The organism is Leptothrix cholodnii SP-6 (assembly GCF_000019785.1).
Lineage (GTDB): Bacteria > Pseudomonadota > Gammaproteobacteria > Burkholderiales > Burkholderiaceae_C > Sphaerotilus > Sphaerotilus cholodnii.
Genome location: NC_010524.1, coordinates 560,086 through 616,167 on the forward strand (window position 1 = coordinate 560,086; position 56,082 = coordinate 616,167).

Consider the following 56,082-nt stretch of genomic DNA (forward strand, 5'->3'; position numbering starts at 1 on the left):
CGAGCAACGTCGGCACCGTCAAGATGGCGATGCAGATGGAGCCGCGCGAGATGTGGGAGATGTTCAGCTCGGTGGGCATCGGCCAGAAACCGCAGCTGGCGTTCCCGGGCCTGGCCTCGGGCCGCCTGCGGCCGTACAAGAGCTGGCGGCCGGTCGAGCAGGCGACCATGAGCTACGGCTACGGCCTGTCGGTGTCGCTGCTGCAGCTGGCGCGCGCCTACACGGTGTTCGCCCGCGACGGTCAGCTGATGCCGGTGACGATGCTCAAGAACGAGGTGCCGGCTGCTGGCGTCCAGGTCTTCAGCCCCGAGGTGGCACGTTCGGTGCGCCACATGCTCAACATGGCCGCCGCCCCCGGCGGCACCGCCCCGAAGGCGCAGGCGATCGGCTATTCGGTCGGCGGCAAGACCGGCACCGCCCACAAGCAGGAGGGTGGCAGCTACGTCAGCAACAAGTACCGCGCCTGGTTCGTCGGCATCGCGCCGGTGAGCAACCCGCGCATCGTGGTGGCGGTGATGGTCGACGAGCCCGGCAACGGCCGCTATTTCGGTGGCGACGTGGCCGCGCCGGTGTTCAGCCAGGTGGTGCAGCAGTCGCTGCGCATGCTCGGCGTGCCGCCCGACCTGGAGGTGCAGCCGCAGATCGTCGCGCGCGCCCAGGCGGTCAAGGCCGAAGAGGAGTCGTTCTGATGGCGCTGCATCAGCTGCCCGACGTCGATGCCGCGCTGGCGTGGCTGCGGGCGCGGCTCGGCGACGCCGCCGAGCTGCGCACCGACAGCCGCAGCGTGCGCGCCGGCGAGGCCTTCATCGCCTGGCCGGGTCATGCCGCCGATGGCCGCGCCTACGTCGGCGCGGCGCTGGCGGCCGGCGCCGCGGCCTGCCTGATCGAGGCCGACGGCGCCGCGGCCTTCGGTTTCGATGACGAGCGCATCGCCGCGCTGCCGGGTCTGAAGGCCGCCACCGGCGAGCTGGCGCACCGCTGGTACGGCGAGCCCGGCCGGCGCCTGGCGCTGATCGCCACCAGTGGCACCAACGGCAAGACCTCGACCGCCTGGTGGACCGCGCAGGCGCTGAGCCTGGCCGGCCAGCGCTGCGGCGTGATCGGCACGCTGGGCGTGGGCGAGCCGCCCAGCCGCGTCCATCCCGACGCTCAGGTGCACGCCACCGGCCTGACCACGCCCGATCCGCTGACGCTGCACCGCAGCCTGCGCGATTTCGCCGACGCCGGTTTCGCCGCCTGCGCGATCGAGGCCTCGTCGATCGGCATCGTCGAACACCGGCTCGACGCGGCGCCGATCCGGGTCGCGCTCTACACCAACTTCACGCCCGACCACCTCGACTACCACGGCGACATGGTGGCCTACTGGCTGGCCAAGCGCGCGCTGTTCGACTGGCCGGGCCTGCAGGCTGCCGCCATTAACGTCGACGACGCGCAGGGCGCCGTGCTGGCCGACGAACTGGCCGCGCGTGGCGATCTCGACCTCTGGACCTACGCGCTGCATCGCGATGCGCGCCTGCGTGCGACCGGCCTGCATTACGTCGACGGCGGCCTGGCCTTCACGCTGCACGAGGGCGAAACCGACGTGGCGGTGCACACCCACCTGATCGGCGCCTACAACGCCTCCAACGTGCTGGCCGTGATCGGCGGCCTGCGCGCGCTCGGCCTGCCGCTGGCGCAGGCGGCGGCGCTGGCGGCCGAATTCACCTCGGTGCCCGGGCGCATGCACAGAGTCCGGCCGGCAAGCCCGACCGGCGCTGTGCCGCAGGTCGTGGTCGCTCTACCGCAGGTGGTCGTCGATTACGCCCACACGCCCGATGCGCTCGACAAGGCCCTGAGCGCCCTGCGGCCGGTCGCGCATGCGCAAGGCGGCCGACTGGTGTGCGTGTTCGGCTGCGGCGGCAACCGCGATGCGACCAAGCGCCCTCAGATGGGCGCCATCGCCGCGCAGCTGGCCGACGCGGTCTGCGTCACCAGCGACAACCCGCGGCTCGAAGAACCGCAAGCCATCGTCGACCAGATCCTGGCCGGCTGTGCAGGCGCGGCGCACGTGCGCGCCGAGGTCGACCGCACACGCGCCATCGAACAGGTGCTGGCGCAGGCAGCGCCCGAGGACGTGGTGCTGATCGCCGGCAAGGGCCACGAGGACTACCAGGACATCGGCGGCGTCAAGCGGCCGTTTTCCGACATCGACGTGGCCACGGCCGCGTTGCAACGCCGGGTGACGGCATGAACACGCTGATGACCCTTGAACACGCCCACGCGCTGATCGTGCGCCGGCAGCCCGCGGCCCGGCTGGTCGGCGATGGCTGTCAGCCGATCGCGCGCGTGCACAGCGACACCCGCTCGCTGCGCGCCGGCGACCTGTTTGTGGCGCTGCGCGGCGAGCGTTTCGACGCGCATGATTTCCTGCCCCAGGCGCAGGCCGCGGGCGCCGTCGCGGCGATCGCCGAACGCGGCCTGGATGCGTCCGGCATGCCCGGCATCGAGGTGCCCGACAGCCTGCTGGCCCTGCAGGCGCTGGCCGCCGGCTGGCGTGCCGAACACCTGCTGCCCGTCATCGCCGTGACCGGCAGCAACGGCAAGACCACCGTCACGCAGATGATCGCGGCGATCCTGCGCGCCTGGCTGGGCGACGCCGCCCACGCCACCGCCGGCAACTTCAACAACCACATCGGCGTGCCGCTGACGCTGCTGGCGCTGCACGCCGGCCATCGCGCCGCGGTGGTCGAGCTGGGCATGAACCACCCGGGCGAGATCGCCGAGCTGGCGCGCATCGCCCAGCCCACCGTCGCGCTGGTCAACAACGCCCAGCGCGAACACCAGGAGTTCATGCAGACGGTCGAGGCGGTGGCGCGCGAAAACGGTTGTGTCATCAGCGCCTTGCCGGCCGACGGCGTGGCGGTGTTTCCGGCCGACGACGACTACACGCCGATCTGGCGCGAGCTGGCGCAGCCGCGCCGGGTGCTGACCTTCGCGCTGGCCGAAGCCGGCGTGGCGGCCGACTGCGTGGCGCAGGCCAGCTGGGCCGGCGATCACTGGCAGGCACGGTTCGACACGCCGGCCGGGTCGATCGACCTGGCGCTCGGCGTGGCTGGGCGGCACAACGTCAAGAACGCGCTCGCCGCCTGCGCCTGCGCGCTGGCCGCCGGTTGCCCGCTCGACGCGGTGCAGCGTGGCCTGGCCGGTTTTGCCGCGGTCAAGGGGCGCTCGCAGGTGTCGCTGCTGGACTGGGGCGGCCGGCAGGTCACGCTGGTCGACGACAGCTACAACGCCAACCCGGACTCGGTGCGTGCCGCCATCGAGGTGCTGGCGGCCCTGCCGGCGCCGCGCTGGCTGCTGCTGGGCGACATGGGTGAAGTCGGCGACCAGGGCCCGGCCTTTCATGCCGAGGTGGGCACACTCGCCGCCCAGCGCGGCATCGATCATTTCTGGACCGCCGGGGTCTTGTGCGCCGATGCGGCGCGCGCTTATGCCGATGCCGTTCATGCGAGCCATGATGCCACCTTGGTGGCTCATCACGTGAGCTACCACGGCGACACCGCGGCGCTGCTCCAGGCGATTGCCGCGGCCGGTGTGGCGTTGCCGCCAGCGGCCTCGGTGCTGGTCAAGGGCTCGCGATTCATGGCGATGGAAAAAGCCGTGGCGGCGTTGCGCGAAGCCGCCCGCCACGCTGGAGAACAACAAGATGCTGGTTAGCCTCGCCAACTGGCTGCAAGGCCACTATCCCGACAGCTTCGGCTTCCTGCGCGTGGTCCAGTACCTGACCTTCCGCGCCGTGATGTCGGCCATGACCGCGCTGCTGCTCGGCCTGGTCTTCGGCCCCTGGGTGATCCGCCGCCTGACCGAGCTCAAGATCGGTCAGCCGGTGCGCGAGTACGGCGTGCAGAGCCACCTGGTCAAGACCGGCACGCCGACGATGGGCGGCGTGCTGATTCTGCTGTCGATCGCGGTGTCGACGTTGCTGTGGTTCGACTGGAGCAACCGCTTCGTCTGGGTCGTGATGCTGGTGACCTTCGGCTTCGGCGCGATCGGCTGGGTCGACGACTGGCGCAAGGTGGTGCAGAAGAATCCCGAAGGCATGGCCTCGGGCGAGAAGTACCTGTGGCAGTCGCTGATCGGGCTGGTCGCGGCCATCTACCTCGCCTTCAGCGTCTCGGAAACCTCCAACCTGCGCGTGCTCGAGCTGTTCCTGCGCTGGGTGGGCTCGGGCTTCTCGAACGACCTGCCGCCCAAGGCCGACCTGATCGTGCCCTTCTTCAAGTCGGTGAGCTATCCGCTGGGCGTGTTCGGCTTCATCTTCCTGACCTACTTCGTCATCGTCGGCGCCAGCAACGCGGTCAACCTGACCGACGGCCTCGACGGCCTGGCAATCATGCCGGTGGTGCTGGTGGGCTCGGCGCTGGGGTTGTTCGCCTATGTCACCGGCAACTCGGTGTTCTCGAAGTACCTGCTGCTGCCGCACATCCCGGGGGCCGGCGAACTGCTGATCTTCTGCGCCGCGATGGCCGGCGCCGGGCTGGCCTTCCTGTGGTTCAACGCCTACCCGGCGCAGGTCTTCATGGGCGACGTCGGCGCGCTGGCGCTGGGCGGCGCGCTCGGCACCATCGCGGTGATCGTGCGCCAGGAGATCGTGCTCGGCATCATGGGCGGCATCTTCGTCGTCGAGGCGCTGTCGGTGATGGCGCAGGTGGCCTACTTCAAGTACACCAAGAAGCGCTACGGCCAGGGCCGGCGCATCCTGCTGATGGCGCCGCTGCACCACCACTACGAGAAGAAGGGCTGGGAAGAGACCCAGGTCGTCGTGCGGTTCTGGATCATCACGATGCTGCTGTGCCTCGTGGGTCTGTCCACCTTGAAACTCAGGTGAGCCGGCCATGAACTTCCTCCGCGATCTGCCTGTGCTCGTGCTCGGCCTGGGTGACTCCGGCCTGGCGATGGCACGCTGGGCGCAGCGTTGTGGCGCCGCGCGCATCGTGGTGGCCGACAGCCGCAGCGCGCCGCCGCAGGCCGCCCGGCTGGCGTCGGACGTGCCGGCCGCCGAGCTGCGCTGCGGCGCGTTCACGGCCGATCTGCTCGACGGCGTGCAGCTGGTGCTCAAGAGCCCGGGCCTGTCGCCGCTCGACGCCGGCGTGGTGCCCTTGCTCGACGCCGCCGGTGAGCGCGGCGTCGTGGTGCTCGGCGAGCTGGCGCTGTTCGCCCATGCACTGGCCGACCTGAAAACCGCGCGTGGCTACGCCCCGAAGGTGCTGGCCATCACCGGCACCAACGGCAAGACCACCACCACCGCGCTGACCGCCTTGCTGGTCGAGCGCGCCGGCCTGCGCGTGGCGATGGCCGGCAACATCGGCCCGACGATGCTCGACACGCTCGGCGCCGCGCTCGATCTGGAGCCGGCTGCGGCCGAGCTGATCGCCGCCGCTGCCGTGCCGGATCCCGAGCCGTCCGACGAGATCGATGCCGACGAGCAGGCCGATCTGGCCGCGCTCGATGGCGTCACGGCGGACGAGGCCGACGTGGCCGACGTGGCCGTCGATGGTGTCGACACGTCGGCCATCGAGCCGGCTGCCGAGGAATCCGCCGCCGAAGGCCCGTCGCTCGACGACCTGATCGAAGGCGGCGGACCGCCGCCGCACCTGATCCCTTCGCCGCCGCCGGCCCCGGTGTTCGAACACCTGCCGCAGGCCTGGGTGCTGGAGCTGTCGAGCTTCCAGCTCGACGGCGTGCACAACTTCGAGCCGACCGCGGCCGCCGTGCTCAACGTCACCCAGGATCACCTCGACTGGCACGGCGACATGGCGGCCTATGCGGCGGCCAAGGCGCGCATCTTCGGCCGGCAGGCGGTGATGGTCATCAACCGCGACGACCCGGCCGTGCTGGCGATGATCCCGCAGCCGCCCGAGCCCGAAGTCGGCAAGTCCGGCAAGGTGCTGAAGGCGCGCGGCCCGCGCTGGCAGCCGCGTCGCGTGGTGCGCTTCGGCCTCGACCAGCCGCGTCAACCCGGCGACTGGGGCCTGGTGATCGAGCAGGGCATGGCCTGGCTGGTGCGCGCCCACGAGCGTGACGACAGCGAGCCGCGCACCCGCCGCGGCGCCGCGGTGATCGACACCGAGGTGACGCTGCAGCGCCTGATGCCGGCCGACGCGCTGCGCATCCGCGGTCGCCACAACGCTGCCAACGCGCTGGCCGCCCTGGCGCTGGCCAGTGCCGCCGGCCTGCCGCTGGCGCCGATGCTGCACGGCCTGCGCGAATACCGCGGCGAGCCGCACCGGGTCGAGTACCTGCTGACGGTGGCCGGCGTCGACGCCTATGACGACAGCAAGGGCACCAACGTCGGCGCCACCGTGGCCGCGCTGACCGGGCTCGGCCCCGACAAGGCGCCCGGCAAGCTGGTCGTGATCCTGGGCGGCGACGGCAAGGGCCAGGATTTCAGCCCGCTCGCCGCTGCCGTGGCCGCCCATGCGCGCGCGGTGGCGCTGATCGGCCGCGATGCGCGGGCGATCGGCGCGGTGCTGGCGCCGCTGGTGGCCGACGGACTGCCCGTCCAGAGCCACGACAGCCTCGAGGCGGCGACGCGCTGGTGTTTCGAGCAGGCCCGCAGCGGTGACGCGGTGCTGCTGAGCCCGGCCTGCGCCAGCCTCGACATGTTCCGCAACTACGCCCACCGGGCGCAGGTGTTTGCCGACACGGTGGCGGCGATGGCCACCGAACACGGGGAGTTCGGCGCATGAGCCCCGTCCGGCCGTCCGAAGGGGCTCGCACCGCAGTGCGCAGCACGGAGTTTGCTCGATGAGCGCCGCCGCCAATGCCGTGACCGGCTGGCAGGCCCGCCTGCGCGCGCGCGTGGCGGGCTGGCTGCCGGGCGGCGAAAGCGCCGTGCTGGAGCGCGACTGGGTCGGCGCCACGGCAGGCCAGCCGACGCGCTGGGTCGGCTTCGACGCGGCCTTGCTGTGGGTCGTCGTCGGACTGCTCAGCCTCGGCCTGGTGATGGTCTATTCGGCCTCGATCCAGCTGCCCGACAACCCGCGTTTTGCCAACTACGAGCCGACCCATTTCTTCAGCCGGCAGATCCTGGCGATCTCGATGGCCGGCATCCTGGGCGGCGTCACGCTGACGATCCCGATGCGCACCTGGGAGCGGGTGGCGCCGTGGCTGTTCGTCGCCGCGCTGATCCTGCTGGTGCTGGTGCTGGTGCCCTACATCGGCAAGGTGGTGAACAAGTCGCGGCGCTGGATCCCGCTGGGCATCATCAACTTCCAGCCCAGCGAGCTGGCCAAGCTGGCGATCGCGATGTACGCGGCCAACTACATGGTCCGCAAGATGGACGTCAAGGAGAGCTTCACCCGAGCGGTGCTGCCGATGGCGATCGCGCTGCTGTTCATCGGCCTGCTGCTGCTGGCCGAGCCGGACATGGGCGCCTTCATCGTGATCGCGATGATCGCGATGGGCATCCTGTTCCTGGGCGGCGTCAACGGCCGCATGTTCCTGATCATCATCGCGGTGCTGGTGGGCTCGTTCGTGCTGATGATCTCGTTCAGCGAGGTCCGCCGCGAGCGCATCCTGGCCTATCTCAACCCGTGGGACGAGCTGTACGCGCAGGGCAAGGGCTACCAGCTGACGCACTCGCTGATCGCCTTCGGCCGCGGCGAGATCTTCGGCCAGGGCCTGGGCTCGTCGGTCGAGAAGCTGCATTACCTGCCCGAGGCGCACACCGACTTCCTGCTCGCCGTGATCGGCGAGGAGCTCGGCCTGGTCGGCGTGGTCGCGGTGATCCTGGCGTTCTTCTGGATGGTGCGGCGCATCTTCATGATCGGCCGCCAGGCCATCGCGCTCGACCGCGTCTTCGCCGGCCTGACGGCGCAGGGCATCGGCGTGTGGATCGGCGGCCAGGCCTTCATCAACATGGGCGTGAACCTGGGCGTGCTGCCCACCAAGGGCCTGACCCTGCCGCTGATGAGCTACGGCGGCTCGGCCATCGTGCTGAGCGTGATCGCGCTGGCAGTGGTGCTGCGGGTCGACATCGAGAACCGGCAGCTGATGCGGGGGGCGAAGGCATGAGCCGGCACCTCGTCATCATGGCGGCCGGCACCGGCGGCCACATCATGCCGGGCCTCGCGGTGGCTCAGGAGATGAGCCGGCGCGGCTGGTCGGTCAGCTGGCTGGGCACGCAGGCGGGCATGGAAAACCGCCTGGTGCCGCCCAGCGGCATCCCGCTCGACCGAGTCGCGTTTGCCGGCCTGCGTGGCAAGGGGCTGCTCGGCAACCTGCGCGGCGGCCTGCAGCTGCTGTGGGCGTTCTGGCAGTGCCTGTCGATCCTGCGCAGGCGCTCGGCCAGCGCGGTGCTGGGCATGGGCGGTTATGTCTGTTTCCCGGGTGGCCTGATGGCCAAGCTGCTGCGCCGCCCGCTGGTGCTGGTCAACGCCGACGCGGGGCTGCTGCTGTCGAACCGCGCACTGCTGCGCTGGGCCGACCGGCTGGCCTTCGGCTTCGATGGCGACGCCGCCCGAGCGGTGCCGCAGGGTGTCGTCACCGGCAACCCGGTGCGCGCCGAGATCGAGGCGCTGCCGGCGCCGGCGCAGCGTTACGCCGGCCGCAGCGGGCCGCTGAAAATCCTGGTGGTCGGCGGCAGCCTGGGGGCGCAGGTTCTGAACGAGAACATCCCGCGCGCCCTGGCCCGCCTGAGCGCAGCCGAGCGGCCGCAGGTGGTGCACCAGACCGGCGTGGCCCACCTCGCCCGCGTGCGCGAGGCCTATGTGCAATCCGGCCTGCCCGACGGCCGCCAGCCGGGGCAGGGCGTCGAGCTGCTGCCCTTCATCGACGACATGCCGCGCCGCCTGGCCGAGTGCGACCTGATCATCTGCCGCGCCGGTGCCGTCACCGTGAGCGAACTCTGCGCCGGCGGCATCGCCAGCGTGCTGGTGCCGCTGGTGGTCAGCACCACCGCCCACCAGCGCGACAACGCGATCTGGATGCAGCACCAGCGCGCCGCCATCCATCTGCCGCAGGCCGAGCTGACGCCCGAGCGTCTGGCCGACCTGCTGCGCCAACTCGATCGCACCGGCCTGCAGGCGCTGGCGCAACGTGCCCATGCGCTTGCCCAGCCGCACGCTGCCCAGCGCGTGGCCGACGAGATCGAGGCCCTGACTCCAATGAAAGACGTGGCATGAAACACGCGGTCAAGCACATCCACTTCGTGGGCGTCGGCGGTGCCGGCATGAGCGGCATCGCCGAGATCCTGCACAACCTCGGCTACACCGTGTCGGGCTCCGACCAGGCAGACGGCGCCGTGACGCGCCGCCTGGCCGAACTGGGCATCCGCATCTTCGTCGGCCATGACGCCGCGCACATCGCCGGCGCGCAGGCGGTCGTCACGTCGACCGCGGTCAAGGGCGACAACCCCGAGGTCATCGCCGCCCGCGCCGCGCGCATCCCGGTGGTGCCGCGCGCGGTGATGCTGGCCGAGCTGATGCGCCTGAAATCGGGCATCGCGATCGCCGGCACGCACGGCAAGACCACCACCACCTCGCTGGTCACCAGCGTGCTGGCCGAGGCCGGGCTCGACCCGACCTTCGTGATCGGCGGCAAGCTCAATTCGGCCGGCGCCAACTCGGCGCTCGGCAAGGGCGACTACATCGTGGTCGAGGCCGACGAGAGCGACGCCTCGTTCCTCAACCTGCTGCCCGTGCTGTCGGTGATCACCAACATCGACGCCGACCACATGGACACCTACGGGCACGACTTTGCCCGGCTCAAGCAGGCGTTCGTCGAGTTCCTGCACAAGATGCCGTTCTACGGCGCGGCCATCCTGTGCGGCGACGATCCCGGCGTGCGTTCGATCATCCCGATGATCTCGCGCCCGGTCATCACCTACGGCCTGGGCGAGGACGTGCAGGTGCGCGCGGTCGACGTGGTCGCTCTGCCTGGCGGGCAGATGCGCTTCACCTGCCAGCGCCGCAACGGCACGGTGCTGCCCGACCTCGAGATCACGCTCAACCTGCCCGGCGTTCACAGCGTGCGCAACGCGCTGGCGACCATCGCCGTGGCCACCGAACTCGAACTGCCGGATGCGCCGATCGTCAGCGCGCTGGCCAAGTTCAGCGGCGTCGGCCGGCGCTTCCAGCGCTGGGGCGACTGGCCGTGTGCGGCGGGTGGCGAGTTCACGCTGATCGACGACTACGGCCACCATCCGGTCGAGATGGCCGCGGTGATCGCCGCCGCGCGTGGCGCCTTCCCGGGCCGGCGCCTTGTGCTGGCCTTCCAGCCGCACCGCTACACCCGCACCCGCGACTGCTTCGAGGACTTCGTCAAGGTGATGGGCAGCGCCGACGCGATCCTGCTGACCGAGGTCTACGCCGCCGGCGAGGCCCCGATCGTGGCCGCCGACGGCCGCAGCCTGACGCGTGCGCTGCGCGTGGCCGGCAAGGTCGACCCGCTGTTCGTCGACGACGTCAACGAACTGCCCGCCACCATCGCCGAACAGGCGCTGGCCGGCGACGTGGTGATCGCGATGGGCGCGGGCACGATCGGCGGCGTGCCGGCACGTGTGGTCGAGCTGGTGAAGGAGCGCGCATGAGCGCCGTTGACGTCAAGGCGCTCGGCCGCGTCGCCGTCCTGATGGGCGGCAGCTCGGCCGAGCGCGAGATCTCGCTGATGAGCGGCGCGGGCGTGCTGCAGGCGCTGTTGAGCCAGGGCGTCGACGCGCATGCCTTCGACCCGGCCGAGCGCGAGCTGGCCGAGCTCAAGCACGAAGGCTACGCGCGCTGCTTCATCGCGCTGCATGGCCGCCACGGCGAAGACGGCACCGTGCAGGGCGCGCTCGAACTGCTCGGCATCCCGTACACCGGCTCGGGCGTGATGGCCTCGGCGATCGCGATGGACAAGGTCATGACCAAGCGCATCTGGCTCGCCGAAGGCCTGCCGACGCCGCGTTACGTCTGGCTCGCCAGCGACGACCAGGGCGCCGAGCGCGTCGGCCGTGTCAGCGCCGAGCTGGGCCTGCCGCTGATCGTCAAGCCGCCGCGCGAGGGCTCGTCGATCGGCGTGACCAAGGTCGTCGAGGCGGCGCAGGTGGGCGCTGCGGTCGCGCTGTCGGCCGGCTACGACGCCGACGTGCTGTGCGAAGCCTTCATCGAGGGCGAGGAGCTGACCTGCCCGGTGCTGGGCGAAGGCGCCCATGCCGTGGCGCTGCCGGTGATCCGCATCGTGCCGCCGGCGGCGGGTTACGACTACCAGAACAAGTACTTCACCGACGAGGTGCAGTACCTCTGCCCGAGCGGGCTGTCGGCCGAGCTGGAGCGCGAGATCCAGCGCATCACGCTGGCGTCGTATCGCGCGCTCGGCTGCCGCGGCTGGGGTCGTGCCGACCTGATGCTGCGTGCGGGCGATCAGCAGCCCTTCCTGCTGGAGATGAACACCTCGCCGGGCATGACCGGCCACTCGCTGGTGCCGATGTCCGCGCGTGCGTCGGGCATCTCGTACGAGGCGCTGTGCCTGCAGCTGCTGGCCGCCGCCCGGCTCGACAATCCGGCGCCGGCGCCGCTGTCATCGGCCGGCGGCTGAAACCCGGGATACTCACGCCCCTCCACCATGGCCCGCGCACTCCAGACCCCCTCCAGCCTGCCGTTCGACGTGCGCCTGATGCACGCCGGTGCACAGCTGCTGCTGGTGCTGGCCCTGCTCGCGGTGCTGGCCAGCGCGCTGGCCTGGGTAGCGCGCTCGCCGGTCTTCAGCCTTCGGCAGATCCGCATCGAGGGCGACGTGACGCACAGCAGCGCGGCCACCATCCGCAGCCACGCCGTGCCGCAGCTGGCGGGCAGCTACTTCAGCCTGAACCTGCGCGAGGCGCGCCAGGCCTTCGAGACCGTGCCCTGGGTGCGGCACGCGCAGGTGCGCCGGGTCTGGCCGCATCAGCTGCTGGTCACGCTCGAAGAGCACCGGCCGGTGGCCTACTGGGAGCGCGCCGATGCCGATCCCCTGCTGGTCAACAGCCACGGCGAGGTGTTCGAGGTCAATCTCGGTGATGTCGAGGACGAGGCGCTGCCGGTGCTGCGCGGCCCGAACGGCAGTGCCGCGCAGGTGTGGGCGATGTGGCAGCGCCTGGCCCCCGAATTCGAGCTGCTCGGCGCCCGCATGCTGCGCCTCGCGCTGTCGGACGGCGGCTCCTGGCAGGCCCGGCTGGACAAGGCGCAGGCCGTGATCGAACTCGGCCGCGGCGAGCCCGAGGAGGTGCTGCAGCGCACCCGCCGCTTCACCCACAGCGTCACCGAGATCAGCGCCCGGTATGAAAACCGCTTGATCGAATATGCCGACCTGCGCCACAGCGACAGCTATGCGCTGCGCCTGGTCGGCATGGGCACGATCGAACCCACACAGCTGCGCAAAGGACGTTGAGACCGCTGCCACGCCGCACGGGCCCCAAGGAAAAAAATGGCCAAGGAATACAAGGATCTGATCGTCGGGCTGGACATCGGCACCGCCAAGGTGATGGCGGTGGTGGCCGAGGTGCAGGCCGACGGCGAATTGCGCCTGGCAGGCCTCGGCGTGGCCACTTCGCATGGCTTGAAGCGCGGCGTGGTGGTCAACATCGACGCCACCGTGCAGAGCATCCAGCAGGCCTTGAAAGAGGCGGAGATGATGGCCGACTGCAAGATCGGCCGCGTCTACACCGGCATCACCGGCAGCCATGTGCGCGGCCAGAACTCGACCGGCATGGTGATCGTGCGCGACAAGGAGGTCACGCCGCTGGACGTCGCCCGCGTGGTCGAGACCGCCAAGGCGATCAACATCCCCAACGACCAGCGGCTGCTGCTGGTCGAGCCGCAGGAGTTCGTGATCGACGGCCACGAGGTCAAGGAGCCGGTGGGCATGAGCGGCGGGCGGCTCGAGGTCAAGGTGCACATCGTCACTGGCTCGCAGAGCGCGGCCGAGAACATCATCAAATGCGTGCGGCGCTGCGGGCTTGAGGTCGACGCGCTGGTGCTCAACCCGAGCGCCTCGAGCCTGGCGGTGCTGACCGCCGACGAGCGCGACCTGGGCGTGGCGCTGGTCGACATCGGAGCGGGGACCACCGACGTGGCAATCTTCACCGACGGCTCGATCCGCCACACCGCGGTGATCCCGATCGCCGGTGACCTGATCACCAGCGACATCGCGATGGCCTTGCGCACGCCCACCAAGGACGCCGAGGAGATCAAGGTCGAGTACGGCGTGGCCAAGCAGCTGCTGGCCGACCCGTCCGAGCAGCTCGAGGTTCCGGGCCTGGGCGACCGCGCACCGCGCCTGCTGAGCCGCCAGGCCCTGGCCGGCGTGATCGAACCGCGGGTCGAGGAGATCTTCTCGCTGGTGCACCAGGTGATCCGCGAGAGCGGCTACGAGGAGCTGCTGTCGAGCGGCATCGTGCTGACCGGCGGCAGCGCGGTGATGCCGGGCATGGTCGAGCTGGCCGAAGACATCTTTCTCAAGCCGGTGCGCAAGGGTCTGCCGCTGTACGGCGGCGCGCTCTACGACATGGTGGCCAACCCGCGTTCGGCCACCGCAATGGGTTTGCTCGAGGAGGCGCGGGTGGCGCGCAACCGCGGCATGAAGGCGGCGCAGTCGGGCTCAGGCGTGGGCCTGATCGGTCGCGCCAAGGATTGGTTCCTCAAGAGCTTTTGACGAGGATCCGGATGGCATGTGTTTATCAAGCAAGAGGCCCGGTGATGCTGAACCTGCAGCGCACCTCAAGAGGCCACGGTGTCGGACGGTGCTCGCAGGCCGCCGGCACATCACGATGAAATTGGCAGTCGCCTATCTAGCAAGGAGAGTGGCATGGGTATCGAAATGATCGAAGAGTTCGACATGGGCACGCAGATCAAGGTGATCGGCGTGGGGGGTGGGGGTGGCAATGCCGTCGACCACATGATTGGCCAGGGCGTGCAGGGCGTGGAGTTCATCTGCGCCAACACCGACGCCCAGGCGCTGAACCGCTCGCAGGCGCATTCGCTGCTGCAACTGGGCCACACCGGCCTGGGTGCGGGCTCGCGACCCGACGCCGGCAAGGCAGCCGCCGAGGAGGCACAGGACCGCATCAAGCAATCGCTGCAGGGCGCGCACATGGTGTTCATCACCGCCGGCATGGGCGGCGGCACCGGCACGGGCGCGGCACCGGTGATCGCGCGCATCGCCAAGGAAATGGGCATCCTGACGGTGGGCGTGGTGACCAAGCCGTTCGAATTTGAAGGCAACCGCCGCATGAAGCAGGCCGACGCCGGCCTGGCCGAGCTCGAAGCCAACGTCGACAGCCTGATCGTGGTGCTCAACGAGAAGCTGCTCGACGTGCTGGGCGACGACGTCACGCAGGAAGAGGCTTTCGCCGAAGCCAACGACGTGCTCAAGAACGCCGTCGGCGGCATCAGCGACATCATCCACATCCCGGGCCTGGTCAACGTCGACTTCGAAGACGTCAAGACCGTGATGAGCGAGCCCGGCAAGGCGATGATGGGCACGGCCACCGCCAGCGGCCCGGACCGCGCCACCAAGGCCGCTGAAGCGGCCGTGGCCTGCCCGCTGCTCGAAGGCATCGACCTGTCCGGCGCGCGTGGCGTGCTGGTGCTGATCGCGGCCAACAAGCAGACCTTCAAGCTGGCCGAGAGCCGCAACGCGATGACGACGATCCGCCGTTACGCGGCCGACGACGCGCACGTGATCTTCGGCACCGCCTACGACGAGAGCCTGGGCGACGCCCTGCGCGTGACCGTCATCGCCACCGGCCTGGCGCCGGCGCGCCGCGCGGCCGCGCAGATCCAGATGGTGCAGCCGCCGATGGTGCAGCAGCGCACCGGCACCGACAACATCCCGGTGCTGACGCAGCCGGTCAGCGCGCCCGCCCATGCGGTGGCCTCGCCGGTCGGACTGGGCCAGGACTACACGGTGCCGAGCGTGTGGCGCACCAACCGCACGCAGGCCGCGGCCAAGGTCGACGCGCTGGTCAACAACGGCATGGAAGAGATCGAGATCCCGGCGTTCCTGCGCAAACAGGCCGACTGATCGCCGCATCAGCGGTCACGGTTCCTTGCTTCCCCGGCGCCCGCCCTGGCGCCGGGGTTTTTGCAATGGCAGCGATTGTCATCGGCCCGTCCGGCCACACCGTCCAGCAACATCGGCCCGCCTAAAATCGACGCATGCTCAAGCAACGCACCCTCAAGTCGCTGACCCGCGCCGTCGGCGTCGGTCTGCACAGTGGCAAGAAGGTCGAACTGACGCTGCGCCCCGCACCGCCCGACACCGGCATCGTGTTCCGCCGCATCGACCTGCCGCAGCCGGTGGACATCCCCGTGCGCGCCGAGGCGGTCTGCGATGCGCGCATGGCGACCACGCTCTCGCCCGGCGGAGACCCCGGCGCACCCAAGGTCAACACGGTCGAGCACCTGATGTCGGCCTGCTGCGGCCTGGGCCTGGACAACCTCTACATCGACATCACCGCCGAGGAAGTGCCGATCCTCGACGGCTCGGCGGCGTCCTTCGTGTTCCTGCTGCAGAGCGCGGGCATCGAGCTGCAGAACGCGCCCAAGCGCTTCCTGCGCGTGCTCAAGCCGGTCGAGGTGCGGCAGGGCGAGGGCGACCGGCTGGTCTGGTCGCGGCTCGAACCGCATCACGGCTACAAGCTCACCTTCGAGATCGACTTCGCCCACCCCGCGGTCGACCAGACCGGCCAGCGTGTGGTCTTTGACATGGGCTCGGGCCAGTACAAGCGCGACATCGCGCGCGCACGCACCTTCGGTTTCACCAAGGACCTGGAGCTGATGCGCTCACGCGGGTTGACGCTCGGTGGCTCGATGGACAACGCCATCGTGGTCGACGACTACCGCGTGCTCAACGCCGAGGGGCTGCGCTACGACGACGAGTTCGTCAAGCACAAGATCCTCGACGCGATCGGCGATCTCTACCTCTGCGGCATGCCGCTGCTGGCCAGCTACACCGCCTTCAAGAGCGGCCACGCGATGAACAACCGGCTGCTGCGCGCCCTGCTGGCCGACCCGACCGCCTGGGAAATCGTCACCTTCGAGGACGAGAAGCTCGCGCCGCAGGGCATGGCCGAACTGGCGCCGGCCTGGTGAGGGCCCGCCGGGTGTCGCGCGCATGCTGATCTTCCGCGCCCTCGTCCTGCTGCTGCTGGTGGCCGCGCTGCTGTGCATGGGCATGTACCTGGGCACCGGTCAGGTGGTCTGGCGGCGGCGCAGCGTGGCGATCATCCGCTGGAGCGTGATCGCCGGCCTGGCCTTCATCGGCGTGCTGCTGCTCGAGCGCATCTGACGCGCCCATCCGGGCCCGGCTCCGGCGTTCGACGGCCGGCCCGTCAGGTGCCGTGATCGCTGCGCGAGGCGCCGACATCCGCCGCCGCCATCGATGCCAGCCCGGCCAGCCAGGGGCCGATCTGCTCGGCCGCCATCGATTGCGCATACCGATCGCCCTGCAGCACCGGGCAGCCGTGCTCGATCAGGAAGGCGGCCTGCGCCGCGGTCTCGATGCCTTCGGCCACCACGATCAGGCCGAGGCTCTCGCCGATGTGCAGCATCGCCGCGGCCAGGGTCTGCGCCACCGCGAGGTGTTCGATGTCGTGCACGAAACTGCGATCGAGCTTGAGCTGGCGCAGCGGCAGCCGATGCAGGTGGCTCAGGCTGGACTGGCCGTTGCCGAAATCGTCCATCGCCAGCCCGACGCCCAGCGCCTGCAGCGCCCGCAGCTTGTCGAGCGAGTCGGCGCGGCGGTCGATCCAGGCCGATTCGGTCAGTTCGAGCGTCAGCTGATCGCCGCGCAGGCCGTGCCGATCCAGCAGCTGACGCACCCGCGCCGGCAGGCCGGGATCCTGGAAGTTGCGCGGCGACAGGTTGACGGCCACACGCGGCACGTCGATGCCGTCGGCGCGCCAGCCGGCCAGCTGGGCGCAGGCGGCTTCGAGCACCCAGTTCGACAGCTCGTCCATCAGGCCCGCCTCTTCGGCGACCGGGATGAAACGCTCGGGTGACACGTCACCCAGCACCGGGTGACGCCAGCGCAGCAGCGCCTCGACCCCGAACAGCGACATCGACGCCGGGCCCGCGGCCGGCGATCGGGGGGTCTTGCCGGGCGGGCACACCTGCGGCTGGAAGTGCAGCTGCAGCCCGCCGCGATGCAGGGCGGCACGCAGATCGGCGGCCAGGCGCAGCCGGTCCTCTGCGGCGCGGTTCATCTCGGCGCGGTAGAAGTGCAGGCCGCCGCGGCCGTCCTTCTTGGCCTGGTACATCGCGGCATCGGCGTGGCGCAGCAGCCGGTCGAGGTCGCTGCCGTCGTCGGGGTACATGGCCACGCCCAGGCAGGCGCCGGTCGTCAGGTCGAGGTCGCCGACGGTGATCGGGCGGGCCAGCGCCTGCTGCACCCGCTCGGCCGTGTGGCGGGCCTGCTCGACGCCGCAATGCGGCAGCACCACGACGAACTCGTCACCCGCCAGGCGGCAGACCAGGCTGCGATCGCGCACCTCGCCGGCCAGCCGCTGGGCCACCTCGCGCAGCAGTTCGTCGCCCACCGCATGGCCGTGGCTGTCGTTGACGTCCTTGAAGCGGTCGAGGTCGATGAACAGCAGGGCCAGCGTCGTGCCGTCCTGTTGCGCCTGCGTGATCGCCCGTGCCAGGTTGGCCTGCAGCAGCGCACGGTTGGGCAGGCCGGTCAGGCCGTCGTAATAGGCCAGCTGGTGGATGTGGGCGTGGCTGCGCTCGCGCTCGAGCGCCAGGGTGCACAGGTGCACGCTCATCTCGACCAGCTGCTCGTGCAGGCCGTGCGGTGCACGCGGTTCGCGGAAGTAGAACGCGAACGTGGCCAGCACCCGGCCCTCGCCGTTCTTGATCGGGCTCGACCAGCAGGCGCGCAGGCCGAGCGGCTGCACCACGTGCCGGTAGTCGTCCCAGAGCGGATCGGTGTCGATGTCGGTCACCACCACCGGGCTGCCGCGCCAGGCGGCGGTGCCGCAGGAGCCCGCCTTGGGGCCGATCGGCGCACCGTCGAACTGGCACGACACCTCGGCGGGGATGCTCGGGCCGGCCAGCGGCCGGATCAGGCCGTCGTCATCGACGCCCAGCACCGTGGCCACCACATCGGGCGCCAGGATCTGGACCTGCGTGCAGACCAGCGCCATCACCTCGGCCAGCGGCCGATCGCGCACCAGCGCGCCGAGCACCGGCCCCTGCAGTTCGGTGAGGATGCGCTGCTGCGTGATGTCGGCCAGCGTCAGCAGCCAGGTGTCGGGCTCGCCCTGCGCGGCGGGCAGGGCATCGAGCACCAGCGTGCACCAGAGCGGCCGACCGCCGTGGCCGTGGACCAGCGCCTCGGTGCCGGCCCGGCCGTGGCGCCGGGCCTGATCCTGCAGCCGCTCCCAGCCCGGGATCGTGGCCCCCGGCCCCGCCAGCACCTGCTCGGGCCTGCGGCCCAGCAGATCGGCCGCGGCCAGTCCGAGCCAGCGGCCGCAGCTGTCGCTGACCTCGGTGATGCGGCCGTCGGCGCCGCAGACCAGTGCGGCGCACGGGCCGTCGTCGAACAGCCGGGTCAGGGCCGGCAGCAGCGCCGATCGATCCGTGCGCGGGGTGGGCGATCCGGTGCGGCCGGACGCGGGGGGATCATCGGGTGGGTGGCTCATCGCGGGTACTGCATCGCTGCGGATCTCCTCCGCGGGTCGGGGCATGTCCGTGCCGGCATGCGGGAGATGAATCGATTCTGCACCGCCCGCCCCGAGGCCGACATCGAACCGATCAAAAGATCCGGCCGCCCCGGTAGTGGGCGTGCTGCCGGCGCTGCAGCGTGGTGGCCTGCTCGATGGCCGCGAACGAGCCGCCGGCATGGGCATGCGTGATCGCCAGGCCGAGCGCATCGGAGGCGTCCTGGTTCGGCCGACCGGGCAGCTGCAGCAGCCGCATCACCATCTCCTGCACCTGCTCCTTGCGCGCGTGGCCGCTGCCGACCACGGCCTTCTTCATCTGCAGCGCGGTGTATTCGGTCACTGCCAGCCCGCCCGTCACCAGCGCCGCCAGCGCCGCCCCGCGCGCCTGGCCGAGCAGCAGCGTGCTCTGCGGGTTGACGTTGACGAACACGATCTCGATCGACGCACACGTCGGCTGGTAGGTCGCCATCACCTCGCGCACGCCCTCGAAGATCAGCTTGATGCGCCCCGGCAGATCGCCGATGTCGGCCTCGCGGGTGTGCACCGTGCCGCTGGCGACGTAACGCAGCGCCTGGCCCTCGACGTCGATCACGCCGAAGCCGGTGGTCGCCAGGCCGGGGTCGATGCCGAGGATGCGGGTCATGTCGGCACCCGAAGCGCCGGGTACGGCACTTCACCCGGCGCGGCGGCCCGTGGGTGTGCTGGCTGAGACACGTTCAATGCCGGAAATGCCGCACGCCGGTGTACACCATCGCGATGCCACGCTCGTTGGCCGCGTCGATCACCTCCTGGTCGCGCATCGAGCCGCCCGGCTGGATCACGCAGGTGGCGCCGGCATCGGCCACCACGTCGAGGCCGTCGCGGAACGGGAAGAACGCGTCGCTCGCCACCGCGCTGCCGGCCAGGGTCAGACCGGCGTGGCCAGCCTTGATGCTGGCGATGCGCGCCGAGTCGAGCCGGCTCATCTGGCCCGCGCCCACGCCCACCGTCATGCCGCCGCTGCAGAACACGATCGCATTGCTCTTGACGAACTTGGCCACGCTCCAGGCGAACATCAGGTCGTCGATCTGCTGCGCGGTCGGCGCCAGCTTCGTGACGATCTTCAGGTCTTCGCGCTTGAGCACGTGGTTGTCGGCGCTCTGGATCAGCAGGCCCGAGCCGATGCGCTTGATGTCGTGCGCGTTCTGGCCGCGCGCCCAGGCGCTGGCGCCGTCACGCTGGACCTGGCTCAGATCGATCAGCAGCACGCGGGTGTTGGCCTTGGCGGCGAAGATGGCGCGCGCCTCGTCGGTGTAGGCCGGCGCGATCAGCACCTCGACGAACTGCTTGGCGACCTGCTCGGCGGCGGTTTTGTCGACCACCGTGTTGAAGGCGATGATGCCGCCGAAGGCCGAGGTCGGATCGGTCTTGAACGCCTTGGCGTAGGCCGCGCCGGCGTCCGCACCGAGCGCCACGCCGCAAGGGTTGGCGTGCTTGACGATCACGCAGGCGGGGGTGTCGAAGCTCTTCACGCACTCCCACGCCGCGTCGGCGTCGGCGATGTTGTTGTACGACAGCTCCTTGCCCTGCAGCTGCACGGCGCTGACCAGCGAGCCGGGCGCGGGGTAGAGGTCGCGGTAGAAGGCGGCGGCCTGATGCGGGTTCTCGCCGTAACGCAGGTCTTGCAGCTTGACGAAGCGGCCGTTGCTCTGGCCCGGGAACTCGATGCGCGCCGGGGCCGCATCGCCGTCACCGGCACCACCGTCGGTGATCGACGACAGGTAGTCGGAGATCGCGGCGTCGTAGTTGCTGATGCGGTTGAAGGCCGCCACCGACAGCGCGAAACGCGTCGCGCGGCTCACCGTACCGGCCTGCTGCAGCTCGGCGATCACGCCCGCGTACTGGCTGGCGTCGGTGAGCACGGCCACGTCCTTCCAGTTCTTGGCGGCGCTGCGCACCATCGCCGGGCCGCCGATGTCGATGTTCTCGATCGCGTCGTCGAGCGTGCAGCCGGCCTTGGCCACGGTGGCCTCGAAGGGGTAGAGGTTGACGATCAGCAGGTCGATGGTCTCGATGCCGTGCGCCGCCAGCGCCGCCATGTGCTCGGGCAGGTCGCGCCGCGCCAGCAGGCCGCCGTGGATCTTCGGGTGCAGCGTCTTGACGCGGCCGTCGAGCATCTCCGGGAAACCGGTGTGTTCGGCCACCTCGGTGACCGGCAGGCCGGCGTCGGCCAGCAGTTTGGCGGTGCCGCCGGTGGACAGCAGCTTGACGCCGGTGGCGTGCAGCGCCTGGGCAAGCTCGACGATGCCGGTCTTGTCGGAGACGGAAATCAGGGCGGTGGGCATGGGCGATCCGATGCAGAAGTCAGAAAACAAAAAAGGCCCGCAGGCCCGGTGCGATGGGGCTGCGTGTGCGCTCAGTCGATCAGCTTGTGCTCGAGCAGCTTGCGACGCAAGGTGTTGCGGTTGATGCCCAGCCATTCGGCGGCGCGGCTCTGGTTGCCGTCGGCTTTCTGCATCACGACGTCGAGCAGCGGGCGTTCGACCGCCTTGAGCACCATGTCGTAGAGGGCATGCGGCTCGGTGCCTTCGAGGTCCTGGAAATAGACCTCGAGGTTGTCGCGGATGGAGGCGTCAATCGGGGGCGAGCTCATGCGGCGAGTGTTTCTTCAATCGTTGTGGGTTCAGCGGCGGCTTGTGGCCAGCGCTCGTGGGCATCGGCCAGGTCGCTCAGGTAGTCGTCGACGGCGCGCCACTGGTCGGCGGTGGTCTCGATGCGGTTCATCTCGGCGCGGAAGTGTGCGCCGCCGGGCAGCGCGTGCACCGCCCAGCCGATGTGCTTGCGCGCGGTGCGCACGCCCGAGCGTTCACCGTAGAGGCTGTAGTGGTCCTGCAGGTGTTCGAGCAGCCAGTCGCGCACCTGCAGCGTGCGCGGCGCGTCCATCGCCTGGCCGGTGGCCAGGTGGTGGGCGATCTCGCGGAAGATCCACGGCCGGCCCTGCGCGGCGCGGCCGATCATGACCGCATCGGCGCCGGTCGCGCGCAGCACCCGGGCGGCCTTCTCGGGGCTGTCGATGTCGCCGTTGGCGACCACCGGGATCTGCAGCGCGGCCTTCACCGCGGCGATCGTGCGGTACTCGGCCTCGCCCTTGTAGCCCTGCTCGCGGGTTCGGCCGTGCACGGTCACCATCGCGATGCCGGCGTCCTGCGCGGCGCGCGCGATCTGCAGCGCGTTCTTCTGTTCCTGGCACCAGCCGGTGCGCATCTTCAGCGTCACCGGCACGCCGTGCGGCGCGCTGGCGGCGACCACCGCGTCGATGATGCGCAGCGCCAGGCTCTCGTTCTGCATCAGCGCCGAGCCGGCCCAGACGTTGCACACCTTCTTGGCCGGGCAGCCCATGTTGATGTCGATGATCTGGGCGCCGCGCTCGATGTTGTAGCGCGCCGCCTCGGCCATCATCTCGGGCTCGGTGCCGGCGATCTGCACCGCGATCGGCGCCACCTCGCCGGTGTGGTCGAGGCGGCGGCTGGTCTTCAGGCTGTCACGCAGTTCGGGGCGCGAGGTCACCATCTCGCTGACCGCGTAACCCGCGCCCAGGCGCTTGCAGAGCTGGCGGAACGGCCGATCGGTGACCCCGGCCATCGGGGCGACGAAGAGCCGGTTCGGCAGCAGGTGGGGGCCGATCTGCATGGTGGGTGGGGGGTGCGAAAAGGCGGGTCTGCTGCAAAAGGAGGCAGAGTATAACGGCCGCGTCCGCAACATTTCCTTACCGGGGAGCCGCCAGAATGGCTGTCCATGGACGCCTGGATCTCTTCTTTGCTGGCCGCGCTGGCCTTGCCCGAATACGGCCTGTCGACGCTGTTCATGGTCGCCACGCTGTCGGCCACGCTGCTGCCGATGGGCTCCGAGCCGGTGCTGTTCGGGCTGGTCAAGCTCAACCCCGGGCTGTTCTGGCCGGCGATTGCGGTGGCCACCGCCGGCAACACGCTGGGCGGGGCGATCTCGTGGTGGATGGGTTACGGCGCCGAAAAGGCCTACGAGAAGATCACCCACCACAGCGCCGAACACCGCGCGCTGGCGATCCTGCGCCGCTTCGGCCCCAAGGCCTGCCTGCTGGCCTGGCTGCCGGTGGTGGGCGACCCGCTGTGCGCGGTGGCCGGCTGGCTGCAGCTGCCGTTCTGGCCCTGCGTGGCCTACATGGCGATCGGCAAGCTGCTGCGCTACATCACCATGACGGCCGCGCTGCTGTGGGTGTTTCCGGGTCAGTGGCCGCTCTGACACCCTGACGGGTGCACCCGCCAGAGGGATGTTCAGGCGCGTGGCTGCCGCTACGATGAGGCTCGACACAACCACAGGCCGATCCGTGAAGGAACGCAGGATGACCGACCCCAACCGCCCCGCCGCCGGCGCCACGCCCGCCTACTCCGAGCTCGAACAGCGCCACGCCCGCATCTACCGCTTCGAGCACCTCGGCTCGATCGTCGGCTGGGACCAGGCCGCCAACATGCCGCCCAAGGGCAACGAGGCGCGTGCCGCCGCGATGGCCGAGCTCGACACCCTGCTGCACGGCCTGCGCACTGACGCCTGGCTGCGCGATCTGCTGCAGCGCGCCGAAGACGAGCCGCTCAGCGACTGGCAGCGCGCCAACCTGCGCGAGATGCGGCGCGACTGGCGCGCCAGCAACGCCCTGCCGGCGCGCCTGGTCGAGCAGCGCACGCTCGCCACCGCGCGCTGCGAACACGCCTGGCGGCGCCAGCGCCCGGCCAACGACTGGGCCGGCTTCGTCGAGAACTTCCGCCCGGTGCTGCGCGTGGCGCGCGAAGAGGCGCAATGCCTGTCGCAGGAAACCGGCCTCGCGCCCTACGACGCGCTGATGGACCGCTACGAACCCGGCATGACCAGCGCCGAGGTCGAGCGCGTGTTCGGCGATCTCAAGACCTGGCTGCCCGACCTGGTGCGCAAGGTCCAGGAGCGCCAGCGCGACGAGCCGGTGCTGCTGCCGCAAGGCCCCTTCGCACGCCCGGCGCAGAAGGCGATCAGCCTGGCGATGATGCAGCGGCTCGATTTCGACTTCGACGCCGGCCGGCTCGACGAGAGCACCCATCCGTTCTCCGGCGGCGTGCCCGAGGACGTGCGCCTGACCACCCGCTACCTCGACCACGACCTGCACCAGAGCCTGATGGGCACGGTGCACGAGACCGGTCACGCCCGCTACGAGCAGAACCTGCCGCGCAGCTGGCTCGGCCAGCCGATCGCCCGCGCCCGCTCCTACGGCATCCACGAGAGCCAGAGCCTGTCGTTCGAGATGCAGCTGGGCGCGCACCCCGGTTTCGTGCGCATGCTGGTGCCGATGCTGGTCGACCATTTCGGCGCGCAGCCGGCCTTCGAGGTCGACAACCTGTGCCGCCTGATGACGCGCGTCAAGCCCGGTTTCATCCGCGTCGACGCCGACGAGCTGACCTACCCGGCGCACGTGATCCTGCGTTTCGAGATCGAGCGCGCGCTGATCGAAGGCGGCCTGGAGGTCGAGGACATCCCGGCGCTGTGGGACGCCAAGATGGCCGACTACCTGGGCGTGGACACACGCGGCAACTTCGCCGACGGGCCGATGCAGGACGTGCACTGGCCGAGCGGCGCGTTCGGCTACTTCCCCTGCTACACGCTGGGCGCGATGTACGCCGCGCAGTGGTTCGCGGCAATGCGCCGGGCCACGCCGGATCTGGATGCGCAGATCGAGGCCGGCAATCTGAAGCCGGTGTTCGACTGGCTGAGCCAAAACATCTGGCAGCAGGCCTCGCGCTGGGAAACCCCCGAGCTTGCGCTGCGCGCCAGCGGCGAGCGCCTCAATCCGGCGCACTACCGCGCCCACCTCGAGCAGCGCTACCTCGGCTGATCCGCGGCGGCGTGTTTCACAAGGCAACGCCGGGCTGCCCCACGTTTCCTTGCCCCCTCGGGGGGGCTGACGGGCACCGGCCGGTTCGGGGGCGCTCAGAAACCCGCCGCCGATTGTTCCTGTGCCCGGTCGAGGCTGGGTGCCAGGCCGGCCGGCGGGTTGTCGGGCAGCGACCAGGGCGTGGCCGTGCCGCTGCGGCCGTTGTCGAGCCAGCGCGCCAGCGCGCCCTCGATCGTGAAGCGCAGCCGCAAGGTGAAACCCTTGCGCGGGCGCTCCTCGACCGTGATCTCGTTGTCGGCAAACCCGCGCGGGTTGTAGCCCAGCGTCAGCGCGGCCTTGCTGCTGACGCGGTAGCCGAGTTCGGCGCCCCAGGCGCGCGCCGCACCGTCGAGGTTGTCGCTGCGGCCGGCCACGTGGGCGCTCAGGCTCCAGCGCTGGTCGCCCTCGCGGTCCTGCTCCCAGATCCAGCGTGTCAGCCAGAACTGCGTGCGGTGCGGCAGGACCAGGCCGTTGCCGTCGAGCCGCGTTTCGTCGCGTGCGGTGCGGTGCGACAGCCGCACGGTCAGCGTGTGATGGTCGTCGAACAGGTAGCCGGCATGGCCGAGCCAGATGCGCGCACGCCGGTCGGCCGAGGTCGAGGCCGGCACGCCGGCGTCGACCTCGCGACCCGACCAGGTCATGCGGCTGAGCAGGTGCAGCGCACGCGCCTGCGGCTCGCGCCAGCCCAGCGCCAGCGCGCCCTTGTAGTCGGTGCTGCCGGCCGCCGAGTTGCCGTGCGGCTGGCTGCGGCTGACGCTCAGGCGCAGGGCGCCCAGCCAGTCGTCGGCCAGACGCTGGGTCAGCTTGATCTCGTGGTACGCGCTGTCGGAGGTGCTGGCGTTGACGAGGTCGAGCGCGGTCGAAAAGCTCAGGCGCGGAAACCGGCTGGTGGAGAGCCGTCCGCCCGCCTGGGTGGCGCGGATCGGGTAGCGCCCGGCCAGCGGCACGGCCTGCTCGAGCTGCGTGTCCAGGCCCCAGCGCGGCCACGGCGCCCAGTTGCGCTGCCAGCCGAGCACGCCCAGCGCGTCGTCGCGGTCGGCCAGGCTGCGATGGCGCAGCTGCGTGTAGACATGGCCGCGGCCGCTGCCGTCGGGCAGTTCGAGCCCGATGCTGCGGCGGTACGCGGCGGGCAGGGTGAGCGCTTCGTCGTCGCCCAGCAGGCCGAGGCGGGGCGATTCACGCCAGGCCAGCAGGCTGCCGGCGGGCAGCGGCCCCCAGCCGTCGGCCAGCCGCCAGTCGGCGCCCAAGCCGATCCGGTGGCCGCTCAGTTCGGTGCTCGGTGCCGGCTCCCGGCCCAGCACATGGTTGAGTTGCGCCATCAGGCTCAGGCCGGGCCAGGATGCGGGCTCGAGCCGGCCGCGCCAGACCAGCTGCTCGCCGGTGGCCTCGGGCACCAGGGCCGACGCGGGATCGGGCGCCAGGCGCGACTGGTGCAGCGCCAGGTCGGTCGTCCAGGTGCTGGTGCTGCCGTCGGCGCTGCGCCAGCGCAGGCCGAACTCGCTGTCGCGGCGGCGCAATCGGGTGGACGGCGTGCCGGGCAGGTCGTCGATCTCGCTGCGGTTCTCGTGCACGTCGGCGTACAGCACGACGCGCTCGCCGAGGCGCCAGCCGCCGCTCAGGCCGGCGCGCCGGCCCAGCGCGCTGCGCCCGTAGCTCAGGTCGTACCCGTACGACGGCTTGCGCGCGCTGATGCCGATCACGCGCGACACCACGCCCGCGCCGCCGGGCGTGCCGCGCGGGTTGGACAGGAACGAGGCCTTGGCCTCGTCGAGCGAGGCCTCGATGCCGTCGCCGAGGTCGATCTCGCGGCGCTTGCCGTCGCGGCGGTAGATGGCGTTGCGGTCCGGCGCCAGGGCGTTGTCGGCCAGGCTGTCGAGGAATTCGCGCGGCTTCTCGCGCTCCTGGGCCAGCGCCGGCCCGAGCGGCAGCCAGACCAGGAGGACGCACAGTGGTCGGAGTCGGGTGGGGGCCGGTTTCATGCCGCACCACCCCACGGTTCAGCGCTGCACGCTCAATCGGGTGACGGTGTACTGGCCGTTGAGCTTTTCGGCGTCGAAGCGGATCTTGTCGCCGGCCTTGAGCTGGTCGAGCCATTGCTGATCCTGGACCCGGAACACCATGCTCATGGCCGGCATGTCGAGGTTCTGGATCGGGCCGTGCTTGAGCGTGAGCTTGCCCTGGCCCTTGTCGACCTTGACGACTTCTGCTGGGGTGCCCTGGGCCCAGGCGGTCAGCGTGAAGCCGGCGGCGCACAGCAGCAGGCCGAGACGGTGGTGCAGTTTCATGGGACGGTACTCCGCGGTCACATCGATGACCGATGATGGAATCATGCCAGTCTCGCCGATCGACGGTCCGCCGGCCCGGCATCCCTAGAATCTGCGGCGATCCCGATTCTCCGAACCGCCGCGGCCGCCGCGCCCGGTTGCCGATCGACTTTCCTCCGGAGCCAGCCCATGAGCGCCCCCACCGACACATCCCCCGACCTGAGCCACATCGCCGCACGCGACAAGGCCGAGATCCTGGCCCAGGCCCTGCCGTACATCCGCAAGTACCACGGCAAGACGCTGGTCATCAAGTACGGCGGCAACGCCATGACCGACCCGGCGCTGCAGGCCGATTTCGCCGAGGACGTGGTGCTGCTCAAGCTGGTCGGCATGAACCCGATCGTGGTGCACGGCGGCGGCCCGCAGATCGACGAGGCGCTCAACCGCCTGGGCAAGAAGGGCACCTTCATCCAGGGCATGCGCGTCACCGACGAGGAGACCATGGAGGTGGTCGAGTGGGTGCTGGGCGGCGAGGTGCAGCAGGACATCGTCGGCCTGATCAACGCCGCCGGCGGCAAGGCGGTCGGCCTGACCGGCCGTGACGGCGGCCTGATCCGGGCGCGCAAGATGAAGCTGCTCGACCGCGACGACCCGAACAAGGAACACGACATCGGCCAGGTCGGCGAGATCGAGTCGATCGACCCGAGCGTGGTCAAGGCGCTGCAGGACGACGCCTTCATCCCGGTCATCAGCCCGATCGGCTTCGGCACGCACAACGAGAGCTACAACATCAACGCCGACCTGGTCGCCAGCAAGCTCGCCGAGGTGCTCAAGGCCGAGAAGCTGGTGATGCTGACCAACATCCGCGGCGTGCTCGACAAGGCCGGCGACCTGCTCACCGACCTGACCGCCAAGCGCATCGACGAGCTGTTCGCCGACGGCACCATCAGCGGCGGCATGCTGCCCAAGATCGCCGGCGCGCTCGATGCCGCCAAGAGCGGCGTCAATGCGGTGCACATCGTCGACGGCCGGGTGCCGCACGTGCTGCTGCTGGAGATCCTGACCGATCAGGCCTACGGGACGATGATCCGCTCGCATTGAGGTGTCGCCGGGCCGGGCCGCCTGCGGCCCGGTACCATCGATGCGTCATCACCCCGCCGCGCCGCCACCATGGGACTGCCTCAACCTGCACCTCGTTTCGACCGCGCTGAATACTTCGGCTGGGAAGAACAGCAAGCGGACAAGCACGAGTTCATCGCCGGCGAGGTCTTCGCGATGGTCGGTGCACGACAGGAGCACGTGCTGGTGGCGGGCGCGCTGTTCGCCCGCTTTCGCGAGCACCTGCGCGGCACGCGTTGCCGGGCCTACACCTCCGACATGAAGCTGGAAGTCGAGGCGGCCGATGCGGTGTTCTATCCCGACGTGATGGTCAGCTGCGACGAGGACGACCGTCAGCGCGCGATGGCGCTGCGCGCGCCGCTGCTGATCGTGGAGGTGCTGTCGGACTCGACCGCCGCATTCGACCGCGGCGCCAAGTTCGCCGCCTACCGCCGGCTGGCGTCGCTGCAGGAGTACCTGCTGGTGGACGTGGAGGCGCGGCGGCTCGAACTGTTCCGCCGCGAGCCGGTGGGCTGGGTGCTGCACGAGCCCGAGGGCGAGGGTGATGCGGCCACGCTGCGCCTGGCCGGCATCGGCCTCGACCTGACCGCGCTCGACGCGTTCGGCGACCTGCAGGCATGACGGCACGCGCATGAAGTCCGGCACCCCGGTCTGGCTGTTCGACCTCGACAACACGCTGCACAACGCCTCGGCGGGGGCGTTCCCGATGATCAACCGGGCGATGACCGAGTACATCGAGCGCGAGCTGGTGGTCGATCGTGACGAGGCCTATCGCCTGCGCGGCCACTACTGGCAGCGTTACGGCGCGACCATGCTCGGGCTGATGCGCCACCACGGCGTGAAGGCGCCGCACTTCCTGCATCACACCCATCTGCTGCCGGGGCTGGAGGCCCATCTGCAGGTGCATCCGCACGACGTGGCGGCGCTGACGCGCCTGCCCGGCGCCAAGTACGTGCTGACCAATGCACCGCAGGCCTACGCCGAGCGGGTGCTGGGTGAGCTGGGGCTGGCGCGGGTCTTCGACGGCGTGATCGCGATCGACCAGATGCGCATGTTCGGCCACTGGCGGCCCAAGCCCGATGCGCGCATGTTCAAGGCGATCGCGGTACGCCTGGGCGTGGCGCCCGGGCGCTGCGTGCTGGTCGAGGACACGCTCGAACACCAGAAGGCGGCGCGCCGCATCGGCATGCGCACGGTGTGGATGCAGCGCTGGGTCCGGCGCCATGCGCACGGTCCCGAAGTGGGTGTTCGCCTCATGCGCAAGCCCGCTTATGTGTGTGACAGAATCCGCAGCCTGCTGGCTCTACAGCGTCTTTGCCGACCCCCATTGTGATGACCGAGCACGTCTCCGAAGCCACCGTCCCCGAGCCGGACACCGCCGTGCTGGCCCCCGTGCGCAAGCGCCCCAAACCCGGCGAACGCCGCGTCCAGATCCTGCAGACGCTCGCGCACATGCTCGAGCAGCCCGGCGCCGAGCGCATCACCACCGCCGCGCTGGCCGCGCAGCTCGAGGTCAGCGAAGCCGCGCTCTATCGCCACTTCGCCAGCAAGGCGCAGATGTTCGAGGGCCTGATCGAGTTCATCGAGACCAGCGTCTTCACCCTGATCAACCAGATCAGCGAGCGCGAGACCGATCCGCAGGTCCAGGCCTCGCGCTGCCTGACCGTGCTGCTGCAGTTCGCCGAGAAGAACCCCGGCATGACGCGCGTGATGGTGGGCGACGCGCTGGTGTTCGAGAACGACCGCCTGCTGTCGCGCATGAACCAGTTCTTCGAGCGCATCGAGTCGCAGCTGCGCCAGAGCCTGCGTGCGCTGGCCGAGCTGCGCGGCTCGGTCACGCCGAGCGTCGACGCCACCGCGCAGGCCTCGGTGCTGACCAGCTTTGCGGTCGGGCGGCTGCAGCGTTATGCGCGCTCGGGTTTTCGCCGCAGCCCCACCGAACACCTCGACGCCGCGCTGCACCTGCTGCTCGCCTGAGCCTGCGGGCGGGCGCATGGCCGGCTCGTACACTGCCGGCCATGCCTGATTTCGACACCCTGATCGGCCGCGCCGAAGCCCTGCTCGCGCGCCTGGAAACCGTGCTGCCGCATCCGCTGGCTGCGCCCGACTGGTCGGCCTCGATCGCCTTCCGCTACCGCCGCCGCTCGGCCGGATTCGGCAGCGGCGGCCTGCTCGAGCCGGTGCGCCACATCGCGCCGTTGCGGCTCGATGCGCTGAAGGAAATCGACGGCCAGAAGGAACGCCTGCTGCGCAACACCGAGCAGTTCGTGCACGGCCGCACCGCCAACAACGTGCTGCTGACCGGCGCCAAGGGCACCGGCAAGAGCTCGCTGATCAAGGCCTGCCTGAACGAGCTGGCACCGCAGGGCCTGCGCCTGATCGAGGTCGACAAGGCCGACCTGATCGACCTGCCGGACCTGGTCGACCTGGTCGCCGGCCGGCCCGAGCGTTTCATCATCTACTGCGACGACCTGAGCTTCGACGAGGGCGAGCCCGGCTACAAGGCGCTCAAGTCCATCCTCGACGGCACGGTGGCGCAGAGCGGCGACAACGTGCTGGTCTACGCCACCAGCAACCGCCGCCACCTGCTGCCCGAGCGGATGGCGGACAACCTCGCCGCCACCTACACCGACGAGGGCGAGATGCACCCCGGCGAGGCGGTCGAGGAAAAGATCTCGCTGTCCGAGCGCTTCGGCCTGTGGATCAGCTTCTACCCCTTCAGCCAGCGCGAATACCTGGCCATCGTGGCGCAGTGGCTCGGCCACTTCGGCCTCGATCAGCCGGCGATCGACGCGGCCCGACCGCTGGCGCTGGTCTGGGCGCTCGAGCGCGGCTCGCGTTCGGGGCGGGTGGCCTATCAGTTCGCCCGCGACCACGCCGGCCGCGACGTGCATGCCGAGGCGCCCACGCCGATCGCCAACTACGTGCGCGGCACGCCCAACCATGGCTGAGCCGACACTGGTGGTGCCGGGCGCCGAGGGCCTGGCGACGCGCCGGCCGGTCGACGTGGCGGTGGGCGTGCTGATCGAGCGCGACGCGGCCGGTGTCGAGGGGCGTTTCCTGCTGACCTCGCGGCCGGCGGACAAGGTCTACGCCGGCTACTGGGAGTTCCCGGGCGGCAAGCTCGAAGCCGGCGAAACGGTCGGTGAGGCCTTGCGGCGCGAACTGCACGAGGAACTCGGCATCACGATCGGCGCGGTGCAGCCGTGGCAGCAGATCGAGGTCGACTACCCGCACGCGCGGGTGCGGCTGCATTTCTGCAAGGTCTACGCCTGGCAGGGCGAGTTCGAGATGCGCGAGCAGCAGTCGATGGCCTGGCAGACGCTGCCGGTGGCGGTGGTGCCGGTCCTGCCGGGCACCGTGCCGGTGCTGCGCTGGCTGGCCGACGAACGCGGCCATGTCGGACCGACCCACGCCGACAGCCCGGCCGAAGTGCCGGCCTGAGGTTCGGCCTGCTGCTTCAGCCCGGCTCGTCGTCGGGCGCCGGCGGTGGGGCGGCAACGCGGTAGTCCTCGCTGGCCCAGGCGCCGATGTCGATCCGCTTGCAGCGCTCGCTGCAGAACGGCCGCCACGGGTTGTCGCGGCGGTAGACGGTCGGGCGTTTGCAGGTCGGGCAGGGCACGGTGGGCGCGGGGCGCTCGCCTGCCGGCGGGGTCGGGGTGTTCATGGCAATGACGGGAATCTGTCGCGGCCCGGGTCTCAGGCGCAGAGCGTGAGCTCCATCGAGAAATCCACGATGGCGTGCTTGAGCCGGTATTCGGCGTCGGGCCGCATCATGCGCACGGCCAGCAGCAGGCGGTTGCCGCTGATCTCGGGCACCAGCGCGTGGCTGCGGGCAATGCGCAGGCGCGCGAGCTGGAAGTTGCGACTGCCGACCAGGCTCTGCTGGAACTGGCCGCCGCGCACCGCCACCGTCTGCACCGTGCCCGATTCGCGCAGCAGGCTCAGGCACACCGCCAGCGCCTGCGCCATCGGGTCGAGCGTGCTGATCCAGCGCTGCAGGTCGGTGCGGCGGTGGGCGGCGCTCTCCTGCTGCCAGGCGAAATAGGCCGGCAGGTCGAACTCGCAGGTGCCGCCCGGGATGCTCATGCGGCTGCGGATGCTCATCAGCCAGTCGTTGGCGGTGAGCGCCTGGCCGGCCTTGCCGGCGACGTGGTTCAGCCGCTGGTGCGCCAGCTCGATGCGGCGGATCGCCATGTCGAGCGCCGACTCCGAGATCGACGGGTTGCCGCGGTAGCCAGCGAGCTGCTGGCGCTGGCGGTCGAGCTCCTGCAGCAGGTCGACCTTGAGATCGACCCGCGAGGTCACGTCCATGATCTCGAACAGCGTGGCCAGCGTGTAGTGATGGTCCAGCGGCGCATCGCGCGCCAGCAGCTGGCCCATGCGGGCGAACAGGTGCTCGAGCCGCAGCAGGGTGCGCACGGTCTCGTTCAACGGGTACTCGTAATGGATCACGCCAACCACTCCCAGCGGGTCAGACCTGGCGGAAACACCAGTGCGTTCAATTGTTTCACAGCGGGGCGGCGGATCCGGGCTTACCCGGGTGAGCCGACCCAGCGCTGCCAGATTTCGCCGACCTGGCGGCGCAGTTCGGCCAGGTCGATGCCGTCGTTCAGGATCACCGCGTCGGCGGCGGCCCGGCGCACCTCGCGGCCGGCCTGCGCGGCGATCACGGCGCGCACCTGCTCGGGCGGCCAGCCGTTGCGCTGCGTCACGCGCGCGATCTGTGTCTCGGGGCTGCAGTCGACCACCAGCACCCGGTCGACCCGCTCGCGCCAGCGGCCGGACTCCACCAGCAGCGGCACGTCGAACACCAGCACCTGGCCGGGCGCGGCAGCGCTGGCCCGGGCCTCGGTCAGGTGGCCGATCATCGGGTGCAGGATCTGCTCGAGCGCACTCTTGGCGGCCGGGTCGGCGAAGACCCGCTCGCGCATGCGGGCGCGGTCGAGTGCGCCGTCGGGCGTGATCATCCCGGCGCCGAAGCGCGCGGTGATCGCCGCGATGGCAGCGCCGCCGGGTGCCGTCAGGCCATGTGCGAGCGCGTCGGTGTCGATCACGTGCGCGCCCAGGGCGGCGAGCATCGCCGCCACCGTGCTCTTGCCGCTGCCGATGCCGCCGGTCAGGCCGATGCGAAGGCGGTGCTCGGGCATCTCGGACGCACTCAAACCGGCAGCCACCAGCGCAGCAGCTGCGGGCCGAAGAACATCGCAGCCAGGCCGCCACCGGCCAGATACGGGCCGAACGGGATCGGCACCTCGCGCTGGTGGCCACGCGCGAGCACCAGGAAGATGCCGACCGCCGCCCCCACCAGCGACGCCAGCAGCACGATCGGCAGCAGTTGCGCCACGCCCAGCAGCGCGCCCAGCGCCGCCAGCAGCTTGAAATCACCCTCGGCCATGCCACGCACGCCGCGCAGCAGCGCGTAGAGCGTGGTCAGCGCCCACAACGAGCCGTAGCCGAACAGCACGCCGAGCGCGGCGTCTTCGAGGCGCAGCGGCGTCCAGCCCATCCAGGCCGAAAACAGGCCCAGGCCGAGCAGCGCGTAGGTCAGGCTGTCGGGCAGCAAGGTGGTGTCGAGATCGATCAGCGCCATCGCGATCAGCAGCGCCGCGGCCACGCAATAGACCACGCTGGTGGCGGTCGGGCCGAACACCCAGCCGATCAGGCCGAAGGCCAGCGCGGTGCCGGCCTCGACCAGCGGATAGCGCCGCGAGATCGGTGCCCGGCAGGCCGCGCAGCGCCCGCGCAGCGCCAGCCAGCTCAGGATCGGCAGGTTGTGGTGCCAGCCCAGCTGGGTGCCGCAGGCCGGGCAGCGCGAGCGCGGCCGCGACAGGCTCAGCGCCGGCAGCGACGCCAGCGCCGAGCCCAGGCGCTCGCCGCCGTCGTGCAGGTGCTGCACGGCCGCGGCGTCGATGCCCGCACCGAGCGTGCGCTGCAGGCCGGCGCTGTCCTGCAGCATCGCCTGCACGTCGCCCAGCCACTGGCGCTCGAGCATCAGCGGCAGACGATGCACCACCACGTTGAGGAAGCTGCCGATGCACAGGCCGATCACGGCCAGTGCGGGGACGGACAGCAGGAAGGTCAGCGACGACAGTTCGACGAAATCCATGAGCCCGGTCAGACCACCTGGCCCAGCTTGAAGATCGGCAGGTACATCGAGACCACGATGCCGCCGATGATGGTGCCGAGCACGACGATGATGATCGGCTCCATCAGCGTCGACAGGCCCTTGACGGCCTCGTCGACCTCCTGTTCGTAGAAGTCGGCTACCTTGCTGAGCATCTGGTCGAGCGAGCCCGATTCCTCGCCGATCGAGCTCATCTGCAGCACCATGTTCGGGAAGATGTTGGTCGCCTGCATCGAGGACGTCAGCGCCGCGCCGGTGGACACGTCGCGCTGGATCTGCTCGGTGGCCTGCGCGAACACCGCGTTGCCGGCCGCGCCGCCGACCGAATCGAGCGCCTCGACCAGCGGCACGCCGGCGGCGAACATGGTCGACAGCGTGCGCGCCCAGCGCGCCACCGCGGCCTTGTGCACCAGCTGGCCGAAGATCGGCACCTTGAGCATGAAGCGGTCGAGCGCCATCTGCATGCGTTCGGAGCGGCGCCAGCTCTGGATCGTCATGTAGACCGCCAGCCCGATGCCGCCGAAGATCGCGAACCAGTACTGGACGAAGAATTCCGACATAGCGATCACGATCAGCGTGGGCAGCGGCAGGTCGGCGCCGAAGGACTTGAAGATGTCCTTGAACGACGGGATCACGAAGATCATGATCACCGCGACCACGATGAACGCCACCACCAGCACCGCCACCGGATAGATCAGCGCCGAGCGGATCTTGTTCTGCAGCTCGATGGTCTTTTCCTGGTAGTTGGCCAGGCGATCGAGCAGGGTCTCCAGGATGCCGGCGGATTCGCCGGCCTCGACCAGGTTGCAGTACAGCGCGTCGAACTGCAGCGGGTGGCGGCGGAAGGCCGCCGACAGGCTGGTACCGGTCTCGACGTCGCCGCGGATGTCGGTCAGCATGCGCGTCAGGCGCGGGTTCGAGCTGCCGCGGGCGACGATGTCGAAGGCCTGCAGCAGCGGCACGCCGGCTTTGAGCATGGTGGCCAGCTGGCGCGTGAAGACCGCGATGTCCTTGCCCTTGATCGACTTGCCGCCCGAGATGCGGCGCTTCTTGACCTTGACGACCATGATGCCCTGGCGGCGCAGGCTGGCGCTGACCATGGCCTCGCCGCCGGCGCGCATCTCGCCGCGCACGGCCTTGCCGTTGCGGTCACGGCCCTCCCACTCAAAGACGAAGTCCTTGATCTTCTTCGCCGCTACCGCAGCTGCTGTGGCCATTGCGCCTCCGAGAACCTTGTCTTGTCGTCATCAACCATGCGCCGTCGGCCTCATTGGTTGGTCACGGAAATCACTTCTTCGAGCGTGGTGGCGCCCGCCCGCACTTTAACCAGACCCGACAGCCGCAGATCGCGCACGCCGTCGCGGGCGGCCTGCTCGGCGATGTCGAGCGCGGTGCCTTCGGCGAGGATGACGCGCTGGATCGCCTCGGTGATCGGCATCACCTGATAGACGCCGACCCGCCCGCGGTAGCCGTTGTTGCAGGCCGAGCAGCCGACCGCCTTGTAGGGTTTCCAGGAGCCGTCGACCTCGTCGGGCTTGAAGCCGGCGCGCAGCAGCGCCTCGCGCGGGTATTCGGCCGGAGCCTTGCAGTTCTCGCACAGGCGTCGGCACAGTCGCTGGGCCGAGATCAGGATGATGCTCGAGGCGATGTTGAACGGCGGCACGCCCATGTTGAGCAGCCGCGTCAGCGTGGTCGGGGCATCGTTGGTGTGCAGCGTCGACAGCACCAGGTGGCCGGTCTGGGCGGCCTTGATCGCGATGTCGGCGGTCTCGATGTCGCGGATCTCGCCGACCATGATCACGTCCGGATCCTGGCGCAGGAAGGCGCGCAGCGCGACGGCGAAGTTCATGCCCGCCTTGTCGTTGACGTTGACCTGGTTGATGCCGGGCAGGTTGATTTCGGCCGGATCCTCGACGGTCGAGATGTTGACGCCGGGCTGGTTCAGGATGTTCAGGCAGGTGTAGAGCGACACCGTCTTGCCCGAGCCGGTCGGGCCGGTGACCAGGATCATCCCGTACGGCCGCTTGATGGCCGACAGCAGCCGATCCTTCTCCTCGCGCTCGTAACCGAGCGCCTCGACGCCCAGCTTGGCCGACGACGGGTCGAGGATCCGGATCACGATCTTCTCGCCGAACAGCGTCGGCAGCGTGCTGATGCGGAAGTCGATTGCCTTGTTGCCGAACTTCAGCTTCATGCGGCCGTCCTGCGGCACGCGTTTTTCGGCGATGTCCAGGCGGCTGATGACCTTGATGCGCGAGGCCAGCTTGTCCTTGATCGCCACCGGCGGCTGGGTGATCTCGCGCAGCTCGCCGTCGATGCGAAAGCGCACCCGGTAGGTCTGCTCGTAGGGCTCGAAGTGCAGGTCCGACGCCCGCATGTTGATCGCGTCGATCAGCATCTTCTGCAGGAAGCGCACCACCGGCGCGTCCTCGACGTCGGTGGTGACCTCCTCGTCGGGCTTGGCGTTCGGATCCTGCTCTTCGACGTCGAACTCGAAATCGCCGGCGACGATCGATTCGAGCGCCTCGGTCGCCGAGGTGCTCTTGGCCTCGACGATCTTGGCCAGCTTGTCGTATTCGACGATCACCCACTCGGGCGTCAGCTGGGTGGCGAACTTGATGCGGTCGACCGCTTCCTGGTCGGTCGGGTCGGCGCCGCCGATGAACAGCCGGTTGCCGCGTTTGCCCAGCACCAGCACCTGATACTGCGACAGCGTGCGCGCGTCGACCAGGTTCTGCGGCAGCTTGCTGACGTCGACCGCGTCGAGGTCGAGCAGCGGCACGGCCAGCGCGTGCGACAGCGTGTGGGCCAGATCGGCCGAACTCAGCAGATTGGCGCCGACCGCGGCGGCGACGAAGTTGCGGCGCTGATCACGTGCGAGGCGGGCGAGTTCTTCGGCCGCGCGGGCGTTCAGCTTGCCGGCGTGCACCAGCACGCGGGCCACCCCGGAGAGGGTGCTTTGCGGGGCGTCGGACAGTGTTTCAGCGGCCACGGTGGCGAGTCTGGCTAAGGGGACGATTGGGTCGGATGATCCGTGATCGCGTCCAGGCTGTAAATCGGCGCCGGCCTGGGGCGGGCCTGGGCCCGCGTCCGGGCTGGAAGCCGGCACGGAAGCACTGTAACGAAAGACGAAACGGGGCCCGATCATGGCGCATGCCTCGGGCCTGAAAGTGTCAGTGTGCATTTGCTTGCAATTGCGTTGCCGGATCCACACGCCCGGCCGCGGCAGGGGTGGGGCTTGAAAGTCGCCCCCTTCGCCCCCAGCATCAGTGCGCAGCAAGGCCTGAGGCCGCCAGCGTCGCCAGCGCGCGTTCAGGAACCTTTCGTCATCCCCGCCTTACCGAGAGAGAGCGTCCCCATGGAGAAGCAGACCCTGTCATTCCAGGCCGAAGTGAAGCAGTTGCTGCACCTCGTGACCCATTCGCTGTATTCGAACAAGGAGATCTTCCTGCGCGAGCTGGTCTCCAACGCGTCGGACGCCTGCGACAAGCTGCGTTTCGAGGCGCTGAACAACAACGCCCTGTTCGAGGACGCGCCCAATCTGGAAGTGCGCATCAGCTACGACCGCGCGGCGCGGCGCATCGTCATCAGCGACAACGGCATCGGCCTGTCGGCGGCCGAGGCGATCGAGCACCTGGGCACCATCGCCAAGAGCGGCACCAAGGAGTTCATGAGCCGGCTCGAAGGCGAGCAGGCCAAGGACGCCAACCTGATCGGCCAGTTCGGCGTGGGCTTCTACTCGGGCTACATCGTGGCCGACCGCATCACGGTCGAATCGCGCCGCGCCGGTCTGGCGATCTCCGAAGGCGTGCGCTGGAGCAGCGAAGGCACTGGCGACTTCGAGGTCGAGACCATCACCCGCGAGGCCCGCGGCACCGACGTGATCCTGCACCTGCGCGAGGACGAGGACGAGTTCCTGAGCACCTGGAAGCTCAAGTCCATCATCAGCAAGTACAGCGACCACATCTCGCTGCCGGTGCTGATGCGCAAGGAAACGTGGGACGCCGAGAAGGGCGAGAACGTGATCTCCGACGAGTGGGAGCCGGTCAACAAGGCGGCCGCGCTGTGGAGCCGCAGCAAGAGCGAGATCACCGACGCCGAGTACAAGTCGTTCTACGAACAGCTCACCTACGACCAGACCCCGCCGCTGGCTTACACGCACAACCGCGTCGAGGGCCGCAACGAATACACCCAGCTGCTCTACATCCCGGCCAAGGCGCCGATGGACATGTGGAACCGCGACAAGCGTGGCGGCGTCAAGCTCTACGTCAAGCGCGTCTTCATCATGGACGACGCCGAGGCGCTGATGCCGGTCTACCTGCGCTTCGTCAAGGGCGTGATCGACTCGGCCGACCTGCCGCTGAACGTCAGCCGCGAACTGCTGCAGGAAAGCCGCGGCGTCAAGGCGATCCGCGAAGGCTCGACCAAGCGCGTGCTGTCGATGCTGGAGTCGCTGGCCGACAGCCAGGACGAGACCAGCGCCGCCGCCGACAAGGCCAAGTACGCCGAGTTCTACAAGGAATTCGGCTCGGTGCTGAAGGAAGGCATCGGCGAGGACCACGCCAACCAGGAGCGCCTGGCCAAGCTGCTGCGTTTCGCCTCGACCCACGCCGACGAAGGCGTCAGCTTCGCCGACTACGTGGCGCGCATGAAGGAAGGCCAGGAGGTCATCTACTACATCACCGGTGACACGCTGGCTGCGGCCAAGAACAGCCCGCAGCTGGAGATCTTCAAGAAGAAGGGCATCGAGGTGCTGCTGTTCACCGACCGCGTCGACGAGTGGATGCTCAGCCACCTCTACGAGTTCGAGGGCAAGAACCTGCAGAGCGTCGCCAAGGGCGCGGTCGACCTTGGCAAGCTGCAGGACGAAGAGGAGAAGAAACACGCCGAAGAGGCCGCCGTTGGTTTCAAGCCGACGCTCGATCGCCTGAAGAAGTCGCTCGAAGGCCGCGCCAAGGACGTGCGCGTGACCACCCGTCTGGTCGACTCGCCGGCCTGCCTGGTGGCCGAGGAGGGCGACATGAGCGGCCACCTGGCGCGCCTGCTCAAGCAGGCCGGCCATGCCGCGCCGGCGTCCAAGCCGGTGCTGGAGGTCAACGCCGAACATCCGCTGGTGCGCAAACTGGCGGCGATCGGCGACGGCGAAGCGCGTTTCGACGATCTGGCGCAGGTGCTGTTCGACAACGCCCTGCTGGCCGAAGGCGGCCAGCTCGAGGATCCGGCCGCGCACGTCAAGCGCATCCAGGCGCTGATCCTGGGCTGAGGTCGGCGCAGGGCCTTCAGGCCACCAGCGCGGGGCCTTGCATCGCGCCAATCTGCTCGTGCAGCACGGTGGTCTGCTGGGCCCAGTACGACGGGCTCTCGAACGACGGAAAGGCGATCGGGAACGCCGGGTCGCGCCAGCGCCGGGCGATCCAGGCGCTGTGGTTGATGATGCGCAGCGTGCGCAGCGCCTCGATCAGGCCGAGCTCGCGGCGGTCGAATTCGCGCAGCGTTTCATAGCCGTCGAGCAGCGCGCCGAGCTGGGTCTGCATCTCGTGGCGTTCGCCGCCGAGCAGCATCCACAGGTCCTGCACGGCCGGGCCCGTCACGGCATCGTCGAGGTCGACGAAGTGCGGGCCGGCGTCGGTCCACAGCACGTTGCCGGCGTGGCAGTCGCCGTGCACGCGCAGCAGCTGGAGGTTGCCGGCGCGCGTGAACAGCTCATCGACCTGGTCGAGCGCGGCCAGGCTGGCCTGGCGCCAGCCGGCGAGCGCATCGGGTGGTAGCAGGTCCTGATCGCACAGCCAGGCGACCGCGGCGCGGGCGATGCGGCTGCCGTCGAGCCGCAGGCGGTGTTCGAACGGCCGGGCCTGCCCGACCAGGTGCAGGCGGGCCAGGAAGCGGCCGATCCATTCGAGCACCGCCGGGTCGTCCAGCTCGGGCGCTCGGCCGCCGCAGCGCGGGCTCGCTGCGTAGCGCCAGCCCTGCCAGTCGGCCAGCGTGGGCGGCGTGCCCAGCAGCCTCGGCGCGGGCTCGATGCCCAGGCCGGCGGCGAGCACCAGCGGCGGCACGGCCGGCACCTCGGCGGCTGCCAGTTCGAGCGCGAACTGATGTTCTTCGAGGATCTGCGCGTCGCTCCAGCGCGCGGCGCGGTAGAACTTGGCGACCACCACGCGCTCGTCTTCCAGGTGGACCTGGAAGACCCGGTTCTCGTAGGAGTTGAGCTGCAGGATGCGGCCGTCGCCGCGCAGGCCGGCGGCGTCGAGCGCGTCGAGCACCGCGTAGGGGGTCAGGCCCGCGTAGGGCTGTTCGTCGGTGGCTTGCTGTGGAGCGGGCAGGCGGTAGGCGGGCGGCAGGTCATCCGGGGCGATGTCGTTCATGCCGCATGCTAGACCACGCCACCGCGCCGCGTCAGACCCGGCCGATGATGTGGCCGGCGGCGTCGCCGCTCGGGCCGAAGTCTTCGCTGCGGCGGATCGGGCCGCGACCGCCGGCCCACGACGAGCTGGGCCGTGGCGCCGGGCGCTGCGTGGCACCGGTGGCGGCCGGGCCATCGTCGGCGAACGGGTCGCGTTGGGTTTCGGGGGCGAAGAACGAGTCCTGCGCAAAACCCGATTCGTACCACTGGGTCTGGCTGTCGGCCGACCGGCCGCGCATCGCATGCGCCAGCGTCGAGCGGCGCTCCTGGCTGTCGCGCAAGGTGCCGGGCACCATCGGTCGGCTCGATTCCGACTGGTGCGGCACCAGCATCTGCAGCTCGGCGGCCGACGGCAGCTGGTCGGTGCGGCACTTGACGTAGCGCACGCGGCAGGCTTCGAGCACCGACTGCTTGATGGTGGCGGCGCGCTTGGAGGCCGGCCGCGACGGCCGTTCGATGTCGATGGCGGCGAGCACGCGGCCGTTGTCGGCGCAGACCACGAAGCTGACGTGCAGCGGGCCCAGCAGGTTGAACCAGTAGCGCAGCTCGTTGCGATCCTGCGGCTGGCAGAAGCGCACCAGCGGCAGCTTGGCCAGCACCGTGTGATGCGGCAAGGCGGCGCGCAGCTGCCGATAGAGCGCACGTTCTTCGGGCGAGAAGATCGGCCGTTGCGCCAGCGGCCACTCGGTGGGCAGCTCGTCGCGCACCGGGCTGGCTTGCCGGGACCGCTGCAACGCGAGCAGCGCCAGGCTCAGCATGGCGATGATCGCGACGACTGCAATGATCCAAACGTTGTTCGGCATGGTGGTGTGCTTCTGGATTCGGCTGACTTCGGGCACCTGTCGCAGGCTGGAGCGCGGGCTCGGTCAGCACATGACATCGGGGCCGATGGTACGGGGCTGTGTAACGACATGTGAATCCCGGGCCTGGGTGCGGGGGCATCGCCCTGCAGGCCCCGAAAACGCAAACGGCAGGCGCGCGGCCTGCCGATTTTTCGTCTTGTGCGCGAGTGCGTGTTCCGCCGCCGCACCGGTGTGCAGATTTTCTATTGCTTCTATTGGGAAGCGACGTGGCGCCGGCGCGATATCTGATGCTTGATCTCGTTGACGACGGCCAGCACCCAGCCCACCTGGCGGGCGTGCAGCTTGACCCGGTAGTTGAGCGCCGAGACCCGGTCCGCCACCAGCTCTTCCACGCGCGACGCCAGGCTGTGCGGCGGCAGTTGCAGCCAGGCTTCCGATTCGCTGCCCTCGCGCCGGACCTCGGCGCCGGCCTTGCGGGCGATGCGCAGCATGGCGGTGTTCTCGCTCAGCGCGTGGATCATCAGGCGATCGATCGAGCGGTTGCGTGCATGGCGCAGCGCATGGCTGAACAGGCGGTCGCCGTAGCCGCGTCCGCGCGCATGGCTGCGCACCGACACCGCGAACTCGACCATCGCCCCGTTGGTGTCGCCCTCGACCGGCTCGGCATAGGCCAGCTGCGAGATCGCCACCAGCTCGAGCCGCCGATCGAAGATGCCGAACAGCTCGCTGCGCTGGAAATCCAGCGTCTCGACGTATTTCTCGATCCGCTCGTCGCTCGCCGGATAGCCGAAGCGCAGGTAACGATCACGCTCGCTCAGGCTCAGCAGGTGGCGCAGCACCCGCATGCGGTGGCGCTGCGACAGGCGCCGGATCGGCAGCCAGCGCCACACCCGCGAGCGCGGACGAGGGTTGACCGCTGAACCGGTGGACGAGGGAGTGGGGGACAACTTCATGGTGGCATGATAAGGGTAAACCCTGATTTCTGTCAGGCGGCCTGCCAGTCGCTGTCTGCGTCCGGGGGGTGCTTTGCACGAAATGCCGAGGGCTGCGCACGCCCATGTTCGAGACAAGTGGCCCGCATGTAAACCAATAAAAAAGCCCCTTGCTGCGAAAGCAAGGGGCCTGCTGGTTGGCCCGACCGGAAACTCGATTCTCAGAACGGAATGTCGTCGTCCATGTCGTCGAAGCCGGTGGACGACTTCGGTGCCGGTGCCGGGGCGGGTGCGCGCGGGGCGCTGGCACGCGGGGCCGGGGCCGCGCGGCCTTCGGGCGCCTCGCGGCGATAGCCGCCGCCGCTGCTGCCGCCGCGTCCGCCACCGCCGCCCATCTCTTCTTCGGCGCCCATCTCGCCGCCACCGCCGCCGCCGCTTTCACGGCCGCCGAGCAACTGCATCTGGTCGGCGACGATTTCGGTGGTGTACTGGTCGCGGCCTTCCTTGTCCTGCCACTTGCGGGTCTTCAGGCGGCCTTCGACGTAGACCGGGCGGCCCTTGCGCAGGTATTCGCCGGCGATCTCGGCCAGGCGGTCGTAGAAGACCACGCGGTGCCATTCGGTTTCTTCCTGGCGCTCGCCGCCGTCCTTGCTCTTCCAGTTGCGGGTGGTGGCGACCGAGACGTTGCAGACGGCCGCGCCGCTGGGGGTGTAGCGCACCTCCGGGTCGCGCCCGAGGTTGCCGATGAGAATGACTTTGTTGACCGAGGCCATGGCCTGCTCCTGAGGTGCCGGACCGACGGGTCGGCAGCCGGTGATGGGTGCGTCGTGACGCGATTGAGGCGTGGAATTGTGCCAGCGTCGCCATCGCCCGACCGCCCTCTTGAGGGGGATCCCGGTGCCGCGGATGGGCCGGCTACCATCGCCGCGCCATGACACCACCGATCCCCCACGACGCCAGCCCCGCCCTGCAAGTGCTCGGCGAAGTGTTCGGCTACAGCGCCTTCCGCGGCCAGCAGCAGGCCATCATCGAGCATGTGGTGGCCGGCGGCGACGCGCTGGTGCTGATGCCCACCGGCGGCGGCAAGAGCCTGTGCTACCAGGTGCCGGCGATCGTGCGACAGCGCGCCGGCCAGGGCGTTGCGGTGGTCGTCAGCCCGCTGATCGCGCTGATGCACGACCAGGTCGGCGCGCTCGAGGAAGTCGGCGTGCACGCCTCCTTCCTCAACTCGACGCTCGACAACGCCCAGGCCCAGGCGATCGAGCGCGAGCTGCTGTCGGGCCGCCTGACGATGCTCTACGTCGCACCCGAGCGGCTGCTGACGCCGCGCCTGCAGGGCATGCTGGCGTCGCTGCACGAGCGCGGCCGGCTGTCGCTGTTCGCGATCGACGAGGCGCATTGCGTCAGCCAATGGGGCCACGATTTCCGCGAGGATTATCTGCAGCTGTCGGTGCTGCACGAGCAGTTTCCGGGCGTGCCGCGCATCGCGCTCACCGCCACCGCCGACGACCACACCCGCGCCGACATCGTCGAGCGGCTGCAGCTGCAGGACGCGCGGCTGTTCGTCAGCAGCTTCGACCGGCCCAACATCCGCTACACGCTGGTCGAGAAGGTCAAGCCGCGCGACCAGCTGCTGCGGTTCATCCGCGACGAACACGAAGGCGAAGCCGGCATCGTCTACTGCGGCAGCCGCAAGAAGGTGGAAGAGACGGCGAGCTGGCTGGCCGAGCAGGGTGTCGATGCGCTGCCGTATCACGCCGGGCTGGACGCCGAGGTGCGGCGTCGCCATCAGGATCGTTTCCTGCGCGAGGACGGCCTGGTGATGGTGGCGACGATCGCCTTCGGCATGGGCATCGACAAGCCCGACGTGCGCTTCGTGGCGCACCTGGATCTGCCCAAGAACATCGAAGGTTATTACCAGGAGACCGGCCGCGCCGGCCGCGACGGCGAGGCCGCAGACGCCTGGATGACCTACGGCCTGGCCGACGTCGTCAACCAGCGCCGCATGATCGACGAGAGCCCGGCGGCCGAGGAATTCAAGCGCGTGCAGCGCGGCAAGCTCGACGCCCTGCTGGCGCTGGCCGAGGCGCACGACTGCCGGCGCGTGCGGCTGCTGAGCTATTTCGGCGAACAGTACCGCGAGCCGCCCGACGTCGGGCCGCCCCAAGGCGGGCGGAGCCCCCTCGGGGGGCAGGGAGTGCCCGAAGGGCTGACCGTGGGGGCACGATGCGGCAACTGCGACAACTGCCTCAATCCGCCGTCGATCTGGGATGCCACCGAGTCGGCGCGCAAGCTGCTTTCGTGCATCTACCGCTTCCAGCAGCACGGCCAGCAGAACCACGGCGCACGCAGCTTCGGCGCCGGCCACCTGATCGACGTGCTGCGTGGCAAGGCCAGCGACAAGGTGGCGCAATACGGCCACGAGCGCCTGAGCACCTGGGCGGTGGGCGCCGACATGAGCGAGCAGCAGTGGCGCGCCGTGCTGCGCCAGCTGGTGTCGCTGGGCCACGTCGTCGCCGAGGGCGAATACAACACGCTGGCACTGACCGACAGCGCGCGGGCGGTGCTCAAGGGCGACGTTTCGCTGCGCATGAAGACGCCCGCCGAGCCGACCACCAAGCGCGGTCGCACGGTGCGCGGCGCCGGCCACGGCGGGGCCCGCGAGGTGGCGCCGCCGATCGAGCTCAGCGCCTCGGCCCAGCGCCGTTATGACGCGTTGCGCGAGTGGCGGGCCGAGGTCGCGCGCGAGCACAACCTGCCGTCCTACGTCGTCTTCAACAACGCCACGCTGGCCGAGATGGCGCGCCGCGAACCCACCAACCTGGCCGAGATGGGCGAGATCAGCGGCGTGGGCGCCAAGAAGCTCGAGGCCTACGGCACCGAGATCCTGCGGGTGCTGGCCCACAGTTGAACGTGATCCAGTTGCGCGGCGGTGCAATTGTTTGTGCGGTGCAGCATGGATGACGGGCGCCGCTGGCAACATGCCCGGCCCAGGCCCGGATCGGGCCGATCGCATCCATCCGCCAGGTAATTGCCCATGAACAGGCCGAAATCCGCACCGTCCCGCAAACCGAAGGCGCCGCCGCGCCGTGCCGCTCCCGCGGTTTCCGAGGTCGCCGTCCCGCCGGTTGCCGCGCAGCCACCGGCCGAGCGCATCGAGCCGGTCGAGATCGCCGAGCCGCGCGGGCCGGCCACGATCGACCTGGCGCTGCAGGGCGGCGGCTCGCACGGCGCCTTCACCTGGGGCGTGCTCGATGCGCTGCTCGAGGACGGCCGGCTCGGGTTCGACGGGGTGTCGGGCACCAGCGCCGGGGCCATGAACGCCGCCGTGCTGGCCTGCGGTTTTGCACGCGGCGGCCGAGACGGCGCGCGTGCGGCCTTGCGGGCGTTCTGGAACGACATCGGCTCGGCGCCGGGTTGCCTGGGTGCCGCGCCGTCGTCGGCGCCGTTCGCCTCGCCGTTTGCGCAGGCGCCCCAGATCGCCTGGCCGGCCTGGCTGTTCAACACCGACATCTGGCCGATGTACGGCGTGCTCGACGCCATGTGGCGCAGCCTGAGCCCCTACCAGTTCAACCCGCTGAACCTCAACCCGCTGCGCCGCATCCTCGACAAGCACGTCGATCCGGCCTTGCTGCGCGACGGGCCGCTGAAGCTGTTCGTCACCGCCACGGCGGTCAGCACCGGCCAGCCCAAGGTGTTCAGCGGCGCCGAGCTGTCGATCGACGCGCTGCTGGCCTCGGCCTGCCTGCCGCAGATGGTCCAGGCGATCGAGATCGACGGCGAGTCCTACTGGGACGGCGGTTTTGCCGGCAACCCGGCGATCTGGCCGCTGATCTACGGCACCGGCTCGCTCGACGTGCTGCTGGTGCAGATCAACCCGCTGGTGCGCCCGGGCGTGCCGACCCGCGCCGTCGACATCGCCGACCGCGTCAACGAGATCACCTTCAACGCCAGCCTGGTGGCCGAGATGCGCGCGATCGCCTTCGTGCAGAAGCTGGTGCGCCAGCACAAGGTGTCGTCCGACGAGTACAAGCTGCTGCGCCTGCACCGCGTTGCCGACGAGGACGGCCTGGCGCCTTACGACGCCTCCAGCAAGCTCAACACCGACCCGCGCCTGCTGCAGGCGCTGTTCGACCTGGGCCGCGCCGCCGCCGGCCGCTGGCTGGCCGAGCATGCGGGCGACGTGGGCGTGCGTGGCACGACGGCGATCGAGCCGGTCTTCCTGGCGCCGCGCCCGGCGCCGGCCGGCACGTGAATCAGTAGCGGTAGCTCAGCCCGGCGTCGAAGCTCGACTCGGCGTTGCTCGGCGCCGAGTCGAACGGGAAGGCCTTGCGGTAGGCCATCTCGTACTTGAACCAGATCCGCTCGGTGATCTTGTTGCGCAGGCCTGCGGTGACGGTGCGGTAGTTCTCGCGCGTGGAGCGCTCGTCGGAGAGGTTGAACTTGAACGTCAGCGTGTCGCTGAGCGACAGGTCGATCTTGCCCGTCACCGTGTACATGCCCTCGATCACGCTGGGGCCGGTCTGGGGCCGGGCCGAACGGATGCCGGGGCCGACTTCGAGCGTCAGCGCCAGGTCGGAGCCGGGCTGGAAGCGCCGCCCCAGGCCGACGCGCAGCGCCTGCGACGAGCGGAAGAAGCCGAAGCGGTTGAAGCGCGCACGCGGCGACCAGAAGACGTAATACGGGTTGTCGGTGAGCCAGGTCTTCCACTTGATGTTGGCGTCGTACTCGTCGCTGCTGACGCTCGACGAGGTGCCGGCCTCCTGCACGTACTCGCGGTCGAAGTGGAACTCGCTGATGACCTCGCTGCGCGTGTAGCGGTATTCGACCTCGCCGTCGCCGGCAAAGCGCCGCGTCGTGTAGGCGCCGCGGCTGAGCGAGAAGGTGCCGCCCAGGTCGACGCTGATCACGGGTGCTTCGACCCCGATCGCCGGCAGCACGCTGCCGGCCGGCGCGGGCTGCGACAGGTCGACGACCTCGAGTTCGGCGGGTGTCTGGCCAGGGTTGGCGAGGGGCTCGGTGGCGGCGAGCGTTGGCAGCGCGAGGCTGGCGCAGGCGGCCCACAGGGTCAGTGAGCAGGCCGTTCGGATGGGATGGGACATCCGGCGATTTTCGCCGCGTGCTTGTGTCTGTTCGGTTTCAGCGGGTGATCAGGGCAGGACATCCACCACCACCCAGGCGCTGTCCGTGACTTGTCCCACATCATCGATGGCGCGCGCCGAATAGCTCACGCCGCCGTCAGGGGTGTCGGGCTGGGTCGTACGCAACTCGTACGGAAAGGCGGAGTCGCTGCCGATCCATTCAGGCCGGCCGCCCGGGCTGAGGCTGTCGAAGCGGTAGAAGTCGACCCGGCGCACGGCGTAGTCGTCGCTCGCGTTGGCGAACAAGTCGATCGTGCCGCGCTCGAACTGCGCGCTCGGGCTGACCGACAGGCTGACCTGCGGCGGATCGTCGTCGCTGCCGTCGATGCCGATGTAGATGCCGCCGCCGCAGCCCGCCAGCGCGCCGGCCAGGCCCAGGCAGGCGATGCCTGCGGTGTGGCGCCAGAACGAGGCCGGCCGGCGGCTCGTGTGTGTCGGGTGTGTCGGGTGTGTCGGGTGTGTCGGGTGTGTCGTGGCGTCGGGCGCGGCGGCGGGGGCGATGTTCATGACAGCTTCAACCCCCGGCCACCCCGCCGGGTTGACACGTGGCTACAGCAGCGCGGTGCGGCCCACCGGCAGGCTGTCGAGCAGATGCCAGGCGGCGTCGGCGGCGACGCGGCCTTCGTCGGTCGGCACGACCCAGACCTCGGCGCTGCTGTCGGCGGCGTGGATCGGCGCGATGGCCTCGCCGGTTGCGGCCCGGTTGGCGGCCGCATCCAGGCGCACGCCCAGGTAGGCGAGGCCGTGCACCAGCTCGGCGCGGGTGGCGTGATCGTGTTCGCCGATGCCGCCGGTGAAGGCCAGCAGGTCCAGCCCGCCCAGCACCGCGCCCAGGCTGCCGGCCTCGCGGCGCAGGCGGTAGTCGAATAGGTCGATGGCGGTCTGCGCCTGTGTGTGGCCGGCGCGTGCGGCGGCGCGCAGCTCGCGCAGGTCGGCACTCAGGCCGGAGACACCGACCAGGCCGCTTTCGCGGTACAGCAGCTTCTCGACCTCGGCCACGGTCCAGCCCTGGCGCCACAGGTGCAGCACGATGCCGGGGTCGAGCTGGCCGCAGCGGCTGCCCATCACCAGGCCGTCGAGTGCGGAGAACCCCATCGAGGTGGCGATGCTCAGGCCGCCCTGGGCCGCGCAGGCGCTGGCGCCGCTGCCCAGGTGCGCCATCAGGACGCGGCCGAGCGCCTTGTCGCTGCGGCGCTTGAGCGCGCCCATCACGCTCTGGTACGACAGGCCGTGGAAGCCGTAGCGGCGCAGGCCCTGCTCGTGCAGCGCGGTCGGCAGCGCGTAACGCTGTTCGAGGCGCGGCAGCGTGCTGTGGAAACTGGTGTCGAAACACGCCACCTGCAGGCAGTTCGGATACGCCGCGCGCAGCGCCCGCACGCCCGCCAGGTTGTAGGGCTGGTGCAGCGGCGCCATCGGTTCGAGCGTGGCCAGCAGCGCCAGCACCGCATCGTCGAGTGCCACCGGCGCGCGGTAATGCGGGCCACCGTGCACGATCCGGTGCGCCACCGCCTGCACCCGTGCCCACGGCGCGGCGCGGTCGACATGCGCCTGCAGGGCCGCGAGCGCGGCGCCGTGGCGGTTGCCGTCGGCACCGGCCGGGGCCAGGGCCTGCGCGGCCTGGCCGGGCAGTCGCAGTTGCAAGGTGCCGCCGGGCTGCAGCCCGTCGACCTGGCCACGCGCCAGCGCCTGCGGCGGCTCGTCACCGGTGCTGCGCGGGTAGAGCGCGAACTTGAGCGAGGACGAGCCGCTGTTGACGACCAGCACCGTGTTGAGGGCGGCGGCGTCGCTCACGTGTGCGCTCCGGTGCAGGCAGACGGCTCGACGGGGCAGGGATGGCGCATGGGAACGTGGGTCATGAAGTCGTGAAGACAAGGCGATCGGCTGGAAGCATGCCTCATGCGGATCGCGGGTCCGTGAAGCCGGCATGAAGACGAACGGAGACTTGCGAGTCTGCACAACGCCCGAGCCCGGGCTTACACCCGGTTCGGGGGTGGGTATGGCTATTGCAGAATGAGTCCACCCATTCATCGGAGCCTCGCCGTCATGAAACTGTTGCCCACCCGTCGTGTCGTCCTGGCCGTTGCGGCCACCCTCGGTGCCGTGACCGGTCTGCCCGCCGTTGCGCTGGCCCAGACCGCGCAGCCCGCGGTGGTCTACGACGCCGGCGGCAAGTTCGACAAGTCCTTCAACGAAGCCGCCTACGTGGGCATCGAGCGCTACAAGAAGGAAACCGGCGGCGCCTACCTCGACTTCGAGATCCAGAACGACACCCAGCGCGAGCAGGCCTTCCGCCGCATGGCGCAGAAGGGCGCCAATCCGATCATCGGCGTCGGCTTCACGCAGGCCTCGGCGATCGAGAAGGTGGCGAAAGAGTTCCCGCAGCTCAAGTTCGCGATCGTCGACATGGTGGTCAACCTGCCCAACGTGCAGTCGGTCGTGTTCAAGGAGCAGGAGGGTTCGTTCCTGGCCGGCATGGCGGCGGTGCTGGTCAGCAAGAGCGGCAAGGTCGGCTTTGTCGGCGGCATGGACGTGCCGCTGATCCGGCGCTTCCAGTGCGGCTACGAGCAGGGCGCCAAGTACGCCAACCCGAAGGCCGAGTTGCTGTCCAACATGACCGGCACCACGCCCGCGGCCTGGAGCGACCCGACCCGCGGCGGCGAGCTGGCGCGCAACCAGTTCTCGCGCGGTGTCGACGTGATCTTCGCCGCTGCCGGCGGCACCGGCGTGGGCGTCTACCAGGCCGCCAAGGACGCCGGCAAGCTGGCGATCGGCGTCGACAGCAACCAGAACCACCTGCATCCCGGCACCATGCTGACCAGCATGACCAAGGGCGTCGACGTGGCGGTCTACAACATTGCCAGGTCGGTGAAGGACGGCACGTTCAAGCCCGGCATCCAGGCGCTCGGCCTGAAGGAAAACGGCGTGGGCCTGGCGATGGACGTGCACAACGCCAAGCTGGTCAGCGCCGACGTCAGGAAGAAGCTCGACGCCGCGCAGGCCGACATCATCGGCGGCAAGATCAAGGTGGCCGACTACATGGCCGACAACGCCTGCAAGTACTGACCGCCCGACCTTGTCAGCGCCCGCTGTCCGCCTGATCGGCATCCACAAGCGCTTCGGCGCGGTGTTGGCCAACCGCGACGTCACCTTCGACGTGGCGGGCGGCAGCATCCACGGGCTGATCGGCGAAAACGGCGCCGGCAAGTCGACGCTGATGGGGGTGCTGTACGGCCTGCACCCGCCCGACGCCGGCCGCATCGAGATCGACGGCCGCGCACTCGCGCTGGGCAGCGCGCACGACGCCATCGCCGCGGGCATCGGCATGGTGCATCAGCACTTCATGCTGGTGGAGCGTTTCACGGTGCTCGAGAACATCGTGCTCGGCGCCGAGGGCGGCTGGCAACTCGACCTGAGCCTGGCCCGCGCGCGCCGCGCGGTGCTGCGGCTGGCGCAGGAATTCGGCCTCGTGGTCGACCCCGATGCGCGCGTGCGCGACCTGCCGGTGGGCGTGCTGCAGCGGGTCGAGATCCTGAAGGCGCTGTACCGCGGCGCGCGTGTGCTGATCCTCGACGAGCCGACCGGCGTGCTGACGCCGCAGGAAACCGAGCAGCTGATGCGCATGCTGCGCGCGCTGAAGGCACGTGGCACCACGGTGCTGCTGATCACGCACAAGCTGAAAGAGGTGCTGGCGATCACCGACCGCGTCACGGTGATGCGCGCCGGCCAGGTCATCGCCACCCGCGAGACCGCCGCCTGCAGCGAGGCCGAGCTGGCCGAGCTGATGGTCGGCCGCCAGGTGCGGCTGGGCGAGGCGCACCGGCCGGTCGAACGCGGCGAGCCGGTGCTCGACGTCGCCTCGCTCGGCTGGCGCGACGCGCTGGGTGTGGCGCGGCTCGACGGCATCGACCTGCGCCTGCATGCGCGCGAGATCGTCGGCATCGCCGGTGTCTCGGGCAACGGCCAGAGCGAGCTGCTCGGTCTGCTCGGTGGCCTGCTGCCGCTGCAGCAGGGCCGCCTGCAGATCACCGGGGCGCGTGAACTGGAGCCGGTGCATCGCTTCGACGCCCATCACCCGGCCGACCCGCACACCTTGCGTGCGCTGGGCGTGGCGCATGTGCCCGAGGATCGCCACCGGCTCGGCCTGGTGCTGCGTTTCGCGGCCTGGGAATCGGCCGCGCTGGGTTATCAGGACGACCCGCAGATTGCGCTCGGCCCGCGCTGGAGCGGCTTCATGGACCACCGCCTGATGCGCAGCCGCTGCCGCCAGATGATGGAGGCCTTCGACGTGCGCCCGCGCGATGTCGAGCTGGCGAGCGCCAAGTTTTCGGGCGGCAACCAGCAGAAGCTGATCATCGCGCGCGAGTTCGAACGCGCGCCACGCGTGCTGCTGATCGGCCAGCCCACCCGCGGCGTCGACATCGGCGCCATCGAGACCATCCACCGCGCCATCCTGGCGCTGCGCGACGCCGGCTGCGCGGTGCTGCTGGTGTCGACCGAACTCGACGAGATCCTGGCGCTGGCCGACCGCATCGTCGTGATGTGCCAGGGCCGCATCACCGGCGAGTTCGAGCGTGCCGACGCCGACGAGGCGCGCATCGGCATCTGCATGGGGCAGAGCGAGACCTCGGCCTTCGACTCCACGGTGAGCGCGGGCGACGACGTGTCGGCGCCCGATCTGCCGCCGGTCGAAGGCCATGCGGAGGATCGGCGATGAGCGTCGTGCCTTTGCCGCGCTGGGTCGACGTCGGCCTGCTGCCGCTGCTCAACGTGGGCGTGGCGATGCTGGCGGCCGGCGTGCTGGTGGCCGCGCTCGGCCACAGCCCTTGGGCGGCCCTGAAGCTGCTGGCCGACGGCGCCTTCGGCAGCCCGCTGGCCTGGGGCTACACGCTCTACTACAGCACCAACTTCATCTTCACCGGCCTGGCGGTGGCGGTGGCGGCGCAGGCCGGCCACTTCAACATCGGCGGCGAGGGCCAGGCCACGCTCGGCGGCGTGGGCGTGGCGCTGCTGCTGCTGGCGCTCGATCCGTACCTGAGCACCTGGCTGCTGCTGCCGCTGGTGGTGGTCGCCGGCGCCGCGGCCGGTGCGGCCTGGGCGGCGGTGCCGGCGTGGCTGCAGGCGCGCCGGGGCAGCCACATCGTCATCACGACCATCATGTTCAACTTCCTGGCCAGCACGCTGATCGTCTGGCTGCTGGTCAACGTGATCAAGGCGCCGGGCACGCCGTCGGTCGAGACGCGCCTGTTCGCGCCCGCCGGCCAGCTGCCGAGCGCGCAGCAGCTCGCCACGCTGATGGGCTTTGCGATGCCCGACACGCCGCTCAACCTGAGCCTGCTGTTCGCGCTGCTCGCGGCATTGGGCGTGTGGCTGCTGCTGTGGCACACCCGGCTCGGCTACGCGCTGCGCGCGCTCGGCGATGCGCCCGACGCCGCGCACTACGCCGGCTTCAAGCCGCAGCGCCTGACCGTGATCGCGCTGATGCTGTCGGGCGCGCTGGCCGGCGGCGTGGGCGTCAACGAGGTCAGCGGCGTGCACCACCGGCTGCTGCTCGACTTCGTGGCCGGCGCCGGTTTCACCGGCATCGCGGTGGCGCTGATGGGCCGCAACCACCCGGGCGGCATCGTGCTGGCGGCGCTGCTGTTCGGCGCGCTGGCGCAGGGCGGCTCGGAGCTGGCGTTCGAGATCCCCGCCTTCACGCGCGACATGGTCACCGCCGTGCAGGGCCTGGTGGTGCTGTTCTGCGGCGCGCTGGCGCTGATGCTGCGCCCGCTGCTGCAGCGTATCTGGGGCTGGCTGGGGCCTCGCCATGGATGACATTGTCCTGATCCTCGCCTCGGTGCTGGGCGCCACCTTGCGCATCAGCGTGCCGCTGATCCTGTGCGCGATGGCCGGGGTGCTGAGCGAACGTGCCGGCGTGATCGACATCGGCCTCGAAGGCAAGCTGCTCGCCAGCGCCTTTGCCGCCGCGGCCGCGGGAGCGCTGGGCGCGCCGGCCTGGGCTGCGCTGGCGGTGGCGATGGCGGTTAGCGTCTCGCTGGCGCTGGTGCACGGGCTGGCTTGCATCACCTTCAAGGGCGACCAGATCGTCTCCGGCGTGGCGCTCAACATCATCGCGCTCGGGTTGACGGCGGTGCTGGGCCTGCACTGGTTCCAGCGCGGCGGCCGCACGCCCGACGTGCCGCCCGAAGGCCGCTTCACGACGCTGTTCCCCGATGCCGCACGGGCCGCGCAGGAGCTGCCGTTCATCGGCCCCTTCATCGCCGAGGGCCTGCTCAATCACAACCTGCTGACGTGGTTCGCCTTCGGTTCGGTGCCGCTGGTCTGGTGGGGCCTGTACCGCACCCGCTTCGGCCTGCGCCTGCGCGCGGTGGGTGAAAACCCGGCGATGGTCGACGCCGCCGGCATCTCGGTGGTGTGGCTGCGTTACCGCGCGGTGATGCTGGCGGGCCTGCTGTGCGGCATCGGCGGCACCTTTCTGACGCTGGCGCAGAACGCCAGCTTCACGCCCGGCATGAGCGCTGGGCGCGGTTTCATGGCGCTGGCGGCGATGGTGTTCGGCCACTGGCATCCGGTGCGCGCGTTCTGGGCCTGCCTGCTGTTCGGGCTGCTCGACGCCACGGCGATCCGCCTGCAGGGCATCGAGCTGCCGGGCATCGGTGCGGTGCCGGTCGAGCTGATCCAGGCGCTGCCGTATCTGCTGACGGTGGTGCTGCTGGCGGGTTTCTTCGGCCGCGCCGAGTCGCCGGCTGCGCTCGGACGGGCTTTCAGCAAGGAGCGCTGAACGCGCGCCGGCGCGCCCGGCCGCACACGCTGTCAATCGAAGCGGATGCCCTGCGCCAGCGGCAGTTCGCGCGAATGGTTGATGGTGCTGGTGCTGCGCCGCATGTACTGCTTCCAGGCGTCGGAGCCGCTTTCGCGGTCGCCGCCGGTTTCCTTCTCGCCGCCGAAGGCGCCGCCGATCTCGGCGCCGCTGGGGCCGATGTTGACGTTGGCCATGCCGCAGTCCGAACCGCTGGCGCCGATGAAGCGCTCGACCTCGCGCAGGTCGTTCGAGAAGATGCAGGACGACAGGCCCTGCGGCACCGCGTTGTGCAGCGCGATCGCGTCGTCGAGCTGTTCGTAGTCCATCAGGTAGAGCAGCGGGGCGAAGGTTTCGCGCTGCACCACCTCGGTCTGCGCGGGCATCTCGACGATCGCCGGGCGCATGTAGCAGGCGGTCGGGAAGCGCTCGGCCAGCATCGGCTCGCCGCCGGTCAGCAGCCGCCCGCCCTGCGCCTGTGCCTCGGTGATGGCCTGCTGCATCGCCTGCCCGGCAGCGCGGTCGATCAGCGGGCCGACGCGCGTGTCGGCGGCTCGCGGGTCGCCGATCTGCAGGCTGGCCCAGGCCGGCAGCAGCCGGTCGAGCAGGGCCTGCTTGACCGAGCGATGCACGATCAGCCGCCGCAGGCTGGTGCAGCGCTGGCCGGCGGTGCCGACGGCCGAGAACAGGATCGCGCGCAGCGCCAGATCGAGGTCGGCGGCGGGCGTGACGATCATCGCGTTGTTGCCGCCGAGCTCGAGGATGCGGCGCCCGAAACGTGCCGCCACGCGCGGGCCGACGGCGCGGCCCATGCGCGTCGAGCCGGTGGCCGAAACCAGCGCGACGGCGCGGCTGTCGACCAGCGCCTCGCCGTGAGCCGCGCCGCCGATGACGATCTGCGCCAGCCCGTCCGGTGCCCGTTCGCCGAAACGGGCGACGGCGCGCTGCAGGGCCTTGAAGGTGGCCAGGCCCGACAGCGGCGCCTTCTCGGACGGCTTGAAGATCACCGGATCGCCGCAGACCAGCGCCAGCGCGGCGTTCCAGGCGAACACTGCGCTCGGGAAGTTGAACGCCGTGATCACCGCCACCGGGCCGAGCGGGTGGTACTGCTCGACGATGCGGTGGCCGGGCCGCTCGGAGACGATGGTCCGGCCGTAGAGTTGGCGCGACAGGCCGAGCGCGAACTCGCAGATGTCGATGCCTTCCTGCACCTCGCCGCGGCCTTCTTCGACGATCTTGCCGACCTCCAGCGTAATGAGCGCGCCGATGTCGTTGCGGGCCGCGCGCAGCTCGTCGGCCCACAGGCGCACGAGTTCGCCGCGTGCCGGCGCCGGCACTTCGCGCCAGATCTTGAAGGCGGCCTGGGCGCGGTCGAGCAGGCCGGGCAGCTCGGCCAGCGGCGTCTCGTGCAGGCGGGCGAGTTCGCTGCCGTCGATCGGTGACGTCACGCGCAGCGTGCCGCCGGTGCATTCGTCGGCGCGCAGGCCGCAGCGGTCGAGCAGGTCCGATGGCGGGGCGATCGGGTGGGCGCGCATGGGTCGATCCTCCGGTCTCGCCTCACGCTTTCACGCTTGCACGGGCGTGAAACCGATCGGGTCGTTGGCCGCGCGGCTGCCGGGGTCGGCGAGAGCGGCGTAGTAGTGGCCGACGCGGGTGTGCAGGAAATCGCCCAGCCCGACCTGTTCCTGGCCGACAAAACCCGCACGCGGCAGCTTGCCCGCGCGCAGCAGCTCGAACAGGCCGACCACGCCGGCGGCGGTGCTCAGCTCGATGGCGGTGCGATCGACGCCGCGCAGCGGCGCGCCGAAGATGCGCGCCAGCCGGGTCTCCTGCTCGAAGCGGCCCTGGCGGCGGCCGGCGGCGGAGGCGAACACGATGACGACGTCCTCGCGGCTGTGCGGCACGGCGTGTTCGAGCACCTGGCG

51 protein-coding genes (2 of these 51 cut by a window edge) are annotated in these 56,082 nt (G+C 70.1%); 29 read left to right on the forward strand and 22 right to left on the reverse strand.

What is annotated here, in order from left to right; translation table 11 throughout:
• The 14 genes from LCHO_RS02600 to LCHO_RS23605 form a co-directional block, all read left to right on the forward strand.
• Positions 1-689, forward strand: the 3' portion of a protein-coding gene (locus LCHO_RS02600) for a peptidoglycan D,D-transpeptidase FtsI family protein (protein WP_012345553.1). Its footprint begins 1,156 nt before the window's first position; 689 of the gene's 1,845 nt are visible here — the last part of the coding sequence; the start codon falls outside the window, past its left edge; its stop codon occupies positions 687-689.
• Positions 689-2,230 (forward strand): UDP-N-acetylmuramoyl-L-alanyl-D-glutamate--2,6-diaminopimelate ligase, encoded by a 1,542-nt coding sequence (locus tag LCHO_RS02605; RefSeq protein WP_012345554.1) that lies wholly within the window; start codon positions 689-691, stop codon positions 2,228-2,230. Before LCHO_RS02600 ends, LCHO_RS02605 begins: the two co-directional genes overlap by 1 nt.
• Positions 2,227-3,696 (forward strand): UDP-N-acetylmuramoyl-tripeptide--D-alanyl-D-alanine ligase, encoded by a 1,470-nt coding sequence (locus tag LCHO_RS02610; RefSeq protein WP_012345555.1) that lies wholly within the window; start codon positions 2,227-2,229, stop codon positions 3,694-3,696. Before LCHO_RS02605 ends, LCHO_RS02610 begins: the two co-directional genes overlap by 4 nt.
• Positions 3,686-4,867 carry a phospho-N-acetylmuramoyl-pentapeptide-transferase gene (gene mraY, locus LCHO_RS02615; protein WP_012345556.1) on the forward strand — a complete coding sequence of 394 codons (1,182 nt, stop codon included), beginning with the start codon at positions 3,686-3,688 and terminating at the stop codon, positions 4,865-4,867. Before LCHO_RS02610 ends, mraY begins: the two co-directional genes overlap by 11 nt.
• A 7-nt stretch (positions 4,868-4,874) precedes the next feature.
• Positions 4,875-6,728, forward strand: a complete 1,854-nt coding sequence (locus LCHO_RS02620; protein ID WP_012345557.1) for a Mur ligase family protein — start codon at positions 4,875-4,877, stop codon at positions 6,726-6,728.
• A 58-nt stretch (positions 6,729-6,786) separates the two neighbouring features.
• The gene (gene ftsW / locus LCHO_RS02625) at positions 6,787-8,055 is read left to right on the forward strand and encodes a putative lipid II flippase FtsW (protein WP_012345558.1); all 1,269 of its coding nucleotides are present in this window, start codon (positions 6,787-6,789) and stop codon (positions 8,053-8,055) included.
• Positions 8,052-9,164 carry an undecaprenyldiphospho-muramoylpentapeptide beta-N-acetylglucosaminyltransferase gene (gene murG / locus LCHO_RS02630; protein WP_012345559.1) on the forward strand — a complete coding sequence of 371 codons (1,113 nt, stop codon included), beginning with the start codon at positions 8,052-8,054 and terminating at the stop codon, positions 9,162-9,164. The genes ftsW and murG overlap by 4 nt, the downstream gene beginning before the upstream one ends.
• On the forward strand, positions 9,161-10,570 hold the full coding sequence (gene murC / locus LCHO_RS02635) for a UDP-N-acetylmuramate--L-alanine ligase (protein ID WP_012345560.1): 1,410 nt from the start codon (positions 9,161-9,163) through the stop codon (positions 10,568-10,570). The genes murG and murC overlap by 4 nt, the downstream gene beginning before the upstream one ends.
• A complete protein-coding gene (locus tag LCHO_RS02640; RefSeq protein WP_012345561.1) occupies positions 10,567-11,556 on the forward strand; it encodes a D-alanine--D-alanine ligase in 990 nt (329 codons plus the stop codon). Before murC ends, LCHO_RS02640 begins: the two co-directional genes overlap by 4 nt.
• A gap of 27 nt (positions 11,557-11,583) precedes the next feature.
• Positions 11,584-12,387, forward strand: coding sequence for a cell division protein FtsQ/DivIB (locus tag LCHO_RS02645; protein ID WP_012345562.1), 804 nt, complete (start codon positions 11,584-11,586; stop codon positions 12,385-12,387).
• Positions 12,388-12,423: 36 nt separating this feature from the next.
• Positions 12,424-13,650 carry a cell division protein FtsA gene (gene ftsA / locus LCHO_RS02650; RefSeq protein ID WP_012345563.1) on the forward strand — a complete coding sequence of 409 codons (1,227 nt, stop codon included), beginning with the start codon at positions 12,424-12,426 and terminating at the stop codon, positions 13,648-13,650.
• 153 nt (positions 13,651-13,803) lie between these two features.
• The gene (ftsZ, locus tag LCHO_RS02655; RefSeq protein ID WP_012345564.1) at positions 13,804-15,021 is read left to right on the forward strand and encodes a cell division protein FtsZ; all 1,218 of its coding nucleotides are present in this window, start codon (positions 13,804-13,806) and stop codon (positions 15,019-15,021) included.
• Between the two features lie 134 nt (positions 15,022-15,155).
• Entirely contained in the window at positions 15,156-16,091 is a 936-nt protein-coding gene (lpxC, locus tag LCHO_RS02660; protein WP_012345565.1) for a UDP-3-O-acyl-N-acetylglucosamine deacetylase, read from the forward strand.
• A gap of 22 nt (positions 16,092-16,113) precedes the next feature.
• A complete protein-coding gene (locus tag LCHO_RS23605) occupies positions 16,114-16,287 on the forward strand; it encodes a hypothetical protein (protein ID WP_012345566.1) in 174 nt (57 codons plus the stop codon).
• Positions 16,288-16,330: 43 nt separating this feature from the next.
• Here LCHO_RS23605 and LCHO_RS02665 read toward each other — a convergent pair whose 3' ends face one another.
• The 5 genes from LCHO_RS02665 to dusB all read right to left on the reverse strand — a co-directional run bounded on the left by LCHO_RS02665 (position 16,331) and on the right by dusB (position 22,330).
• Positions 16,331-18,685: a sensor domain-containing protein gene (locus LCHO_RS02665; protein WP_012345567.1), complete on the reverse strand. Its 2,355-nt coding sequence runs from the start codon at positions 18,683-18,685 to the stop codon at positions 16,331-16,333.
• Positions 18,686-18,752: 67 nt separating this feature from the next.
• Entirely contained in the window at positions 18,753-19,304 is a 552-nt protein-coding gene (gene ruvC / locus LCHO_RS02670) for a crossover junction endodeoxyribonuclease RuvC (RefSeq protein WP_012345568.1), read from the reverse strand.
• A gap of 73 nt (positions 19,305-19,377) precedes the next feature.
• Positions 19,378-20,985 (reverse strand): bifunctional phosphoribosylaminoimidazolecarboxamide formyltransferase/IMP cyclohydrolase, encoded by a 1,608-nt coding sequence (gene purH, locus LCHO_RS02675; protein ID WP_012345569.1) that lies wholly within the window; start codon positions 20,983-20,985, stop codon positions 19,378-19,380.
• 71 nt (positions 20,986-21,056) lie between these two features.
• Complete coding sequence (locus tag LCHO_RS02680) at positions 21,057-21,293, reverse strand: Fis family transcriptional regulator (RefSeq protein ID WP_012345570.1); 237 nt, start codon at positions 21,291-21,293, stop codon at positions 21,057-21,059.
• Positions 21,290-22,330: a tRNA dihydrouridine synthase DusB gene (gene dusB, locus LCHO_RS02685; protein WP_012345571.1), complete on the reverse strand. Its 1,041-nt coding sequence runs from the start codon at positions 22,328-22,330 to the stop codon at positions 21,290-21,292. The genes LCHO_RS02680 and dusB overlap by 4 nt, the downstream gene beginning before the upstream one ends.
• Positions 22,331-22,435: 105 nt before the next feature.
• On the opposite strand from dusB, the gene LCHO_RS02690 reads away from it, so the two are divergent.
• Both LCHO_RS02690 and LCHO_RS02695 read left to right on the forward strand, forming a co-directional pair.
• The gene (locus LCHO_RS02690; RefSeq protein WP_012345572.1) at positions 22,436-22,918 is read left to right on the forward strand and encodes a YqaA family protein; all 483 of its coding nucleotides are present in this window, start codon (positions 22,436-22,438) and stop codon (positions 22,916-22,918) included.
• 100 nt (positions 22,919-23,018) lie between these two features.
• The gene (locus tag LCHO_RS02695) at positions 23,019-24,533 is read left to right on the forward strand and encodes a carboxypeptidase M32 (protein WP_012345573.1); all 1,515 of its coding nucleotides are present in this window, start codon (positions 23,019-23,021) and stop codon (positions 24,531-24,533) included.
• A gap of 95 nt (positions 24,534-24,628) precedes the next feature.
• Here the strand turns inward: LCHO_RS02695 and LCHO_RS02700 are convergent, their stop codons facing one another.
• Both LCHO_RS02700 and LCHO_RS02705 read right to left on the reverse strand, forming a co-directional pair.
• On the reverse strand, positions 24,629-26,551 hold the full coding sequence (locus tag LCHO_RS02700; protein ID WP_012345574.1) for a hypothetical protein: 1,923 nt from the start codon (positions 26,549-26,551) through the stop codon (positions 24,629-24,631).
• A gap of 18 nt (positions 26,552-26,569) precedes the next feature.
• Positions 26,570-26,857: a copper-binding protein gene (locus tag LCHO_RS02705; protein WP_012345575.1), complete on the reverse strand. Its 288-nt coding sequence runs from the start codon at positions 26,855-26,857 to the stop codon at positions 26,570-26,572.
• Positions 26,858-27,025: 168 nt separating this feature from the next.
• On the opposite strand from LCHO_RS02705, the gene argB reads away from it, so the two are divergent.
• The 6 genes from argB (at position 27,026) to LCHO_RS02735 (ending at position 31,399) form a co-directional block, all read left to right on the forward strand.
• On the forward strand, positions 27,026-27,937 hold the full coding sequence (argB, locus tag LCHO_RS02710; RefSeq protein WP_012345576.1) for an acetylglutamate kinase: 912 nt from the start codon (positions 27,026-27,028) through the stop codon (positions 27,935-27,937).
• Positions 27,938-28,006: 69 nt separating this feature from the next.
• Complete coding sequence (locus tag LCHO_RS02715) at positions 28,007-28,576, forward strand: Uma2 family endonuclease (RefSeq protein WP_012345577.1); 570 nt, start codon at positions 28,007-28,009, stop codon at positions 28,574-28,576.
• Positions 28,577-28,586: 10 nt separating this feature from the next.
• Positions 28,587-29,288 carry a pyrimidine 5'-nucleotidase gene (locus LCHO_RS02720; RefSeq protein WP_012345578.1) on the forward strand — a complete coding sequence of 234 codons (702 nt, stop codon included), beginning with the start codon at positions 28,587-28,589 and terminating at the stop codon, positions 29,286-29,288.
• The gene (gene slmA, locus LCHO_RS02725) at positions 29,288-29,932 is read left to right on the forward strand and encodes a nucleoid occlusion factor SlmA (RefSeq protein ID WP_012345579.1); all 645 of its coding nucleotides are present in this window, start codon (positions 29,288-29,290) and stop codon (positions 29,930-29,932) included. The genes LCHO_RS02720 and slmA overlap by 1 nt, the downstream gene beginning before the upstream one ends.
• Positions 29,933-29,973: 41 nt before the next feature.
• On the forward strand, positions 29,974-30,906 hold the full coding sequence (locus tag LCHO_RS02730; protein WP_012345580.1) for an ATP-binding protein: 933 nt from the start codon (positions 29,974-29,976) through the stop codon (positions 30,904-30,906).
• The gene (locus LCHO_RS02735) at positions 30,899-31,399 is read left to right on the forward strand and encodes an NUDIX domain-containing protein (protein ID WP_012345581.1); all 501 of its coding nucleotides are present in this window, start codon (positions 30,899-30,901) and stop codon (positions 31,397-31,399) included. Before LCHO_RS02730 ends, LCHO_RS02735 begins: the two co-directional genes overlap by 8 nt.
• A 16-nt stretch (positions 31,400-31,415) precedes the next feature.
• Here LCHO_RS02735 and LCHO_RS02740 read toward each other — a convergent pair whose 3' ends face one another.
• The 6 genes from LCHO_RS02740 to pilB all read right to left on the reverse strand — a co-directional run bounded on the left by LCHO_RS02740 (position 31,416) and on the right by pilB (position 37,074).
• Positions 31,416-31,622, reverse strand: a complete 207-nt coding sequence (locus LCHO_RS02740; protein ID WP_012345582.1) for a DNA gyrase inhibitor YacG — start codon at positions 31,620-31,622, stop codon at positions 31,416-31,418.
• A 32-nt stretch (positions 31,623-31,654) separates the two neighbouring features.
• A complete protein-coding gene (gene zapD, locus LCHO_RS02745) occupies positions 31,655-32,410 on the reverse strand; it encodes a cell division protein ZapD (protein WP_012345583.1) in 756 nt (251 codons plus the stop codon).
• Between the two features lie 80 nt (positions 32,411-32,490).
• The gene (coaE, locus tag LCHO_RS02750; protein ID WP_012345584.1) at positions 32,491-33,105 is read right to left on the reverse strand and encodes a dephospho-CoA kinase; all 615 of its coding nucleotides are present in this window, start codon (positions 33,103-33,105) and stop codon (positions 32,491-32,493) included.
• Between the two features lie 11 nt (positions 33,106-33,116).
• The gene (locus LCHO_RS02755; protein WP_012345585.1) at positions 33,117-34,064 is read right to left on the reverse strand and encodes a prepilin peptidase; all 948 of its coding nucleotides are present in this window, start codon (positions 34,062-34,064) and stop codon (positions 33,117-33,119) included.
• A gap of 8 nt (positions 34,065-34,072) precedes the next feature.
• Positions 34,073-35,299: a type II secretion system F family protein gene (locus LCHO_RS02760; RefSeq protein WP_012345586.1), complete on the reverse strand. Its 1,227-nt coding sequence runs from the start codon at positions 35,297-35,299 to the stop codon at positions 34,073-34,075.
• Positions 35,300-35,349: 50 nt separating this feature from the next.
• On the reverse strand, positions 35,350-37,074 hold the full coding sequence (gene pilB, locus LCHO_RS02765) for a type IV-A pilus assembly ATPase PilB (protein ID WP_012345587.1): 1,725 nt from the start codon (positions 37,072-37,074) through the stop codon (positions 35,350-35,352).
• Positions 37,075-37,440: 366 nt separating this feature from the next.
• Here pilB and htpG point away from each other — a divergent pair, with 366 nt between their 5' ends.
• On the forward strand, positions 37,441-39,345 hold the full coding sequence (htpG, locus tag LCHO_RS02770) for a molecular chaperone HtpG (RefSeq protein WP_012345588.1): 1,905 nt from the start codon (positions 37,441-37,443) through the stop codon (positions 39,343-39,345).
• 16 nt (positions 39,346-39,361) lie between these two features.
• Here htpG and LCHO_RS02775 read toward each other — a convergent pair whose 3' ends face one another.
• The 4 genes from LCHO_RS02775 to ssb form a co-directional block, all read right to left on the reverse strand.
• Complete coding sequence (locus LCHO_RS02775; protein WP_012345589.1) at positions 39,362-40,444, reverse strand: serine/threonine protein kinase; 1,083 nt, start codon at positions 40,442-40,444, stop codon at positions 39,362-39,364.
• Positions 40,445-40,475: 31 nt separating this feature from the next.
• Positions 40,476-41,285 (reverse strand): DUF2726 domain-containing protein, encoded by an 810-nt coding sequence (locus LCHO_RS21910; protein ID WP_012345590.1) that lies wholly within the window; start codon positions 41,283-41,285, stop codon positions 40,476-40,478.
• 251 nt (positions 41,286-41,536) lie between these two features.
• Positions 41,537-42,238: a GNAT family N-acetyltransferase gene (locus LCHO_RS02785; protein ID WP_012345591.1), complete on the reverse strand. Its 702-nt coding sequence runs from the start codon at positions 42,236-42,238 to the stop codon at positions 41,537-41,539.
• Between the two features lie 200 nt (positions 42,239-42,438).
• Positions 42,439-42,990, reverse strand: coding sequence for a single-stranded DNA-binding protein (gene ssb, locus LCHO_RS02790; protein ID WP_012345592.1), 552 nt, complete (start codon positions 42,988-42,990; stop codon positions 42,439-42,441).
• A gap of 158 nt (positions 42,991-43,148) precedes the next feature.
• Between ssb and LCHO_RS02795 the strand changes: the two genes are divergently transcribed.
• Both LCHO_RS02795 and LCHO_RS02800 read left to right on the forward strand, forming a co-directional pair.
• On the forward strand, positions 43,149-45,128 hold the full coding sequence (locus tag LCHO_RS02795) for a RecQ family ATP-dependent DNA helicase (protein ID WP_012345593.1): 1,980 nt from the start codon (positions 43,149-43,151) through the stop codon (positions 45,126-45,128).
• 126 nt (positions 45,129-45,254) lie between these two features.
• Positions 45,255-46,472, forward strand: a complete 1,218-nt coding sequence (locus LCHO_RS02800; RefSeq protein WP_012345594.1) for a patatin-like phospholipase family protein — start codon at positions 45,255-45,257, stop codon at positions 46,470-46,472.
• Position 46,473: 1 nt separating this feature from the next.
• Here the strand turns inward: LCHO_RS02800 and LCHO_RS02805 are convergent, their stop codons facing one another.
• From LCHO_RS02805 to LCHO_RS02815, 3 genes are read right to left on the reverse strand one after another with little or no spacing between them, the layout of a single operon-like run.
• Complete coding sequence (locus LCHO_RS02805) at positions 46,474-47,319, reverse strand: DUF481 domain-containing protein (protein ID WP_012345595.1); 846 nt, start codon at positions 47,317-47,319, stop codon at positions 46,474-46,476.
• A gap of 48 nt (positions 47,320-47,367) precedes the next feature.
• The gene (locus tag LCHO_RS02810; RefSeq protein ID WP_012345596.1) at positions 47,368-47,865 is read right to left on the reverse strand and encodes an Ig-like domain-containing protein; all 498 of its coding nucleotides are present in this window, start codon (positions 47,863-47,865) and stop codon (positions 47,368-47,370) included.
• Between the two features lie 42 nt (positions 47,866-47,907).
• Positions 47,908-49,149 (reverse strand): acetate/propionate family kinase, encoded by a 1,242-nt coding sequence (locus tag LCHO_RS02815; protein WP_012345597.1) that lies wholly within the window; start codon positions 49,147-49,149, stop codon positions 47,908-47,910.
• A 252-nt stretch (positions 49,150-49,401) separates the two neighbouring features.
• On the opposite strand from LCHO_RS02815, the gene LCHO_RS02820 reads away from it, so the two are divergent.
• Genes LCHO_RS02820 through LCHO_RS02835 form a run of 4 tightly spaced genes read left to right on the forward strand, consistent with a single transcriptional unit; the run spans position 49,402 to position 54,139 of the window.
• Positions 49,402-50,421, forward strand: a complete 1,020-nt coding sequence (locus tag LCHO_RS02820) for a BMP family lipoprotein (protein ID WP_012345598.1) — start codon at positions 49,402-49,404, stop codon at positions 50,419-50,421.
• 10 nt (positions 50,422-50,431) lie between these two features.
• Positions 50,432-52,072 carry an ABC transporter ATP-binding protein gene (locus tag LCHO_RS02825; RefSeq protein ID WP_012345599.1) on the forward strand — a complete coding sequence of 547 codons (1,641 nt, stop codon included), beginning with the start codon at positions 50,432-50,434 and terminating at the stop codon, positions 52,070-52,072.
• On the forward strand, positions 52,069-53,172 hold the full coding sequence (locus LCHO_RS02830) for an ABC transporter permease (protein WP_012345600.1): 1,104 nt from the start codon (positions 52,069-52,071) through the stop codon (positions 53,170-53,172). The genes LCHO_RS02825 and LCHO_RS02830 overlap by 4 nt, the downstream gene beginning before the upstream one ends.
• Complete coding sequence (locus LCHO_RS02835; RefSeq protein ID WP_012345601.1) at positions 53,165-54,139, forward strand: ABC transporter permease; 975 nt, start codon at positions 53,165-53,167, stop codon at positions 54,137-54,139. The genes LCHO_RS02830 and LCHO_RS02835 overlap by 8 nt, the downstream gene beginning before the upstream one ends.
• Before the next feature lie 32 nt (positions 54,140-54,171).
• Here LCHO_RS02835 and amaB read toward each other — a convergent pair whose 3' ends face one another.
• Both amaB and LCHO_RS02845 read right to left on the reverse strand, forming a co-directional pair.
• Positions 54,172-55,692: an L-piperidine-6-carboxylate dehydrogenase gene (gene amaB / locus LCHO_RS02840; protein WP_012345602.1), complete on the reverse strand. Its 1,521-nt coding sequence runs from the start codon at positions 55,690-55,692 to the stop codon at positions 54,172-54,174.
• A 30-nt stretch (positions 55,693-55,722) separates the two neighbouring features.
• Positions 55,723-56,082 carry the final stretch of a saccharopine dehydrogenase family protein gene (locus tag LCHO_RS02845; RefSeq protein WP_012345603.1) on the reverse strand. It continues 798 nt past the right edge of the window, so 360 of the gene's 1,158 nt are visible here — the last part of the coding sequence; the start codon falls outside the window, past its right edge — the gene reads right to left on this strand; its stop codon occupies positions 55,723-55,725.

Bases quoted from the DNA above. Each gene is read 5' to 3' on its own strand.
- LCHO_RS02830 (WP_012345600.1), top strand. From the start codon at position 52,069: ATGAGCGTCGTGCCTTTGCCGCGCTGGGTCGACGTCGGCCTGCTGCCG.
- LCHO_RS02755 (WP_012345585.1), bottom strand. From the start codon at position 34,064: ATGGATTTCGTCGAACTGTCGTCGCTGACCTTCCTGCTGTCCGTCCCC.
- LCHO_RS02695 (WP_012345573.1), top strand. From the start codon at position 23,019: ATGACCGACCCCAACCGCCCCGCCGCCGGCGCCACGCCCGCCTACTCC.
- LCHO_RS02760 (WP_012345586.1), bottom strand. From the start codon at position 35,299: ATGGCCACAGCAGCTGCGGTAGCGGCGAAGAAGATCAAGGACTTCGTC.
- LCHO_RS02665 (WP_012345567.1), bottom strand. From the start codon at position 18,685: ATGCCCCGACCCGCGGAGGAGATCCGCAGCGATGCAGTACCCGCGATG.
- dusB (WP_012345571.1), bottom strand. From the start codon at position 22,330: ATGCAGATCGGCCCCCACCTGCTGCCGAACCGGCTCTTCGTCGCCCCG.
- slmA (WP_012345579.1), top strand. From the start codon at position 29,288: ATGACCGAGCACGTCTCCGAAGCCACCGTCCCCGAGCCGGACACCGCC.
- LCHO_RS21910 (WP_012345590.1), bottom strand. From the start codon at position 41,285: ATGCCGAACAACGTTTGGATCATTGCAGTCGTCGCGATCATCGCCATG.
- LCHO_RS02705 (WP_012345575.1), bottom strand. From the start codon at position 26,857: ATGAAACTGCACCACCGTCTCGGCCTGCTGCTGTGCGCCGCCGGCTTC.
- LCHO_RS02730 (WP_012345580.1), top strand. From the start codon at position 29,974: ATGCCTGATTTCGACACCCTGATCGGCCGCGCCGAAGCCCTGCTCGCG.
- murG (WP_012345559.1), top strand. From the start codon at position 8,052: ATGAGCCGGCACCTCGTCATCATGGCGGCCGGCACCGGCGGCCACATC.
- ruvC (WP_012345568.1), bottom strand. From the start codon at position 19,304: ATGACCCGCATCCTCGGCATCGACCCCGGCCTGGCGACCACCGGCTTC.
- ftsZ (WP_012345564.1), top strand. From the start codon at position 13,804: ATGGGTATCGAAATGATCGAAGAGTTCGACATGGGCACGCAGATCAAG.
- LCHO_RS02735 (WP_012345581.1), top strand. From the start codon at position 30,899: ATGGCTGAGCCGACACTGGTGGTGCCGGGCGCCGAGGGCCTGGCGACG.
- LCHO_RS02700 (WP_012345574.1), bottom strand. From the start codon at position 26,551: ATGAAACCGGCCCCCACCCGACTCCGACCACTGTGCGTCCTCCTGGTC.
- purH (WP_012345569.1), bottom strand. From the start codon at position 20,985: ATGCCCACCGCCCTGATTTCCGTCTCCGACAAGACCGGCATCGTCGAG.
- mraY (WP_012345556.1), top strand. From the start codon at position 3,686: ATGCTGGTTAGCCTCGCCAACTGGCTGCAAGGCCACTATCCCGACAGC.
- LCHO_RS02810 (WP_012345596.1), bottom strand. From the start codon at position 47,865: ATGAACATCGCCCCCGCCGCCGCGCCCGACGCCACGACACACCCGACA.
- LCHO_RS02605 (WP_012345554.1), top strand. From the start codon at position 689: ATGGCGCTGCATCAGCTGCCCGACGTCGATGCCGCGCTGGCGTGGCTG.
- LCHO_RS02740 (WP_012345582.1), bottom strand. From the start codon at position 31,622: ATGAACACCCCGACCCCGCCGGCAGGCGAGCGCCCCGCGCCCACCGTG.
- ftsA (WP_012345563.1), top strand. From the start codon at position 12,424: ATGGCCAAGGAATACAAGGATCTGATCGTCGGGCTGGACATCGGCACC.
- LCHO_RS02795 (WP_012345593.1), top strand. From the start codon at position 43,149: ATGACACCACCGATCCCCCACGACGCCAGCCCCGCCCTGCAAGTGCTC.
- LCHO_RS02785 (WP_012345591.1), bottom strand. From the start codon at position 42,238: ATGAAGTTGTCCCCCACTCCCTCGTCCACCGGTTCAGCGGTCAACCCT.
- LCHO_RS02775 (WP_012345589.1), bottom strand. From the start codon at position 40,444: ATGAACGACATCGCCCCGGATGACCTGCCGCCCGCCTACCGCCTGCCC.
- LCHO_RS02715 (WP_012345577.1), top strand. From the start codon at position 28,007: ATGGGACTGCCTCAACCTGCACCTCGTTTCGACCGCGCTGAATACTTC.
- amaB (WP_012345602.1), bottom strand. From the start codon at position 55,692: ATGCGCGCCCACCCGATCGCCCCGCCATCGGACCTGCTCGACCGCTGC.
- LCHO_RS02835 (WP_012345601.1), top strand. From the start codon at position 53,165: ATGGATGACATTGTCCTGATCCTCGCCTCGGTGCTGGGCGCCACCTTG.
- LCHO_RS02720 (WP_012345578.1), top strand. From the start codon at position 28,587: ATGAAGTCCGGCACCCCGGTCTGGCTGTTCGACCTCGACAACACGCTG.
- lpxC (WP_012345565.1), top strand. From the start codon at position 15,156: ATGCTCAAGCAACGCACCCTCAAGTCGCTGACCCGCGCCGTCGGCGTC.
- LCHO_RS02680 (WP_012345570.1), bottom strand. From the start codon at position 21,293: ATGAGCTCGCCCCCGATTGACGCCTCCATCCGCGACAACCTCGAGGTC.
- LCHO_RS02690 (WP_012345572.1), top strand. From the start codon at position 22,436: ATGGACGCCTGGATCTCTTCTTTGCTGGCCGCGCTGGCCTTGCCCGAA.
- htpG (WP_012345588.1), top strand. From the start codon at position 37,441: ATGGAGAAGCAGACCCTGTCATTCCAGGCCGAAGTGAAGCAGTTGCTG.
- LCHO_RS02805 (WP_012345595.1), bottom strand. From the start codon at position 47,319: ATGTCCCATCCCATCCGAACGGCCTGCTCACTGACCCTGTGGGCCGCC.
- LCHO_RS02640 (WP_012345561.1), top strand. From the start codon at position 10,567: ATGAGCGCCGTTGACGTCAAGGCGCTCGGCCGCGTCGCCGTCCTGATG.
- LCHO_RS23605 (WP_012345566.1), top strand. From the start codon at position 16,114: ATGCTGATCTTCCGCGCCCTCGTCCTGCTGCTGCTGGTGGCCGCGCTG.
- LCHO_RS02610 (WP_012345555.1), top strand. From the start codon at position 2,227: ATGAACACGCTGATGACCCTTGAACACGCCCACGCGCTGATCGTGCGC.
- LCHO_RS02620 (WP_012345557.1), top strand. From the start codon at position 4,875: ATGAACTTCCTCCGCGATCTGCCTGTGCTCGTGCTCGGCCTGGGTGAC.
- LCHO_RS02800 (WP_012345594.1), top strand. From the start codon at position 45,255: ATGAACAGGCCGAAATCCGCACCGTCCCGCAAACCGAAGGCGCCGCCG.
- LCHO_RS02820 (WP_012345598.1), top strand. From the start codon at position 49,402: ATGAAACTGTTGCCCACCCGTCGTGTCGTCCTGGCCGTTGCGGCCACC.
- coaE (WP_012345584.1), bottom strand. From the start codon at position 33,105: ATGCCCGAGCACCGCCTTCGCATCGGCCTGACCGGCGGCATCGGCAGC.
- LCHO_RS02645 (WP_012345562.1), top strand. From the start codon at position 11,584: ATGGCCCGCGCACTCCAGACCCCCTCCAGCCTGCCGTTCGACGTGCGC.
- ftsW (WP_012345558.1), top strand. From the start codon at position 6,787: ATGAGCGCCGCCGCCAATGCCGTGACCGGCTGGCAGGCCCGCCTGCGC.
- ssb (WP_012345592.1), bottom strand. From the start codon at position 42,990: ATGGCCTCGGTCAACAAAGTCATTCTCATCGGCAACCTCGGGCGCGAC.
- argB (WP_012345576.1), top strand. From the start codon at position 27,026: ATGAGCGCCCCCACCGACACATCCCCCGACCTGAGCCACATCGCCGCA.
- murC (WP_012345560.1), top strand. From the start codon at position 9,161: ATGAAACACGCGGTCAAGCACATCCACTTCGTGGGCGTCGGCGGTGCC.